Source organism: Micromonospora sp. NPDC048842 (assembly GCF_040649935.1).
Classification (GTDB): domain Bacteria; phylum Actinomycetota; class Actinomycetes; order Mycobacteriales; family Micromonosporaceae; genus Micromonospora; species Micromonospora hortensis.
Genome location: NZ_JBEZGK010000004.1, coordinates 1 through 56,137, shown reverse-complemented (window position 1 = coordinate 56,137; position 56,137 = coordinate 1). Strand labels below are relative to the sequence as shown.

The 56,137-nt window shown below is 72.3% G+C and carries 49 protein-coding genes and 1 pseudogene; 29 read left to right on the top strand and 21 right to left on the bottom strand.

From position 1 onward, the window contains the following. The first annotated feature begins 45 nt into the window (after positions 1–45). Entirely contained in the window at positions 46–840 is a 795-nt protein-coding gene (locus AB0C19_RS07350) for an alpha/beta fold hydrolase (RefSeq protein WP_357181600.1), read from the top strand. Between the two features lie 19 nt (positions 841–859). Here AB0C19_RS07350 and AB0C19_RS07345 read toward each other — a convergent pair whose 3' ends face one another. The 3 genes from AB0C19_RS07345 to AB0C19_RS07335 all read right to left on the bottom strand — a co-directional run bounded on the left by AB0C19_RS07345 (position 860) and on the right by AB0C19_RS07335 (position 3,741). After that, positions 860–2,356, bottom strand: a complete 1,497-nt coding sequence (locus tag AB0C19_RS07345) for a trehalose-6-phosphate synthase (protein WP_357180859.1) — start codon at positions 2,354–2,356, stop codon at positions 860–862. A 159-nt stretch (positions 2,357–2,515) separates the two neighbouring features. After that, entirely contained in the window at positions 2,516–3,367 is an 852-nt protein-coding gene (locus AB0C19_RS07340; protein WP_091407568.1) for a hypothetical protein, read from the bottom strand. Positions 3,368–3,498: 131 nt separating this feature from the next. Continuing rightward, a complete protein-coding gene (locus AB0C19_RS07335) occupies positions 3,499–3,741 on the bottom strand; it encodes a hypothetical protein (protein ID WP_357180854.1) in 243 nt (80 codons plus the stop codon). 296 nt (positions 3,742–4,037) lie between these two features. Between AB0C19_RS07335 and AB0C19_RS07330 the strand changes: the two genes are divergently transcribed. The 3 genes from AB0C19_RS07330 to AB0C19_RS07320 all read left to right on the top strand — a co-directional run bounded on the left by AB0C19_RS07330 (position 4,038) and on the right by AB0C19_RS07320 (position 12,956). Further along, complete coding sequence (locus tag AB0C19_RS07330; RefSeq protein WP_357180851.1) at positions 4,038–11,564, top strand: LamG-like jellyroll fold domain-containing protein; 7,527 nt, start codon at positions 4,038–4,040, stop codon at positions 11,562–11,564. After that, a complete protein-coding gene (locus AB0C19_RS07325; RefSeq protein ID WP_357180848.1) occupies positions 11,554–11,877 on the top strand; it encodes a hypothetical protein in 324 nt (107 codons plus the stop codon). The genes AB0C19_RS07330 and AB0C19_RS07325 overlap by 11 nt, the downstream gene beginning before the upstream one ends. A 386-nt stretch (positions 11,878–12,263) precedes the next feature. Continuing rightward, positions 12,264–12,956 carry a lysophospholipid acyltransferase family protein gene (locus AB0C19_RS07320; protein ID WP_357180845.1) on the top strand — a complete coding sequence of 231 codons (693 nt, stop codon included), beginning with the start codon at positions 12,264–12,266 and terminating at the stop codon, positions 12,954–12,956. A gap of 28 nt (positions 12,957–12,984) precedes the next feature. On the opposite strand, the gene AB0C19_RS07315 is transcribed toward AB0C19_RS07320, so the two are convergent. Further along, positions 12,985–16,476: an adenylate/guanylate cyclase domain-containing protein gene (locus AB0C19_RS07315; RefSeq protein WP_357181597.1), complete on the bottom strand. Its 3,492-nt coding sequence runs from the start codon at positions 16,474–16,476 to the stop codon at positions 12,985–12,987. A gap of 137 nt (positions 16,477–16,613) precedes the next feature. Between AB0C19_RS07315 and AB0C19_RS07310 the strand changes: the two genes are divergently transcribed. After that, on the top strand, positions 16,614–16,871 hold the full coding sequence (locus AB0C19_RS07310; protein ID WP_196918950.1) for a hypothetical protein: 258 nt from the start codon (positions 16,614–16,616) through the stop codon (positions 16,869–16,871). A 57-nt stretch (positions 16,872–16,928) separates the two neighbouring features. Here AB0C19_RS07310 and AB0C19_RS07305 read toward each other — a convergent pair whose 3' ends face one another. Then, the gene (locus AB0C19_RS07305) at positions 16,929–18,149 is read right to left on the bottom strand and encodes an MFS transporter (protein ID WP_357180840.1); all 1,221 of its coding nucleotides are present in this window, start codon (positions 18,147–18,149) and stop codon (positions 16,929–16,931) included. Between the two features lie 210 nt (positions 18,150–18,359). Here AB0C19_RS07305 and AB0C19_RS07300 point away from each other — a divergent pair, with 210 nt between their 5' ends. Next, positions 18,360–18,527 carry a hypothetical protein gene (locus tag AB0C19_RS07300; RefSeq protein ID WP_357180837.1) on the top strand — a complete coding sequence of 56 codons (168 nt, stop codon included), beginning with the start codon at positions 18,360–18,362 and terminating at the stop codon, positions 18,525–18,527. 139 nt (positions 18,528–18,666) lie between these two features. Here the strand turns inward: AB0C19_RS07300 and AB0C19_RS07295 are convergent, their stop codons facing one another. Continuing rightward, a complete protein-coding gene (locus tag AB0C19_RS07295) occupies positions 18,667–19,359 on the bottom strand; it encodes a Crp/Fnr family transcriptional regulator (RefSeq protein ID WP_091407574.1) in 693 nt (230 codons plus the stop codon). Between the two features lie 269 nt (positions 19,360–19,628). Here AB0C19_RS07295 and AB0C19_RS07290 point away from each other — a divergent pair, with 269 nt between their 5' ends. The 5 genes from AB0C19_RS07290 to AB0C19_RS07270 all read left to right on the top strand — a co-directional run bounded on the left by AB0C19_RS07290 (position 19,629) and on the right by AB0C19_RS07270 (position 23,187). After that, positions 19,629–20,126, top strand: coding sequence for a polyadenylate-specific 3'-exoribonuclease AS (locus AB0C19_RS07290; protein WP_091407578.1), 498 nt, complete (start codon positions 19,629–19,631; stop codon positions 20,124–20,126). 78 nt (positions 20,127–20,204) lie between these two features. Further along, on the top strand, positions 20,205–20,708 hold the full coding sequence (locus AB0C19_RS07285) for a pyridoxamine 5'-phosphate oxidase family protein (RefSeq protein ID WP_357180833.1): 504 nt from the start codon (positions 20,205–20,207) through the stop codon (positions 20,706–20,708). A gap of 162 nt (positions 20,709–20,870) precedes the next feature. Continuing rightward, positions 20,871–21,899 (top strand): 6-phosphofructokinase, encoded by a 1,029-nt coding sequence (locus AB0C19_RS07280; RefSeq protein ID WP_091408060.1) that lies wholly within the window; start codon positions 20,871–20,873, stop codon positions 21,897–21,899. 72 nt (positions 21,900–21,971) lie between these two features. Beyond that, complete coding sequence (gene proC, locus AB0C19_RS07275; protein ID WP_091407583.1) at positions 21,972–22,790, top strand: pyrroline-5-carboxylate reductase; 819 nt, start codon at positions 21,972–21,974, stop codon at positions 22,788–22,790. A gap of 46 nt (positions 22,791–22,836) precedes the next feature. Next, positions 22,837–23,187, top strand: coding sequence for a DUF2203 domain-containing protein (locus tag AB0C19_RS07270; protein ID WP_357180829.1), 351 nt, complete (start codon positions 22,837–22,839; stop codon positions 23,185–23,187). A 1-nt stretch (position 23,188) separates the two neighbouring features. Here the strand turns inward: AB0C19_RS07270 and AB0C19_RS07265 are convergent, their stop codons facing one another. Next, positions 23,189–23,866: a class F sortase gene (locus AB0C19_RS07265; RefSeq protein WP_357180826.1), complete on the bottom strand. Its 678-nt coding sequence runs from the start codon at positions 23,864–23,866 to the stop codon at positions 23,189–23,191. Continuing rightward, on the bottom strand, positions 23,863–24,732 hold the full coding sequence (locus tag AB0C19_RS07260; RefSeq protein WP_357180824.1) for a DUF4397 domain-containing protein: 870 nt from the start codon (positions 24,730–24,732) through the stop codon (positions 23,863–23,865). The genes AB0C19_RS07265 and AB0C19_RS07260 overlap by 4 nt, the downstream gene beginning before the upstream one ends. Positions 24,733–24,906: 174 nt before the next feature. Between AB0C19_RS07260 and AB0C19_RS07255 the strand changes: the two genes are divergently transcribed. Then, positions 24,907–25,515, top strand: a complete 609-nt coding sequence (locus tag AB0C19_RS07255; protein WP_357180821.1) for a hypothetical protein — start codon at positions 24,907–24,909, stop codon at positions 25,513–25,515. On the opposite strand, the gene AB0C19_RS07250 is transcribed toward AB0C19_RS07255, so the two are convergent. Continuing rightward, positions 25,495–26,169: an NADPH-dependent F420 reductase gene (locus AB0C19_RS07250; RefSeq protein ID WP_357180818.1), complete on the bottom strand. Its 675-nt coding sequence runs from the start codon at positions 26,167–26,169 to the stop codon at positions 25,495–25,497. The genes AB0C19_RS07255 and AB0C19_RS07250 overlap by 21 nt on opposite strands. 47 nt (positions 26,170–26,216) lie before the next feature. On the opposite strand from AB0C19_RS07250, the gene AB0C19_RS07245 reads away from it, so the two are divergent. After that, positions 26,217–26,405, top strand: a complete 189-nt coding sequence (locus AB0C19_RS07245; RefSeq protein ID WP_357180815.1) for a hypothetical protein — start codon at positions 26,217–26,219, stop codon at positions 26,403–26,405. 227 nt (positions 26,406–26,632) lie between these two features. Here the strand turns inward: AB0C19_RS07245 and AB0C19_RS07240 are convergent, their stop codons facing one another. Further along, the gene (locus tag AB0C19_RS07240; protein ID WP_357180812.1) at positions 26,633–27,124 is read right to left on the bottom strand and encodes a glutathione peroxidase; all 492 of its coding nucleotides are present in this window, start codon (positions 27,122–27,124) and stop codon (positions 26,633–26,635) included. A 167-nt stretch (positions 27,125–27,291) separates the two neighbouring features. Between AB0C19_RS07240 and AB0C19_RS07235 the strand changes: the two genes are divergently transcribed. From AB0C19_RS07235 to AB0C19_RS07220, 4 genes are all read left to right on the top strand, one after another. Further along, positions 27,292–28,917 (top strand): glycosyl hydrolase family 18 protein, encoded by a 1,626-nt coding sequence (locus AB0C19_RS07235; RefSeq protein ID WP_357180808.1) that lies wholly within the window; start codon positions 27,292–27,294, stop codon positions 28,915–28,917. 181 nt (positions 28,918–29,098) lie between these two features. Beyond that, positions 29,099–29,605: a nuclear transport factor 2 family protein gene (locus tag AB0C19_RS07230; RefSeq protein WP_357180804.1), complete on the top strand. Its 507-nt coding sequence runs from the start codon at positions 29,099–29,101 to the stop codon at positions 29,603–29,605. An 87-nt stretch (positions 29,606–29,692) separates the two neighbouring features. Further along, positions 29,693–31,099: a class II 3-deoxy-7-phosphoheptulonate synthase gene (locus tag AB0C19_RS07225; RefSeq protein ID WP_357180801.1), complete on the top strand. Its 1,407-nt coding sequence runs from the start codon at positions 29,693–29,695 to the stop codon at positions 31,097–31,099. A 94-nt stretch (positions 31,100–31,193) separates the two neighbouring features. Further along, complete coding sequence (locus AB0C19_RS07220; RefSeq protein WP_357180798.1) at positions 31,194–32,228, top strand: GntG family PLP-dependent aldolase; 1,035 nt, start codon at positions 31,194–31,196, stop codon at positions 32,226–32,228. Positions 32,229–32,355: 127 nt separating this feature from the next. Here AB0C19_RS07220 and AB0C19_RS07215 read toward each other — a convergent pair whose 3' ends face one another. Then, positions 32,356–33,225, bottom strand: a complete 870-nt coding sequence (locus AB0C19_RS07215; RefSeq protein ID WP_357180796.1) for a deoxyribonuclease IV — start codon at positions 33,223–33,225, stop codon at positions 32,356–32,358. Continuing rightward, positions 33,225–35,213 carry a Stk1 family PASTA domain-containing Ser/Thr kinase gene (pknB, locus tag AB0C19_RS07210; protein WP_357180793.1) on the bottom strand — a complete coding sequence of 663 codons (1,989 nt, stop codon included), beginning with the start codon at positions 35,211–35,213 and terminating at the stop codon, positions 33,225–33,227. Before pknB ends, AB0C19_RS07215 begins: the two co-directional genes overlap by 1 nt. Positions 35,214–35,401: 188 nt before the next feature. Between pknB and AB0C19_RS07205 the strand changes: the two genes are divergently transcribed. Continuing rightward, positions 35,402–35,791 carry an Rv2175c family DNA-binding protein gene (locus AB0C19_RS07205; protein ID WP_357180790.1) on the top strand — a complete coding sequence of 130 codons (390 nt, stop codon included), beginning with the start codon at positions 35,402–35,404 and terminating at the stop codon, positions 35,789–35,791. A gap of 139 nt (positions 35,792–35,930) precedes the next feature. On the opposite strand, the gene AB0C19_RS07200 is transcribed toward AB0C19_RS07205, so the two are convergent. Together AB0C19_RS07200 and AB0C19_RS07195 are read right to left on the bottom strand one after the other, a co-directional pair. Beyond that, positions 35,931–37,013 (bottom strand): polyprenyl synthetase family protein, encoded by a 1,083-nt coding sequence (locus AB0C19_RS07200; protein WP_357180787.1) that lies wholly within the window; start codon positions 37,011–37,013, stop codon positions 35,931–35,933. 9 nt (positions 37,014–37,022) lie between these two features. Further along, positions 37,023–37,412: a helix-turn-helix domain-containing protein gene (locus AB0C19_RS07195; RefSeq protein WP_238682849.1), complete on the bottom strand. Its 390-nt coding sequence runs from the start codon at positions 37,410–37,412 to the stop codon at positions 37,023–37,025. Between the two features lie 438 nt (positions 37,413–37,850). Between AB0C19_RS07195 and metF the strand changes: the two genes are divergently transcribed. Both metF and AB0C19_RS07185 read left to right on the top strand, forming a co-directional pair. Next, entirely contained in the window at positions 37,851–38,768 is a 918-nt protein-coding gene (gene metF, locus AB0C19_RS07190) for a methylenetetrahydrofolate reductase [NAD(P)H] (RefSeq protein ID WP_112623915.1), read from the top strand. A 44-nt stretch (positions 38,769–38,812) separates the two neighbouring features. Beyond that, a complete protein-coding gene (locus tag AB0C19_RS07185; protein ID WP_112582773.1) occupies positions 38,813–39,502 on the top strand; it encodes a CDP-alcohol phosphatidyltransferase family protein in 690 nt (229 codons plus the stop codon). Between the two features lie 84 nt (positions 39,503–39,586). Here the strand turns inward: AB0C19_RS07185 and crtI are convergent, their stop codons facing one another. The 6 genes from crtI to AB0C19_RS07155 all read right to left on the bottom strand — a co-directional run bounded on the left by crtI (position 39,587) and on the right by AB0C19_RS07155 (position 44,916). Continuing rightward, the gene (gene crtI, locus AB0C19_RS07180) at positions 39,587–41,074 is read right to left on the bottom strand and encodes a phytoene desaturase family protein (protein ID WP_357180781.1); all 1,488 of its coding nucleotides are present in this window, start codon (positions 41,072–41,074) and stop codon (positions 39,587–39,589) included. Positions 41,075–41,086: 12 nt separating this feature from the next. Next, complete coding sequence (locus AB0C19_RS07175) at positions 41,087–42,214, bottom strand: glycosyltransferase (RefSeq protein ID WP_357180778.1); 1,128 nt, start codon at positions 42,212–42,214, stop codon at positions 41,087–41,089. Beyond that, entirely contained in the window at positions 42,211–43,065 is an 855-nt protein-coding gene (locus AB0C19_RS07170) for a carotenoid biosynthesis protein (protein WP_357180774.1), read from the bottom strand. The genes AB0C19_RS07175 and AB0C19_RS07170 overlap by 4 nt, the downstream gene beginning before the upstream one ends. Continuing rightward, positions 43,062–43,613 carry a GNAT family N-acetyltransferase gene (locus AB0C19_RS07165; protein WP_124817698.1) on the bottom strand — a complete coding sequence of 184 codons (552 nt, stop codon included), beginning with the start codon at positions 43,611–43,613 and terminating at the stop codon, positions 43,062–43,064. The genes AB0C19_RS07170 and AB0C19_RS07165 overlap by 4 nt, the downstream gene beginning before the upstream one ends. After that, positions 43,610–44,329, bottom strand: coding sequence for a monooxygenase (locus tag AB0C19_RS07160; protein ID WP_357181593.1), 720 nt, complete (start codon positions 44,327–44,329; stop codon positions 43,610–43,612). The genes AB0C19_RS07165 and AB0C19_RS07160 overlap by 4 nt, the downstream gene beginning before the upstream one ends. A 98-nt stretch (positions 44,330–44,427) precedes the next feature. Beyond that, positions 44,428–44,916: a YbaK/EbsC family protein gene (locus AB0C19_RS07155; RefSeq protein WP_357180770.1), complete on the bottom strand. Its 489-nt coding sequence runs from the start codon at positions 44,914–44,916 to the stop codon at positions 44,428–44,430. Between the two features lie 445 nt (positions 44,917–45,361). Between AB0C19_RS07155 and AB0C19_RS07150 the strand changes: the two genes are divergently transcribed. The 9 genes from AB0C19_RS07150 to AB0C19_RS07110 all read left to right on the top strand — a co-directional run bounded on the left by AB0C19_RS07150 (position 45,362) and on the right by AB0C19_RS07110 (position 55,785). Further along, positions 45,362–45,811, top strand: a complete 450-nt coding sequence (locus AB0C19_RS07150; protein ID WP_124817692.1) for an SAV_6107 family HEPN domain-containing protein — start codon at positions 45,362–45,364, stop codon at positions 45,809–45,811. 102 nt (positions 45,812–45,913) lie between these two features. Next, positions 45,914–46,639: a hypothetical protein gene (locus AB0C19_RS07145; protein WP_357180767.1), complete on the top strand. Its 726-nt coding sequence runs from the start codon at positions 45,914–45,916 to the stop codon at positions 46,637–46,639. Continuing rightward, the gene (locus AB0C19_RS07140) at positions 46,636–48,249 is read left to right on the top strand and encodes a DNA polymerase Y family protein (RefSeq protein ID WP_357180764.1); all 1,614 of its coding nucleotides are present in this window, start codon (positions 46,636–46,638) and stop codon (positions 48,247–48,249) included. Before AB0C19_RS07145 ends, AB0C19_RS07140 begins: the two co-directional genes overlap by 4 nt. 33 nt (positions 48,250–48,282) lie before the next feature. After that, positions 48,283–51,666, top strand: a complete 3,384-nt coding sequence (locus tag AB0C19_RS07135) for an error-prone DNA polymerase (RefSeq protein ID WP_357180761.1) — start codon at positions 48,283–48,285, stop codon at positions 51,664–51,666. Between the two features lie 93 nt (positions 51,667–51,759). Then, positions 51,760–51,936, top strand: a complete 177-nt coding sequence (locus AB0C19_RS07130; protein WP_167492956.1) for a hypothetical protein — start codon at positions 51,760–51,762, stop codon at positions 51,934–51,936. A 75-nt stretch (positions 51,937–52,011) separates the two neighbouring features. Continuing rightward, on the top strand, positions 52,012–52,779 hold the full coding sequence (locus AB0C19_RS07125) for a methyltransferase domain-containing protein (RefSeq protein WP_124853937.1): 768 nt from the start codon (positions 52,012–52,014) through the stop codon (positions 52,777–52,779). Next, on the top strand, positions 52,776–53,948 hold the full coding sequence (locus tag AB0C19_RS07120) for a nucleotide pyrophosphatase/phosphodiesterase family protein (protein WP_357180756.1): 1,173 nt from the start codon (positions 52,776–52,778) through the stop codon (positions 53,946–53,948). Before AB0C19_RS07125 ends, AB0C19_RS07120 begins: the two co-directional genes overlap by 4 nt. Positions 53,949–54,010: 62 nt before the next feature. Next, positions 54,011–55,270 (top strand): DNA polymerase IV, encoded by a 1,260-nt coding sequence (locus AB0C19_RS07115; RefSeq protein WP_357180752.1) that lies wholly within the window; start codon positions 54,011–54,013, stop codon positions 55,268–55,270. 116 nt (positions 55,271–55,386) lie between these two features. Next, a complete protein-coding gene (locus tag AB0C19_RS07110; protein WP_030334542.1) occupies positions 55,387–55,785 on the top strand; it encodes a DUF3040 domain-containing protein in 399 nt (132 codons plus the stop codon). Positions 55,786–56,023: 238 nt separating this feature from the next. Here the strand turns inward: AB0C19_RS07110 and AB0C19_RS07105 are convergent. Further along, a pseudogene (locus AB0C19_RS07105) lies at positions 56,024–56,137 on the bottom strand (IS30 family transposase); the annotation flags it as partial.

Genomic DNA, 56,137 nt, shown 5'->3' with positions numbered 1-56,137 from the left:
GAACGAAAGGCTGGCACGGTGAGCGCGAGGAGTGAGCTGCGGATCATGCGGGGCCGGGAGTGGTCCCGGCCGGTGCGGCCGGCCCGGCGGGAGGTGCTCAGCGCCGTCCCCGAGCTGGAGCAGGGGCGTCCGCCGCTGCTGTTCGTACCCGGGTTCGGGCACGGCGCGTGGGCGTTCGCCGAGCACTGGTTGGGTCACGTGGCGTCGCGCGGGTTCCCGGCGTACGCGGTGAGCCTGCGGGGGCACGGTGGCAGCGAGCCGGCGCCGGAGGCGACGCTGCGGGCGTACGCCCACGACGTGGTCCAGGTGGCCGCGAGTCTGCCGCGGCAGGCGGTGCTGGTGGGGCACGGAGCCGGGGCCCTGGTGGTGGCACACGCGCTGGCCCGCTACCCGGCGCGGGGCGCGGTGCTGGTGGCGCCGGTCTTCGGCGGCTGGGGCGTGCTGGGCGCGGCGTTGCGCCGCAACCCGGCGGGCACGTTGCCGGCGGTGTTCGGCGGGCCGTTGCGGCTCAACCGGGGGCAGCTGTTCAGCCGCGAGTTGCCCGACGAGGAGGCCCGGCGGTATGTCGGACGCCTCGGTCGGGCGGGTCGGCGGGCGCAGTGGGCGCTGCTGGGTGAGCCGGAGGCCGAGCCGGCCGTTGGCGCGCCCCCGGTGTTGGTGCTGGGCAGCCCGGACGACCGGGTGGTGCCGGCGTCTACGTTGACCCGGGTGGCCCGCCGGTACGGGTCGGCCCCGCTGCTCTTTCCCGGCATGGGCCACGACCTGATGCTGGACGCGCGGTGGGTGGAGCCGATCGACGCGATCCTGGACTGGCTGGAGAAGGAGCCGGTGGCGCACTGAGCAGCCGGGCCACCGACGGTCAGCCGCCGGCCTGGTGGACGGCCGGGCTGCCGGCCGGGGTGGCCGGTTGGGGCACCCGAGCGGCGCCGTCGGAGCCGGTGTCGGTGCTGGTCAGGCGACTGATCAGGCCGCCGCCCTCGTCCAGGGCGCGAAGGTAGGAGCGGGCCCAGGCCCGGATGTCGTGTTTGTGCAGGTGGGCGCGCATGGCTTGCATCCGCTGGGTGGTGTCGGCCGGGTCGGCCCGCAGCGCAGCGCGCAGGCCCTGCTTGAGCCCTTCCAGGTCGTGCGGGTTGACCAGGTACGCCTGGGACAGCTCGGCGGCGGTGCCGGCGAACTCGCTGAGCAGCAGTGCGCCGGTGTCGTCGACCCGCGCGGCCACGTACTCCTTGGCGACCAGGTTCATTCCGTCGCGCAACGGGGTCACCGCCATCACGTCGGCGACCCGGTAGAGCGCGGCCAGCTCGGCCCGGTCGAATGGCTGGGTGAGGTAGTGGATCGCCGGCTCACCGACCCGGCCGAACTCGCCGTTGATCCGGCCGACTTCGCGTTCGATGCGTTCGCGCAGGATCTGGTACTGGCCGACGCGTTCCCGGCTCGGCATGGCGACCTGCACCAGCACCGTGTCGCGGACCTTGACGTCGCCGCTGGCGAGCAACTCGCTGTACGCCTTGAGGCGTTGCTCGATGCCCTTCGTGTAGTCCATCCGGTCCACGCTGAGGACGACCTGCCGGGGATCGCCGAGGTCCTGACGGAGCCGGTGGGCCCGGGCGGCCACGTCCGGACGGTCGGCGAGCGCTGCCATCTCGGCGGTGTCGATGGAGACCGGGAACGCGCCGATGCGGACGACCCGGTCGTCGACGCCGATCCGCCGGTCGGTGGCCGGCAGGTCCAGCACCCGGGTCACCAACTGGGCGAAGTTGTGCGCCGCCTGCACCCGCTGGAAGCCGACCAGGTCGGCGCCGAGCATGCCGCGCAGCAGTTCGGCCCGGCGGGGCAGTTGCATGAACAACTCCGGCGGCGGGAACGGCACGTGCAGGAAGAAGCCGATGCGCAGGTCCGGGCGGAGCGCGCGCAGCAGACCGGGGACCAGTTGCAGGTGGTAGTCCTGCACCCAGACCACCCCGCCCTGCTCGGCCACCTCCGCTGTCGCCTCGGCGAAGCGCTGGTTGACCCGCTGGTACGCCTCCCACCACCGGCGGTGGTGCTGGGGCTGCTCCACGGAGTCGTGGTAGAGCGGCCAGAGGGTGGCGTTGGCGAACCCCTCGTAGTGGTCGCGCAGGTCTTCCGAGCTGAGCGCGACGGTGTGCATCCGCACGCCGTCCACGTCCGGCAGGGCGGGGGCCGGCCCGGTGCCACCGGCCCAGCCGACCCAGGTAGCTGGTGTGTGCCGCAGGAGCGGGTGCAGTGCGCTGACCAGCCCGCCCGGGCTGCGCCGCCACTCGCAGGCTCCGTCGGGGGCCTGATTGTCGTCGATGGGGAGGCGGTTGGCCACCACCACGAGAGAACTCTGTCGCATCTCGGGCATTCCGATCAGCAGAGGACTGACCGCCGCGAGCAAGGAAAAACCGGTCAGTCAGCGGGGGAAGTGACGTTCAGCGGTATTCCTACTGACAGTAAGTTACACCACTGTTACGCCCCCGGCGGGGCGCTGCTGTCCCGGGATGCGGGCCGACCGTCAGACGACGGCGCCGTTGTCCGGGTCGTCCTCGTCCTCGTCGCCGGGACGCAGCCGCCAGATCAGCGTGACGAAGCCGGCCAGGATGCCGGTGAACCCGAACAGCGTGACTGCGGAGCGGTCGATCGGGAGCAGCCACGGGAAGAGGAACAGCACGAACCCGACGACCACCCCGAGCACGCCGATCACCGCGTACTTGCTGACCCGCGGCAGCGGCGGCGGTGGCGGCGGGTGGTAACCCTCGTCGTCCTCGTCGTCGGGCAGGTCGGCGCCGAAGGTGTCCAACCCGTCCAGCAGCGACGGCTCGTCCGGTCGGGTGCCGCGCCCCACGGAAATCCCGGAGATGTCCGTCGCGGACGGCAGCCGCCGAACGTCGGTGGCGGTCGGACCTGGTTCGTCGGTGCCGGAGCGGGTCAGCGGCCCGGAGGTCGACTCGTCCCGGTTGTCCCGCTCGTCCACGTCCTCCGAGGCCGGCCACGGGCGGTCACCGGGCGTAGAGGTGGTGTGGAAGCCCGCCACGATCCGCGCCCACTCGGCGTCGATGTCCGGTTCGTCGCGAGCCGGTGGCTGCTCCGGAGCGGTCTCGTCGGCGAGCTGGGTCAGGTAGTCCCGGGCGGTGGTCAGGTGCGAGCGGTCGACGTAGAGCCGGTCGACCGGGCGGGCCGGCACGGTGGTGGTGCGGGTGACCGGGTTGAGGTCGGCGGAGGGCTGGAGGTAGGCGGCGATCCCGCCGGCGGCCAGCACGTCGAGCAGGTGCTCACCGACGCGCGGATCGACGTCGCCGACGACGGCGTACTCGTTCGCGTCGAGCCCGTTGTCCCGCCGTCCCCGGCGGGCCCCACCCGCTGACACCCGGACATCCCCCTTAACGCGCCTTTCGGCGCGGCCACCGCTGCCCTTCGGCGCCAGTCCGCACGCCGTGCTCTGAATCGTGACACGTCAGGGCATGGTTCCGGGAGTGCGTTGTGTCGCGTCTTCCAAAGTCACGGCTGCTCCCGCAGGTCGCGGCGCGGCTCCTTTGTCCGTTCTTGCGCGACAAGTGCGATCTCGGTGATCGTTGGCAGAGGCGCGCCGCGATCCGCCGCGCGCTGGCTGGTCCCGTCGCCCGATTCCTCGACGCCGACGGCGAGACGCCCGAGGAGCGCCGCGGCGATGATGTGACCTGCGCCACAGTCTGAATTCGGTGTCCGCCGAGGCGGGCGGGCCTCGATCCCATCCTCGATCACCCAACGTGATGAAGTCGATCCACCTGAGTCCCGTCAGTCTGGTTGGGGCGGCAGGCGGGAGCCGCTTCACCGCCTCGATCGTCCGTCCGCCTGTCGATCGCACCGCACCGTGAGTGACGAGGGCCTATCCGATGAATCCGATCGATCCGATCCGACGCATCGGCGTCCTTCGCGGATGTGTGTCCCTAAACGATCACCGTTTCTAGGCTCTCCACATCGCCTTGTCAATGCATTGATCAACGCTTACGGCTGTCCCTATGCTGCGCCGGAAATTCGGACTCGACACGGGGGCTGCCATGAATGAGCAGTTGGGTACCGGCATGTTCGTCGCGCTGGCGGGCGGAGCCTTCGCCCGCTGGGCGCGATGGGTCGCGGTGCTGATGGCAGTCGTCCTCGTTGCGACCCTGACGGACGTGCCGGCCCGGGCCGAGCGACCCGCCGTCGCGGCACCAAAGCCGGTAGCCCAGCCGAAGCCGGCCTGTCCGGACGACCGCCCGGACGAGGTGTCCGCAGCGGTCACGGCCCGGCTGTGTGGCGGGCGGGTGGAGGTGGCGAACCGGCGCTCGGAGACGACTCAGGTGTTCGCCAACCCGGACGGCACGCTCACCGCCGAGCAGGCGTTGGCCCCGGTGCGGGTACGTCAGGGTGACAACACCTGGGTGCCGGTCGACCTCACCCTGCAGCGTCGGGCCGACGGCATGGTCGTGCCGAAGGCGCACCCGCGTGACCTCACCTTCGCCGGGGCCGCCACAGGCGCTGAAGAGCACGAGGTCGCCTCGCTCGGCACCGGCGCCGAGCGCGCCACGCTCGCCTGGAAGGGCCCGCTGCCCGAACCGGTGCTGAACGCACGCACGGTCACCTATCCGGACGTGCGGCCGGGCGTCGACCTGGTCTTCCACGCACACGCGACCGGGTACGAGCAGCACGTCGTGGTCAAGGACCGTGCCGGCCTGGCACACGTGCGCACCCTGAAGCTGCCGCTGAACACGGGGAAGCTCACCGCGGCTCAGGACGGCATGGGTGGCCTCGTCTTCAAGAACTCCCGTGGCAGCCAGGTCGGGCGGGCGCAGACGCCGCTGATGTGGGACGCGAAGGTTTCCCCGCTCTCCGGCGAGCGCGTCAACCACGCTCCGGTCGCCCTGCGTACGACGTCCTCCGGTGGCCGTACCGTGATGGAGTTGACCCCGGACAAGGACTTCCTCGCCCGGCCCGACCTGACCTTCCCGGTGACCATCGACCCGCCTACGTCGCTGTCGCCGTCGTTCGACGCGTTCGTGCAGAACAGCTACTCCAGCGACCAGTCCGGCTCCAGCGACCTCAAGCTGGGTTACTCCAACGAGGGCGGCACCTTCTACGCCCGGTCTTACCTGCGTTTCAACACCAGCGGCTTCGGCGGTAGCCGGATCATCACCGCGAAGTTGCGGCTGTGGAACTACCACTCGTGGTCGTGCACGGCCGCCTCCTGGGAGGCCTGGCGCACGGACGCGGTCGACTCGTCGGTGCGCTGGACCAATCAACCCACCGCCCGGGCGAAGGTCGGTACCTCGACCGAGACCCGCGGTTACAACTCGTCCTGCGGCGACGGCTACGTCTACGTCGAGGTGGGCGGCGCGTTGCAGCACAGCGCGGACAACAACCTGAGCAGCGCCAGTGTGATGCTGCGGGCCACCTCGGAGAGTTCCACGGCGGGCTGGAAGCGGTTCGATTCGGCCGAGGGTGGCCGTCCGCCGCTGGTGACCATCACCTACAACAGCGCCCCGTCCGCGCCGTCCGCCCTCGCGGTCGCCCCCTGCTACACCGCGTGCGGCTCCGGCGCGCGGACCTCGTCGCTGCGTCCGACGCTGTCGGCGAAGCTCGCCGACGCGAACGCCGGTCAGACTCTGCAGGCCGAGTTCGTCGTGCGCAACAAGGCCACGCAGGCGGTGGTCAGCTCGTCCGGTCTGCGCTCTGGCAGCCCGGCCTGGACGAACGGCTCGACCGCCTCCTGGCAGGTGCCGGTCGACCTGATCAACGGCACCCAGTACGAGTGGCAGGTCCGCGCGAAGGATCCGTGGAACTACGGCGGGTGGACGGCGTGGACGCCGTTGACGGTCGACACCGAGAAGCCGGGCGTGCCGTTCGTGTCGGCGACGATCTACCTCAACGACGGGCAGCCGCACGGTGGCGCCGCCCAGTCCGACACGTTCACCTTCACCCCGGCCAGCGGCAGCGCCGACCTCGCCGCGTTCGTCTACAAGCTCGACTACGACAGCGCGGCGACCACCGTCGCCGCGACCGGCGTGAAGTCGGTGACCCTCGCCCCCCGTGATGGGCACCGCACGCTGACCGTCCAGGCGAAGGACTCCGCGGGCAACCTGTCCAGCCCCAACCTGTACGTCTTCGACGCCGGCAACGCCGCACTCGCCGAACCGCTGCCCGGCGCGACCATCGTCAAGCGCACCAAGCTGCGGATCACCACCCCGGTTACCGGCTACACCCGCACGTACTTCGAGTACCGGCGCGGACCCGGTGGGGCCACCCTGCCGGTGCCGTCGGCGAACCTCACCTCGGCCACCGGCGCGCCGATCACCGCAACCGCCGCCAGCCCGGTCGCCCTGTCGACGCTCGGCGGGTACGCGATCTGGAACGCCACCGACACCCTCGGCCTGATCGGCGGCGTCGTCGAGGTCCGGGCGCACCTCTACACGGCCAGCGGCACCACGCCCACGTACACCATCCCGTGGGTGCGGGTGAGCGTCGACTCCAGCGGTGACGGTGCGGCCGGCGATGAGGCTGGCCCAGGCTCGGTCAACCTGCTCACCGGTGACTACGCGCTCTCCGCCACCGACGCCGACGAGTTGGGCCTCTCGGTCACCCGCTCGGCCTCGTCCCGCAACCCGGCCGACGGATACCAGCCGATGGCGCAGCGGCTCACCGCCAACCAGCAGCAGGTCTCCACCGACCTGACGGGCTTCACCGTGCCGGTCACCTCGTCCGCGGTGCGCTCCACCGTCAGGGGACAGGGCGAGACGACCCCGGCGGACTCACTGGAGATCACGCCGGTCACCACGACCAGCAACGACACCTACGTCGCCGTCGGCGGCGACAACGGCGGGCTGCGGCTGAGCATGAGCCCCGGCAAGACGTACCGGATGACCGGGTGGATCTACGTGCCCGCCGCCACCGGCCTGGTGCCCGCGCACAACAGCCGCGGCTTGCGCATCGTCGGCCTCCACCGGGTGGGCACCACGTACGCCGAGGTCGCCTCCCAGATGGCCGGCTACTCCGACGGCTGGCAGGAACTCTCGGTCGACATGACCGTGCCGACCGGCGCGACCGAGGCGTTCTTCCGGCTCTACAACGGCATGCAGGGCGGCTCCGGTCGCAAGGTGTACTGGGACAACCTCTCGGTCACCGAAGTCGTCGCCCCGTTCGGCCCGTCCTGGACCGGCGGCGCCACCGGTGGCGCCGCCGAGGTGGACTACACCACACTCATCCTGCCCGAACCATCACTGGCCCAGGTCAACACCATCGGCGGCGGCTGGATCACCTTCGCCAAGAACTCCGATGGCGCCACCTTCACCCCGGAGCCCGGCTCGGAGGGCATGGTGCTGAGCAAGGTAGGCGGTACCGCCTACCGGCTGACTGAGTTGGACGGCACCATCACCGAGTTCACCCAGCAGGGCACCGTGTGGGCGGCCACCTCGTCCTGGACGGCCGACTCGAGCAGCACGTCCCGCTACGTCTACGACACCGCCGGCGGCCGTCTGCTGCTCAAGAGGGTCATCAACCCGGCTGAGCCGGGTGTCGGTGACTGCGCCGCCGCCACTCCGGAGCGTGGCTGTGAAGTGCTCGAGTACGAGTACGCGACGTCAACCACCTCCGGGCTGAGCCAGACCGTCTTCGGCGACTACACCGACCGCGTCTCCGGCGTGAAGCTGTGGACCTGGGATCCGGACACCTCGGCGGTGACCGCCACCCAGGTCAGCCGGTACGCATACGACGACCTGGGCCAGCTCCGCGAGGTGTGGGACCCTCGGGTCAGCCCGGTGTTGAAGACCGCTTACGAGTACGCGGGCGGCCGGGTCGCCAAGGTCACCCCGGCCGGGGAACTGCCGTGGAACTTCGACTACGGCAACCCCGACGTCGACTCCGCCGCGCTGCGGTGGGATCTCGACGCGGGCTCCGGCACCAGCGTCGCCGACTCCTCCGGTGGTGGCCGCACCGGTACCATCGCCTCCGGGGTGTCCTGGGCGCAGGGCAACGACCCGGACAACCCGGGCGACCGGGCGGCCGCGCTGACCGGGGCCACCGGCCAGCAGATCAGCGTCGCCGGTACCGCCCTGTCCAACACCGCCTCCTACACCGTCTCCGCCTGGGTGCGGCTGACCGACAAGTCCGTCAACCGCACCGTCGTGTCCAAGGACGGGTCGCGGACCAGCGGCTTCTTCCTCAACTACGTCGCCGCCGACGACCGGTGGGCGTTCTCCCGGGTCAGCGCCGACAGTGACAGCGCCACCCCGATCCGGGCCACCTCCAACACCACCCCGGTGCTCGGCAAGTGGACCCACCTCACCGGCGTCTACGACACGGCCAGCGGCCAGATGAAGCTCTACATCGACGGCGTGCGGCAGACCACCACTGCCGCGGTCGGCGGCTGGAACGCCACCGGCGGCTACGTCGTCGGCCGGGCCAAGTGGGCCGGCGCCGCCTCGAACATCTGGCACGGCGGCATCGACGACGTCCGCGTATACGGCAAGGCCCTCACCGACGCCCAGGTGGCCGACCTGGCTGGTGACGAGAACACCGGCAAGCTGCTCAAGGTACGCCGCGCCGCCCTCCAACAGGGCTCGAAGACGGCCACCGACGGTGACACCGCCACCACTGTCGTCTACAACGTCCCACTCACCCAGGGCGCCGGCGGCCCGTACAACCTGGACTCCGCCGCCATCTCCACCTGGGGCCAGGTCGACCTGCCCACCGACGCGACGGCCATCTTCGGTCCCGAGGACAACCCCGGCCGCAGCAGCGCCACCCCGGCCGCGCCCGGCACGAACGGCTACCGGTACGCCACCGTCCACTATCTCTCTGCCGGAGGTAAAGAGGTCAACACCGCCACCCCGGGTGGCTACATCGATACGAAGGAATACGACCGGTTCGGTAACGTGATCCGGCAGTTGGAGGCGACCGATAGGGCGTTGGCTCTGGGTACCCTGCCCAACGCCGCCAGCGACCTGGCCGAGTTGGGTCTGGCCGGCTCGGACACGGCGGCCCGCGCGCTCGCGTTGTCCACCATCAGCACGTACAGCTCCGACGGAGTCGATCTCGTCGACGTGGTCGGGCCCACATCGACGCTGGTGCTGGAGAACTCGCTGGCCGATCCGGACGGAAGCCAACCACTTCCCGCTCTCGCCGCAGGCGCGACGGTCATCGGACGGCGTCACGTGGTGAACGTCTACGACGAGGGGAAGCCGGACGGCGCGAGGTACCACCTGCTGACGACGAAGCGCCAGGGCGCGCAGATCGTCGGCTACCCCGACGGGGACGTCCGGGTGACCAGTCACGGGTACGACCCGGAGCATGGCGGAGTCTCCGGTTGGACGCTGAAGACGCCGACGAAGATGGTGACCGACGCCGGCCCCGGCGGCGCGCAGATGACCGGCTACGTGGTCCACAACTCGGCCGGCCGGGTGTTGAAGTCCTGGGGTATCGGCTCGAATGGCGCCGATGCGCGCACCCGCCGCACCATCTACTACACGGCGGGCGCGAACGCTGAGGACGCGGCATGCGGCAACCGCCCTGAATGGGCCGGCAAGGCATGCGTCACTGGCCCGCTCGGCCCGGTCACCGGCCACGATCCCGCGAGGATGTCCACGGACCTTCCGGTCCGGCGGGTGCTCTCCTACACGCGCTACGGCGACGAGGCCGTCGTCAGCGAGACCGCGGCGGGGAAGGCCCGGACCACCACGACGACGTACGACTCAGCCACCCGGGTGGCGAGTACGACGATCACCGCCGACGAGGGCGCCCCCGTCGGGTCCGTGGTGAACACCTACAGCCCCGCGAGTGGCGTGCTCACCGAGTCCACCATGGGCGGCGCGAAGATCACCAAGGACTACGACCTGCTCGGCCGGCTGGTGTCCTACACCGATGCCGACGGCGCGACGACGAGTACCGAGTACGACAGGTTCGGCAAGTCCGTGAAGGTCAGCGATCCGACCGGTAACTCGACCTACGGTTACGACCGCGACGTGGAACCGCGCGGGCTGGTGACCAGCTTCGTGGACAGCGTGGCGGGCGTGTTCACCGCCCGATACTCTCCGGACGGAGAACTGGTCCGGTTGACGTATCCCGGCGGGCTTACCCGCCAGGATCGGCTGGATGCCAACCACCAGCCCGTGGAACGCAGCTACATCCGGGACTCGGACAACGAGGTGGTCTACTCGGAGTCGATTGTCGAAAACGCCGCCGGCCAGTGGGTGGATCATTCCTACACGGGCGGAAGCAAGAAGTACCGGTACGACCGGACCGGGCGGCTGATCCGGACGCAGCATGACAGCGCCGTCACCGATGGGTGCGTCACGCGAACGTACGGCTATGACGACCGGACGAACCGCACGGGAAGCGCCCGCTTCGGTCCGGCCACCGACGGTGCCTGCGAAGAGGGCACCGCGACGTCCACCCAGTCGCACAGCTACGACACCGCCGACCGGCTGACCGATGACGGGTACGGCTATGACGCGTTCGGCCGCACGACGGCGATGCCAGGAGGTCTGCTCAACAGCTACTTCGTCAACGATCTGGTGCAGGGCCAACAGATGGCAGACGCACGGCGGACCTGGAGCCTGGATCCGGCGCACCGGTTCCGCGCGTTCACCACAGAGACGCTGGCCGACGGCAATTGGGTGACCACGGCCTCGAAGTTGAACCATTATGGCGATGACTCCGACGAGCCGCGCTGGATCACCGAGGACGTCGCCACTGGTGACGTCACGCGCAACGTGTCCGGGCCCGAGGGCGATCTCGTCGCCACCACGTCAGCCACCGGCGACGTCCGACTCCAGTTGGTCAACCTCCACGGCGATGTGGCGGCGACCATCGATACCGCCCTGGTCGAGCCGGAGTTCTTCGATTTCGACGAGTTCGGCGCGGCCTCGTCGGGGCAGGCTGACCAGCGGTACGGGTGGCTGGGCGGTAAGCAGCGATCGAGCGATGCGTTGGGAGCCGTCATCCTGATGGGAGTCCGGCTGTACAGCCCCGGCCTTGGCCGGTTCCTCCAGGTCGACCCCGTTGCCGGCGGCAACGCCAACGACTACGACTACTGCTCCGGTGATCCGATCAACTGCTTCGACCTCGACGGCCGGTGGGGTTGGAAGCGGAGTTGGAAGCGGGTGGGGAACTGGTGGAACAAGCACGGCGGTAAGGTTTCGGCGGGACTGGCGATCGCCGGGTTCGCGGCGTGTGCGGTGGCCACCGCCGGTGCCTGCGTCGCGGTCGGCGCGGTGGCTGCGGGTATCTCGGTTGCCGGACGGTACGGCATGTACCAGGCCGGACGCTCGACCAGGAGGCAGGCGATCGTCGGGTCTGCGCTGGACATCGGCCAGGCGCTCCTGCCGGGTGCCCGCCTCACCCGCAGGGTGAAGATTCCGAAGACCTTCCGCAAGACGCGGTATGTCCGGAGTTGGGGCGTCACCCGTATCAAGTGGCGGGGAAGCAAGATCAAGAATCGGAGTTACTCCTGGCGGGAGTCGTATTACCGCAACCCGCGCCGTACCATCCGTAACACGTGGATCCAGTTTGGTAGCGCTCAGTTCAGCAACTGGAGAGGCACCCGTGGCTACTGAGTACGAGGAGCTGAACATTCCGCCGGAGTTCCAGACCTATGCGGACCGCCATCACTTGGAGTATCGGCAGACACCGCCCGGAATCGCGCTCTACCTCGGCGTGGGAGCACTGTTTCTGGGGCTGCTGTTCAGCACCGCGCCCATGGTCTCCTCCGACCGGACCATCGGTTACGGGATGCTCGGGCTCGGCGTCGTACTCCTCATCGCCTCTCGCGTGCTGCATGTCCGCAAACGGCGGCACGAGGAGGAGTTGTACGACCGGTACTTACGGTGGAAGGCGCAGCAGAGCGAGCATCTGGACGCGCAGGAGTAGCTGACTCTGGCTTGGGCAGGTGGTTGACGACCTCGAGCCGGGAGCGCACCGATTGGCGCCACCGACGTGAATGTGGCGATGGGGCTTACGAAGGCTGGCGAGCCCCATCGCCAGGTTCCTCGTCATCACCACCACGACCGGCGGTTCAGGTCCTCCGATGGCTCTGTTGGCCGTCATCCTGGGATCCACTGTTCGCGGCGGTTCTCGCCACACCCTTCGGTCTGGCCGGCGCTGCCATGTGGATCGGCAGCACCAGTGTCACCGGTGGTGTGCGGGACGACTGTCGTTCGTCCGTTGTGGTGGGAGCGCTCGCTTCGTAGGCTCGTCGCGACGGCGGCGCTCCCGGGCATGGTGCTGTCGCGGGCACACCACGGGAAAGGACGCCGGTGCTCTACTGGCTGCTGAAGTACGTCATCCTCGGTCCGCTGCTCAAGCTGATCTTCCGCCCGCAGGTGGAGGGCCTGCGCAACCTGCCGGCGACCGGTCCGGTGATCCTCGCGAGCAACCACCTCTCCTTCTCCGACTCGATCTTCACACCGTTGATCACCGCCCGGAAGGTCACCTTCGTCGCCAAGGCCGAGTACTTCACCGGCAAGGGGGTCAAGGGCTGGTTGACCAAGATGTTCTTCGTCGGCACCGGCACGATTCCGGTGGACCGCTCCGGTGGCCGGGCCGCGCGCGCCGCCCTGGACACCCAGTTGCAGGTGCTGCGGGCCGGGGGAGTCGCCGGCATCTACCCCGAGGGCACCCGCTCGCCGGACGGGCGGCTCTACCGGGGCAAGACCGGAGTGGCCCGGCTCGCCCTGGAGAGCGGCGCGGTGGTGGTGCCGGTGGCGATGCTCAACGCCGACGAGATCCAGCCGCCGGGCAAGCTCATTCCCAAGATCGACCGGGTGAGGATCCGGTTCGGGGCGCCGCTGGACTTCTCCCGCTACGCCGGACTGGCCGGCGACCGGTTCGTCGAGCGCGCGGTCACCGACGAGATCATGTACGAGTTGATGGAGCTTTCCGGTCGGGAGTACGTGGACGTCTACGCCCAGAAGCTCAAGCAGCCCGTCCCGACGCCGCTGGCCGCCTGAGCACCCCCCGGCCAGGCCCGGACGGCGATCAGGGCAGGTGGAGCAGGGCGGGGGTGTGGTGGCGGGTGGCGAAGTCGTGCAGGCGGGCGCGGGTCGCCGCGGCGGCGGGTGGGTCGGTCTCGGCCAGCGGGCCGATGGCCAGCGCCAGCGTGATGATCTCGTCGGTCACGTCGGCCATCCGGGCGTAGCTCGCCGCCGCCGAGCGCAGCAGGTGCGCCGCGGTCGAGGCGTCCCCGACGTGCCGGGCCAACGTGGCGTCGGCGACCTGACCGGCCGCGTGAGCCCACGGGGTCGTCCGGGGCGCCCGGTCGAGCATTTGCCGGACCAGCCGGGCCGCGTCCGTGCCGAGCACCCCGGCGACGTGCCCGACGGCCGGCACCCACTCCGCGAATGGAATCATCCGGGTGCGTTGCCAGTCCTCGTCCAGCTCGGTGAGCAGCGCCATCGCCTCGTCACGGCGGCCCTGCACCGCCCTGCAGAGGGCGGCGTGCGCCAGGGTGGAGCGCAGCACCCGGTGGAATCCGCTGCGCCGTGCCGCGAGTAGTGCCTGCTCGATCAGGTCCCCGCTCGCTCGGTCCGGCCCCGCAGTCTCGTCGGCCCCCACGGGCGGGACCAACTCGGCTCCGGCCAGCCCGCGCATCCAACCCGAGACCGCCACGATGTGCAGGTCCCACTCGGCGGTCGGCCGTCGGGTCGACTCCGCCGCCATCGCCAGCGCCGCCGTCCAGTCACCCGCGTAGTACGACCGCGCCCACTGGTCGGCGAAGCTGGTGGCCAGGCTGTGCTCGCCGCCCAGGTCGAGGGTGAGCTGCTCGTCGACCAACCGGGCCGAGCCGGCCAGGTCGCCCTCCTCCTGCAACGCCCAGGCCAGGTTCTGCACCGCTCGGCGCCGACTGGTGAGTCGTTCCACCCGGCAGTGCTCGGTCACCTCCGCCAGCTCCGGGAACGCCTCGGCGGAGCCGGCCAGGTAGCGCGCCACGGCCAGGGTGATCCGCGCGTTGGCCTGGACCTCGCGCAGCTGGAGCCGCTCGGCGAGGGACTCCGCCGCCCGCGCCGCGGTGCATGCCGGCTCGGTCTCCGCGTTGAGCATGTGCACCCGGGCCAGCTCCAGCAGGGCGCTCGCCTTCTCCTGACTGTCCGGTAGGTCGCTGTAGATGCCGATCGCCTGGTCCAGGAAGTGCAGGGTCGTTGAGCGGTCGGCCCGACTCCACGCGGCGGTGGCGAGCAGCGTCCAGGCGCGGGCCGCCCCCGTCCGGTCGCCGCTGGTGGTGAGCCGCTCGGCCAGCCGGGTCAGGGTGTCCGTGCCCCCCGCCACCAGGAAGGCGTCCCCGTCCCGATAGAACGCCAGCTCGGCCTCGAAGAGCTCCAGCGCCGGGTCCGGCCCGACGTACAGGGCCAGCGCCCGGCCGACCAGCGCGGCGGCGGTGTCCAGCGCGTGCAGCTCGTACGCCCGGCGGGCCGCCCGGTGCAGCGCGGCCCGCGCCGGCGGGGCGTAGGGGGCGGTGTCCAACCCGACGGTCCGGGCGATCTCGTGTGCCGCCCAACGATGGTTGGCCAGCACCTCGGCCAGGTCGTACTGCCGGCCGTCGGTGAGCTGTGCCATCCAGTCGGCGGTGCGTTGGTGGCGCAGCACCCGCTCGGCCCTGGGCAGCCGCTGGTAGCAGACGTCGCGCACCAGGATGTGCCGGAACCGGTACTCGGGCTGGCCGGGCATCGTCGACGTGCTCTGCTCGTACACCAGGTCGCGACGTTGCAGGCGGTCCAGCGCGCGCTCCACCCACTCCACCGGCCGCCCCAGCGCCATCGCCACCGGCGCGGCCCAGAACACCACGCCGACCACGGCGGCGGCCTGGAGCACCGCCCGGTCGGCCGGGTCCAGCAGGTCGAGCCGGTTGGCGATGACCGCCTGCACGGTGCGGGGCATCTCCGCGCCGCCGTCGAGGTCGAGGCGGGGCGTCGGACCGACCGCGTCGAGCAGGCCGCCGTCCAGCAGCATCCGGGCGTATTCCTGGGCGTAGAGCGGGTTGCCGTCGGCGAACTCGATGAGCGGCGTACGCGAGCTGGAGGGCAGCGTCGCCTGCCCGAGGAGCAGCGAGTAGAGCGTGTCGATGTCGGTGTCGTGCATCGGCGGCACCGAGATGGACATCGCGCCACTGATCGTGCCGGTCCAGGCGGGATTCCGTTCCCGCAGCTCCGGCCGGGCGGTCGCGACGACCAGCAGCGGTACGCCGCGCGCTGAAGCGCCCAACTGCTCGACGAAGGCGAGCATCGCCTGGTCCGCCCAGTGCATGTCCTCGAAGACCAGCACTGTCGGGCCGGTGGTCGCCAGGGTGATCAGGAACCGCCGCCAGGCGGCCTCGGTCTCACCGGGGGTGAGCCGTTCACCGGGCACGCCGATCAGCGGCCCGAGCGCCTCGGCCAGCCGGGTCGCGTGCGGGTCGGCGAGCTGCCCCAGCCGGGACCGCAGCCGCTCACGCAGCGCGGCCGGGTCGTCGACCTCCGGCACGCCCACCCAGGTCTTCACGATGTCCGACAGGGCGGCCCAGGTGACGTTCTCGCCGAACGGCGGGCACTGCCCGACGAGCCAGGTGATCGGCGGGCCGGGCATGCTGCCGGCGTGCCGGGCCAGTTCGCGCAGCAGTCGGCTCTTGCCCACACCGGCCGGGCCGAACACCGTCACCAACTGGGAGGTCCGCTCGGTCACCATCCGGTGCAGTGCGTTGACCAGCAGGCCGCGCTCGTGCTCCCGGTCCACCATCGGGGTCAGCTCGGCGCCGCGCGGGTCCCGGTGTGGTCGCACCTGGACGGCCAGCCAGATCCGGCTCACAGCGGACCTGCCGCGCAGGGTGACGGGTGGTTGGTCGGCGTACTCCATCTCGTGTCGGGTGGCCGACCAGGTGCTCTCGTCGACGACGACACCGCCCGGTGGGGCGAACCCCTGCAGCCGGGAGGCCGTGTTGACGACGTCTCCGGTCACGAAGGCCTGCCCACCGTCGCGGGTGGCGGAGAGGTCGACCAGGGCCTCGCCGGTCGCGATGCCGACCCGGAAACCGAGCGGCGGCTGCGGACCGGCGGGCTGGCGGGCCAGGTTCCGTTGCAGCTCCAGGCCGGCGCGGACACACCGCAACGCGTCGTTGTCGGTGGCCACCGGCGCGCCGAACAGGGCCATCGCCGCATCGCCGATGTACTTCTCGACCACCCCGCCGTACTGGTGCACGATCCGGCGCACCGTGGCGAAGTAGGTCTGCTGCAGGCTGCGGGCCTGCTCCGGGTCGGCCCGCTCCGCGTAGCTGGTGAAGTCCACGATGTCGACGAAGAGCACGCTTACCTGACGCCTGTCCTCCTGCACCGCGACGACGTGGTCCCGCAGCGGCTGACCACAGCTGGTGCAGAAGTTGACCTCGGTGCTGTTGGCGTGCCCGCAGTGCGCGCAGTTGACCCCGAGCGGCTGGCCGCACCCGCCGCAGAAGCGGTCGTCCGGCCCGGCCGCGCGGGCGCAGTGTCCACACTTGAGGTCGATGGTCAGCTCCGTGGGCGAAAGAGGTCAGTATCGCGGCCGGTCGGCCCAGTCGGGTACCCGACGTGCGGACGGGCAACGGCATCGATCGGTCGGGGTTAGTGTTCCGTACCAGGAAGTTTCATGTCAGGGAGAGTGCCGTGCAGGTACGACTGTCCGCCTCGTGGACCGATCCGGGTGGCACGCAGTGGGCGCCGGGGGACACGATCGACGTCGATGCGGTCACTCTCGCCGAACTGGAGGAGCAGGGCATGGTGGAAGAGCCTGAGGGTCAGTCGGGCGGGTCGGGGGAGACCACGACCACCTCGTCGAGCACGTCCACGGCTGGTAAGCCGACCGATCCGAAGAAGATCGGTCCGGGGCCGGGCGCGCCGCCGGCCGACGGCAAGGAGAACTGATCGTCCGGGTGCGGTCGGCGGGCCAACGGTCCGCCGGCCGCACTCGTCTGTCCGGTCTCACCCGTTGGCCGCCGCGAACCTGCCCGGTGCCGGCAGCCGTAGCCCCAGGGCCCGGGTGAGCAGGGGCGCGATCAGCCCCAGGGTGGCCAGCACACCCAACCCCGAGATGACCAGCAGCCATCGTGGCCCGACCACCGCCAGCAGCGGCGCGCCGACGGCGTAGGCCAGTGCCTCCGCCGCGTACGGGAACATGTAGACGGTGCCGAACACCACGCCGAGCCGTTCGGCCGGCACGTTCTGCTGGATGAGGGTGTCGGCGGCGGCGTTGTGCCAGCCCGCGCCGACACCGGCCACCGCCTGACCGGCTATGGCGAGCGCGATCACCGGACTGAGGCCGGTGACAAGCGTTCCGGCGCCGAGTGCGAGCAACGCGCCGTAGAGGACCAGGTCCATTCGGATGCGTACGCCGGTTCTCGCCAGGCACATCGGACCGAGCACCATGCCGACGCCGTAGGCGGTGCCCAGCAGACCGATAGTGACCTCGGTGGCGCCCAGCTCGGCGCGTCCGAGGGGGACGATGGCGAGGTTGTCCAGCGCGGCGAACATCACCATCACCAGGAACCCGACCGAGACCGCACGGACGACGCTGTGCCCTCGGACCACACGCAGCCCTTCGCGCAGCACCGTGTGCAGGGGCTCGGACCGGCGGGTCGCGCCGGTCGTCGATAGCGTCCGGACTCGGCCGATCAGCAACGCGGAGAGAACGAAGGTCGCCGCGTCCACGAGCAGCGTGGCGGTCAGCCCGAGGGTCGCCAGCAGGAGGCCGCCGACGGCTGGCCCGGCAGCGAGCCCGATGTTCATGCCCGTCGCGAGTTGCGCGTTCGCCGCCGGCAGTTGCTCGCGTTCGACCAGGCGGGGGAGCAGGCTGCGTCCGGCGGGAGTGAACGCGGTGGCGGCAGTGGTCGCCGCGGTGATCAGCGCCAACAGGACGGGCAGGGGCGGCGCGAGCAGGGCGACGGCGAGGTACGTCAACGCCTGGGCGGTGTCGCAACCGATCATCAGCCGGCGCTGGTCGAACCGGTCGGCCAGGGCACCGAGCAACGGCCCGAGCAGCCGGGGCACCGTCGACGCCAGCAGCAGCAGGGCCACCGCGCCGCCGCCGTGCCGGTCGTAGACGGCGATCAGCAGCGCCGTCCGGGCCAGCTGGTCACCGGTGTACGACACCAGGCGCGCCGACCAGTACCGACGAAATGCGACATTGCCGCGGAGTAATGACATGACCGTTGGCTCCTCACTGCTGCGGGTATGTCGGCGCGGGCCCTGGAACAGGGGCGGGCGCGGCAACCTTGTCAGCGTGGTGTGGGAGCCAACAACCGCTCTTCAGCCAGTGATTCATGTCGATTTGTCCTATTTTGTCCCACCGCTCTACGCCGTAGCGTCCTCGGCAAGACAGGCACGACAGGCGCCAACATTGACCAGGGGGACGAGATGGCGACCACGACGACGACCACCACCACCGCGAGCGGCTGGGCCGGACCGGGCATCTGGGCCGGGCCGGGGTTCTGGGCCGGGCCGGGGATCTGGGCGGGCCCCGGCTACCAGTCGACAGCGGCCCGTTGGCCGGGCGCGACCCGCTGGCTCGGCCCGACCCGCTGAGCCCCACGCGCTGAACCGCGAGCACGGTGACGCCGGCTGCCACTGGCAGCCGGCGCAGCCGTGCGTACGGGTAGGAGAGCGGGCGGCGACGGGTGGCGGTTGTCCAGATCGGACGTCCGACCGGCGACGGGCCGGTCGGTCAGCGGTCGGCCATGCCGGCGCGGCGGCGCAGCGCGGCCACGTCGGTCACCACGATCCGGCGGCCCTCGGTGCGCAGCCAGCCACGGCTGGCGAACGAGCCGATCGCCTGGTTGACGCTCTGCCGGGAACCACCGGCCATCTCGGCCAGCTGGCTCTGGTTGAGCTCGATCGTGATCATCGGTGCCTGGCTCTCGCCGGCCAACCGCACCAGCGTCTTCGCCACCCGACCGGGCAGGTCGAGGAAGACGTGGTCGGCGTTCTGCTCGGTGAGCCGGCGGATCAGCCCGCCCAGTGAGCGCATCACCGCGTCCAGGATGCGGGGGTTGGAGTGCACCAACTCCATGAACGCGCCCCGCGAGAGCGCGAGCGCCGCGCAGTCCTCGATGGCCTCCGCCGAGGCGGAGCGGGTGGACGCGTCGAGCAGGGAGACCTCACCGAGCACGTCCGGTGGACGGATAACCGACAGCACGGCCCGCTCGCCGGTGGGTGCGGTGCGAAAGACCGCCACCGCGCCGCGGCGCAGCACGATCAGGGACTCACCGGGGTCGTTCTCCACGAAGAGCAGTTGGCCCTTGCGGTAGGTGCGCGGAACGGCGGCAGCGATGACACGCTGCCGCACCTCGGGCTCCAGCCCGGCGAACATCTCGACACCCGTGAGCGCGTCACCCGGCTCCGGCAGGCGAACCTCCACGGCCCAACCCCTCCCCCGGTCATGGACCACAACTCGCTCACCGGGCGAACCTGATGGGCCCCGACAAGGTGAACTGACACCGATTCGGCGTCCGGTAGCGGTACACATCAGATCATGACGGTCCGGTCGCTTGCTGTACACCCCTCGAAGCACTTCCGTGACCGTCACGAGCTGCGACGTGCCGATCACGAGGTGTCGCCGGAGCTCGGTCGACCTCCGGACGGGCCCCGCCGGACGCGGCCGTGCGGCGGTGGGCGAGGATGCCCGGAATGGTCTACCGCTACTTCTACGACTGCGAGTTCATCGAGGACGGCACCACAGTCGACCTCGTCTCGATCGGTGTCGTCGACGAGTACGGCCGCGAGTTCTACGCGGTCTCCACCGAGTTCGACGACTCCCGCGCCGTGCCCTGGGTTCGACGCAACGTGCTGGACAAGCTCCCCTCCCCGGCGGACCGGGCCTGGCGCTCGCGTGAGCGCATCCGCGACGACCTGTACGACTTCCTGATGGAGCCGATCCGGGACCGGCCGGGCGAGCAGTTGGAGTTGTGGGCCTGGTTCGCCGCGTACGACCACGTGGTGCTCGCCCAGCTCTGGGGCGCGATGCCGGCGCTGCCCCGGGAGATTCCCCGCTACACCAAGGAGCTGCGGCAGCTCTGGGACGACCGGGGCCGGCCGCCCCTGCCGGACGCGGACGCGGCCCGGCACGACGCTCTGGTCGACGCCCGGCACAATCTGGCCCGCTGGCGGGCGATGACCGCCCGTTGAGTGGTGGCCGCGCCGCCGTAGGTTTGACCGGTTCTGTCCCGGGCAACGGTTCGACCAGCCGAGCCGAGGGAGATTGCCATGAGCGACCAGCCGAGCAGCGCCGCGGAGGCACGCGCCCGGGTCACCGGCCTGGCCCGGGCCGCGCGGATCTGCATGCTCACCACCACCGCTCTGGACGGGCGGCAGGTGAGTCGACCGATGGGGCTCCAGGAGGCCGAGTTCGACGGCGAGCTGTGGTTCTTCGCCTACGCCGACTCGGCCAAGGTCCGCCAGATCCGGGTGAACCCGGAGGTCAACGTCGCCTTCTCCGATCAGAAGCACAACGCGTGGGTGTCGATCTCCGGCACCGCCACCGAGGGGTTCGACCGGGCCCGGGCCGAGCGGCTGTGGAACCCGTTGCTCAAGGCGTGGTTCCCCGACGGGCTGGACACCTCCGGCCTCACGCTGATCAAGGTGCACGCCAGCTCCGCCGAGTACTGGGACTCCCCGAACAGCACCGTGGTGAACCTGCTCGACTACGCGAGGGCCGCGGTCACCGGCCGGCCGCCGAAGGGCGGCGAGAACCACGAGGTGACCTACTGACCGGGGGCGGGTGCCCGGGGCGCGCTGTCGTCGTACTGGCGGGCCGACTACAGTTCGCAGTGACGGCCCGCCCCGGGCCGGCAACGGCGCCGATGGTCTGACCTGACACATACCCTGGGGCATATCGGGCTTTACCTGATGCTCCAGGAGGATGAGCGGATCATGCGTATCGGCGTGCTCACCGGCGGCGGCGACTGCCCCGGTCTCAACGCGGTCATCCGGGCGGTGGTCCGCAAGGGCGTCGCCACTTACGGTCACGAGTTCGTGGGCTTCCGGGACGGCTGGAAGGGCCCGCTCGAGGGTCTGTCCCGCCCGCTGGACATCGCCGACGTTCGCGGCATCCTGCCCCGCGGCGGCACCATCCTCGGCTCGTCCCGGACCAACCCGTTCAAGATCGAGAACGGCGTCGAGCGGATCAAGGACAACCTCGCCGCCCAGGGCGTGGACGCGCTGATCGCGATCGGCGGCGAGGACACCCTCGGCGTTGCCACCAAGCTCTACGAGCTGGGCGTGCACGTCGTCGGCGTGCCGAAGACGATCGACAACGACCTTGGCGCCACCGACTACACCTTCGGCTTCGACACCGCTGTCAACATCGCGATGGAGGCCATCGACCGGCTGCACACCACAGCGGAGAGCCACCACCGCACCCTGGTCGTCGAGGTGATGGGCCGGCACGCCGGCTGGATCGCCCTGCACGCCGGCCTGGCCGGCGGCGCCAACGTGATCCTGCTGCCCGAGCGTCAGTTCGACGTCGACCAGGTGGCCGGCTACGTCGAGAAGCGCTTCCAGCACCAGTACGCCCCGATCGTCGTGGTCGCCGAGGGCGCCCAGCCGCTCGACGGCCAGATGGTCCTCGCCAACCAGGAGCTCGACTCGTTCGGCCACGTCCGCCTCGGCGGCATCGGCCAGTGGCTCGCCGAGCAGCTGGAGGCCAAGACCGGCAAGGAGGCCCGCACCGTGGTGCTGGGCCACATCCAGCGCGGTGGCACCCCGACCGCCTTCGACCGGGTGCTCGCCACCCGCCTGGGCCTGCAGGCCATCGACGCCGTCAACGACGGCGACTGGGGCAAGATGGTCGCGATGCAGAGCACCGACATCGTCCGGGTGCCCCTCGCCGAGGCCACCCGCGAGCTGAAGACCGTGCCGCTGGAGCGGTACGCCGAGGCCGAGGTCTTCTTCGGTAGCTGATCGATCGTCGGCGGCGCGGCGGGCCTCCAGGTCCGCCGCGCCGCGACCCAATGCGAGGGGGTACGGGCCGACATGTCAGCCGGAGTGCACACGGTCGCGGTGATCGGCGCGGGCAAGATCGGTGAGTTGATGCTCTCCGGGCTGCTGCGCTCGGGATGGCCGGTGGACCGGCTGCTGGCCACCGCCCGCCGACCCGCTCGCGCGGAGGAGTTGACCGCCCGGTACGGCGTACGGGTGGTCGACAACCTGACCGCGGTCGACGAGGCCGCTGTGCTCGCGGTCTCGGTCAAGCCGCAGGACGCCGCAGCGCTCCTCGACGAGATCGGCCCCAAGGTGCCGGCAGACAAGCTCGTCATCTCGCTCTGTGCCGGTCTGCCCACCAGCTTCTTCAGCCGCCGGTTGCCCGAGGGCACCCCTGTGGTGCGGGTGATGACCAACACCCCGGCGCTGGTCGACGAGGCGATGACCGCGATCTCCGCCGGCGCGCACGCCACCGGGGCGCACCTCACGCTTGCCGAGGAGATGTTCAAGCCGCTCGGCCAGACGATCCGGGTGCCCGAGTCGCAGCAGGACGCTGTCACCGCGCTCTCCGGCTCCGGCCCGGCCTACTTCTACCTGCTGGTCGAAGCCATGATCGACGCCGGGATCCTGCTCGGGCTGCCCCGTCAGGTGGCGCACGAGTTGATCGTGCAGACCGCGATCGGGTCGGCGGTGATGCTGCGCGACTCCGGCGAGCACCCGGTCAAGCTGCGCGAGGCGGTCACCTCGCCGGCCGGCACCACCATCTCCGCGATTCGTGAGCTGGAGAAGCACGGCGTACGCGCGGCGCTGCTCGCCGCGCTGGAGGCCGCCCGGGATCGCGCCCGCGAGCTGGCGGCACAGGCCGACTGAGCGGTCGGGGCGCGTCGCGGGGCCGTGCGTGCCGCATACTGGCCCGGTGTTCACACTTGCCCAGGCCCGGCACCTGGTGGCCACCCTGCAACCGCGCATCGACGAGTTGATCCGCGTCCGGGCAGACCTGGCCGAGTTGCGCGCCGACCTGGCCGACCACGGCGTGAGCGCGCTCGGTGGGCTGGCCGAGGTCAAGGCGCTGGAAGCTCGGCTGCACGCCGTCGTCGACGAGCTGCACCAGCACGACATCCAGGTCAAGGGCATCGCCCCGGTGCTGCTCGACTTCCCCGGCGAACGGGCCGGCCGCGCCGTGCTCTGGTGCTGGCTGGAGGGCGACTCCGACGTGCGCTGGTACCACCGGGCAGAGTGCGGCTTCGCCGGCCGCCGCCCCCTCTGACTCAGCCCGCCGCGGACGTCGGCAGGACCGGGTCGGGGGCCTCGGTCACAGCGAACACCACCACGTTGTCGACGTAGTGGCCGCGCCGCCGGTCGAAGTCGCCCCCGCAGGTGACCAGGCGCAGCTCCGCCCCGGGCGTCGGGCCGTAGACCACGGCAGTCGGAAACTGGTCCTTGCGGGTACGCAGCGACCCGGTCACCCGGAACGGCAACCGCTGCCCGCCGCGCCACACCTCCACCAGGTCGCCGGGCCGTAGCTCGCCGAGCCGGGCGAAGACCGCCGGGCCGCGTCGTGAGTCCAGGTGCCCGGCGAGTACGGCCGGACCGGTGTCGCCCGGGGCGGGGCCGCCGCCGTACCAGCCGGCGGTGTGGAAGTCGGTCGGCGGAATCAGCACGCCGGCGCGGTCCAGAACCAGCACCGTGAGCGGTGAGTCGACGTCGATGCGCGGTACGCGTACCCGCGTGGGTGGACCGTGTGGCGTGGGCGCGGCGGCCACCGACGGGCAGTCGTCACCGCAGCCGGGGTGCCAGCTCGCCACCGGTGGCGGCGGGCCGGTGGTGGCCAGCCCGACCCCGGTGCCGGCGGCCAGGCAGAGCGCCGCGCCGGCCGCGACCAGCGCGGCCAGCGGAATCCGGCGCTCTCGGTGCCGCCGGATCGACGGGTCCGGCCCGGCGCTCACCAGGTGGTGCGCCGCCGCCGGCGCCAGAGCAGCACTACCACCGCGCCGGCCGCCGCGGCCAGACCGCCGGCCACCAGTGGGTACGCGTCGAGCCCGGCCCCGGCGGTGCCACCGGCACCGGTGTCCACCCCGCCGGCCGGGACGACAGTGCCGCCCTCGGCGTCGCGGCGCAGCTCGGCGGTGAGCCCGCCCTGTTTCGCGTCGAGCACCAGCAGCGAGTAGACGGCGCCGCCGGTGAGGCGCACCTCGGCGTCGGTGCTCGGCCCGCCGGCCCCCGTCAGCTTCAGCCGCCAACTGCCCGGCTCGACCTGCTGGTAGTCGGTGGTGGTGGCGAACTGCACCCCGTCGGCGATCATCGGGCCGTCGGCGGCGGCCACGTCGAGCACCGGGGTCCGCACCGACGCCTGTACGACCCGCACCTTGGCGCGGCCGTCGGTGGGGGCGCTGAGATCGTCGTTGAGCACCCGCAGGCCGAGGTCGGCGTGCCGGCCGACACCGGCCACAGTGAAGGCGTCCCCGCTGGTAACCGCGACCTCGGTGGTGAGCACCGGGGGGTCGCTGGCGGGGGCGCCCGCCTCGCGCATGGCCACCGCGTACCGGCCCGGCGCGAGTTCGAGGTAGTCGGAGACCACGCCGTAACCGACCCCGGGGAAGACCTGCGGCTTCGCCGCGCCCGGCGCGGCCAGGTAGACGTCCACCGCCGGGGTGTCCGGGGAGAGGTGCGCGAGCCGGACGTATCCGACGGTGTCCGCGCCGGTCGCGGCGTTCGCCGGGATCGGAATGGCGGCGGTGGCGAGGGCGGTGCCGAGCAGGAGCGCGCCGGAGCCGGCCAGCAGCCGGCGGGGCACGGTACGGAGCGTGTGCATGTCGCCTCCGGGGGCACGTTCGGTGAGCGGGCGGCAACCCAGAGAACAGGGTCCCGTGAACAGGACTGCGGCGCAAGTTGCCACAGCGATGTTTTTTGTCGGCTGTCGCTACCGATCCGAGGCATGGGGGCGAGCTGTTTGGGTTCGCTCACGAGTGGCTACTGGACAGCAATGGTGACGGAGGTCGATGCAGGGGAGATTCGGTTCCGGCGGTCCCGCAGGCGGGTGCTGGGCCGGGTGACCTGCGCGGCGCTGGTGGTCCTGCCGGCCTTCGCGCTGCTCGGCATCGCGTTCGGCAATGCCTGGTACAACCCGCTTCCGCACGGGCCGATACTTCTGCTGGCGGCGATCCGCTTCCCAATACACCTACGGCGTCAGGGCGGGCTGCCCCTCCGGCTGACCCGCGACTTCCTCGAACTGACAGTGCCCGGCGCTGGGACGGTACAGGTCGACTGGCCCGACCTGACCCGAACCGAGGTGCGGGGCGGGGTCAGCCCGACCCTGGTCGTCGACATCGCCGATCGGGACCGGACCCGGCCGGTACTGGACCGCTGGGAATGGGGCCGGGTGGGCCTGTGGAGCAGGGCCCGCGGGCGGAGCCCGCAGGAGATCCACGTGTCGCTGGTCGCCACCACGCCGAACGTCCACCGACTGCGCGCCGAACTGGCGCACCGGATGGCCCGCGTCGCCGACGACCCGTCGCCCCGCCACCCTCCGCCCGACCACCCGGTAGGCGATCGTGGGGAGGGTGGCGGGCCCAGCTCAGCGGGTGGCGGCGGCTAGGGCGGCGCGCAGCTTCGCGGCGTCGCCCGGAGCCGGGTGCTCCCAGTCGGTCGGGCTGGCGGAGTAGAGCGTGCCGTACGCCGGCGTGTCCGGCTGGTAGCGCCACCCCTCGGCCAGCTGGCCGGCGTCCACCGCGTCGTAGCCGATCCGGTCCAGGAAAGCTGTCACCTCGGCCTTCGCGGCGGCGTCGTCGCCGGCGATCGCGAGGGCGCTGCGGTCGGCCGCGCCGGACGGCCGGGGGAGCGCGGCGAGGCCCTTGAAGTAGATGTTGTTGAAAACCTTGACCACCCGCGAGTCCGGCAGGTGCCGCTGGAGCAGCTCACTGCTGGTGGTCTCGCCGGAGTCCAGCTCCGGGAAGGTGCCGTCGCGCTGCGGGTAGTAGTTGTTGGTGTCGATGACGACCTTGCCGGCCAGCGGTTCCACGGGCACCGCGCGGTACGCCTTCAGCGGCACAGTGACCACCACCAGGTCGCCGACCTGCGCCGCGTCCTGCGTGGTGCCGGCGCTGGCGCGCGTGCCCAGGGTCCCGACCAGGTCGGTGAGGGTCTCCGGGCCCCGCGAGTTGCTCAGCACCACGTCGTAGCCGGCGTCGACCGCCAGTCGGGCCAGGGTGCCGCCGATGTTGCCACTGCCGATCAGTCCCACAGTTGTCATGCTCGTTCCCAACTCCGTCCACCCACGACGCATTCCCGACCAGACTGATGGGTTATTCCGGCTGCCTGCTGCCGGGCGGCTGCGGGGACCGTCAAGCCCGCGCTGTCCTCGTCGCGGACCTCGCGACCTTCGCTGTCCCGCCGGGTGCCTGGTCGCGGCGCGAGCCCGTTCTGCACAACGTACTGCTCACGCTTGTCGCCGACCGGCTCTCCGGCAACGTGCCACTCTCCGGGTGACGAGCAGTCCGGTGGCGGCCAGAGGTCGGGAGGCCCGGCGAGGCCGTCGATCATGGAGTTGTGGTGGGGGGCGTTTCGGGCCCATGGCGGTAATCCGGGCACCACGACTCCATGATCGACCGAGTCCAGCCCGGCCTGGCCGAGTCCAGCCCGGCCTGGCCGAGTCCAGCCCGGCCTGGCCGAGTCCAGCCCGGCCTGGTTCAGCCCAGTCGCGCCGCCCCGGGCCCTCAGGAGGTGGGGAGGGTCTTCTCGATGGCCGCGCGCAGGTCGTCGGAGTCGGGCGCGACAGTGGGGGCGAAGCGGGCGGCGACCGAGCCGTCCGGGGCCACCAGGAACTTCTCGAAGTTCCAGCGCACGTCACCGGTGTGCCCGTCGGGGTCCGGGGTGTCCACGAGCGCGGCGTAGAGCGGGTGCCGGTCGGGGCCGTTGACGTCGACCTTCTCGGTCAACGGGAAGGTGACCCCGTAGTTGACCTGGCAGAAGTCGCTGATCTCGGCGGCGCTGTCCGGCTCCTGCCCGGCGAACTGGTTGCACGGCACGCCGAGCACCACGAGGCCCCGGTCGGCGTAGGAGTCGGCGAGCGTCTGGAGGCCGGCGTACTGCGGGGTGAGGCCGCAGCGGGAGGCCACGTTGACGACCAGCAACGCCTTGCCGCGGTGGCGGGCCAGGTCGGCGGGGCCGCCGTTGAGGGCGTCGATCGGGATGTCGAAGACGGTCATGGGCCGAGGCTACGCGCCGGCCGGGTGTCGACCCGGGGTGGGCGCAGCGTACGCACTCCGTGCACCAGGAGAAATCGAAACATGCGCATCTTGACGAACTGATGACGGCGTGAGTACCGTCTCACCATCTCTTTTGGAAAGTTTCCTAACAGTTCGGGAGACGCCTCATGAAAAGATCGCTCCGCCGAGCCCTCTGGGCCGGTGCCGTGGTCGCCGTGACCGTCGCAGCGGTGCCGGTGACCACCGCGTTCGGCGCCGGCACTGTCACCACCACCTTCACCAAGGCGCAGGACTGGGGGACCGGTCACGAGACGAGGGTGACCGTCACCAACGGCTCCAGCGCCACCGTCACCACCTGGCGCATCGAGTTCGACCTGCCGTCGGGCACCACCATCAGCAGCGCGTGGGACGCCGACGTCACCAGCAGCGGCAACCACTACGTCGCGGTCAAGAAGAGCTGGGCCGGCGGCATCGCCCCCGGCGCCTCGTTCAGCTGGGGCTACAACGGCAGCGGCGCCTACAAGGCACCGCTGAACTGCACCATCAACGGTGCCGCGTGCGGCGGCGGGACGACCCCGCCGACCACCACTCCGCCGACCACCACCCCACCGACGACGACGCCGCCCACCACCCCTCCGCCCACCACGCCACCGCCGACCACCAACCCGCCGAACCCGGGCGGCAAGAAGATCGTCGGTTACTTCGCCGAGTGGGGCGTCTACGGGCGCAACTACCACGTCAAGAACATCCAGACCAGCGGCTCGGCCGCCAAGCTGACCCACATCCTGTACGCCTTCGGCAACACCACCGGTGGCCGTTGCGCCATCGGTGACAGCTACGCCGACTACGAGAAGGCGTACACGGCCGCGGAGAGCGTGGACGGCGTCGCCGACACGTGGGACCAGCCGCTGCGCGGCAGCTTCAACCAACTGCGCAAGCTCAAGCAGCTGAACCCGCACCTCAAGGTGATCTGGTCGTTCGGTGGCTGGACCTGGTCCGGCGGCTTCACCCAGGCCGCGCAGAACCCGGCCGCGTTCGCCGAGAGCTGCTACAACCTGGTCGAGGACCCGCGCTGGGCGGACGTCTTCGACGGCATCGACGTCGACTGGGAGTACCCGAACGCCTGCGGCCTGACCTGTGACACCAGCGGCCCGAACGCGTTCAAGAACGTGATCGGCGCGCTGCGGTCGAAGTTCGGGTCCAGCGCCCTGGTCACCGCCGCCATCACCGCGGACGGCAGCAACGGCGGCAAGATCGACGCCACCGACTACGCCGGCGCCATCGGCAACCTCAACTGGCTGATGCCGATGACCTACGACTACTTCGGCGCCTTCGCCGCCCAGGGTCCGACGGCACCGCACTCACCGCTCACCTCGTACACCGGCATCCCGCAGCAGGGCTTCAACTCCGACGCGGCGATCCAGAAGCTCAAGAGCAAGGGCGTCCCGGCCAACAAGCTGCTGCTCGGCATCGGCTTCTACGGTCGGGGCTGGACCGGTGTCACCCAGGCCGCTCCGGGTGGCAGCGCCACCGGCGCGGCGCCGGGCACCTACGAGGCCGGCATCGAGGACTACAAGGTCCTCAAGAACACCTGCCCGGCCACCGGCACGATCGCCGGCACCGCGTACGCCAAGTGCGGCAGCAACTGGTGGAGCTACGACACCCCGTCGACCATCAACGGCAAGATGACGTACGCGAACAACCAGGGCCTCGGTGGCGCGTTCTTCTGGGAGCTCTCCGGTGACACGAGCAACGGCGAGCTCATCGGCGCCATCAAGGGCGGTCTCGGCTGAGCCGAGGGCCGACGCACCACCCACACGGCGGGAAGGGGCCCGCACCGTCCCTTCCCGCCCGTGACACAGCGGCCCGGCCGACGCCCAGCGTCGACCGGGCCGCCGCCATTGGGCTCGGTCAGCCGGATGTGGCAGACTCGCGGCTCGGCACGTCTCGATCTCACCGCCGACGGAGGTGATCATGCGCCCGACGCACCGCAGGCTGGCGGCGACCGCCGCCGGGCTGATGCTGCTGCCAGTTGCCCTGGTCGGCTGCGGGATCGGCGACAAGGACGAGGAGAAGTCCGCCGCCAAGCCGGCCCGAGCCCCCGCCGAGGAGGCCGCCACCCGCTCCCGTGAGCGCGTGCAGGCGTACCTCGACGCGATGGCGGCCAAGGACGTCGCCGCCGGCCGCAGCCAGCTCTGCGCTCTGCTGCACGACGGCTTCGACCTGGGCGCCACCGGCCCCAACGGCGACTTCGCCGACCACTTCCAGGTGCCGGAGGCGGCCATCACGGACATCCGGTCCGGTCCGCTCGGGCAGGAGGTCCGCGTCTCGGTCTCGGTCGCGGTCGGCAAGCGCACCGTCGTCCGGCCACTGGTCTTCACCGTCACCCGGGACGGAAGCGACTGGTGCATCGCCGCCGAAGCGCCGGGTGGACCGGCCGCCCCGACGCCGAGCGGCGTCGCCCCTACCCCCGCGTCCTGACCAGCGCCCGGCGGATTGATCTCCCATCTGCCGGAACCGTCCCCCTCGCCGCCCGGCCACCCCGACCGTCGCCGTACGCTTTCTGTCATGCGCCATGAGTGGCATCAGCTGAGCCATCCCGCGGTGGGCAGCCCGGGCCTGCAGACCAGCCGACCGACCATCGACTCCGCCGAGGACGCCGCGCTCGGTCTGGACCGATGGCGGGAGCTGCCCCGCGAGCAGATCCCGCCGTGGTCCGACCCGGCTGCCGTGGCCGCGGTCTGCAAGGTCCTCGACACAGTGCCGTCGGTCGTCGCGCCCTACGAGGTGGACCAGCTCCGGCAGAAGCTCGCCCTGGTCTGCGAGGGCAAGGCGTTCCTGCTGCAGGGTGGTGACTGCGCCGAGACGTTCGTGGACAACACCGAGAGCCACCTGTTGGCCAACGCCCGCACCCTGCTCCAGATGGCGATCGTGCTCACCTACGGCGCGTCGCTGCCGGTGGTCAAGGTCGCCCGGGTCGCCGGGCAGTACACGAAGCCCCGCTCGCTGCCGACCGACGCCCGCGGCCTGCCCGCGTACCGCGGCGACATGATCAACTCACTGGAGGCCGACCCGGCCGCCCGGGTCGCCGACCCGCAGCGCATGATCCGCGCGTACGCGAACTCGGCGGCGGCGATGAACATGCTCCGGGCGTACCTCGCCGGCGGGCTCGCCGACCTGCACGCCGTGCACGACTGGAACAAGGGCTTCGTGAAGAACTCCCCGGCGGGGGAGCGTTACGAGGCGATCGCCCGGGAGATCGACCGGGCGCTGGCCTTCATCCGGGCCTGCGGCATGACCGACGACGAGGCGCTGCGCACCGTCACGCTCTACTGCTCCCACGAGGCCCTGGCCCTGGAGTACGACCGGGCGCTCACACGGGTCTCCGACCGTCGGGCGTACGGGCTCTCCGGGCACTTCCTGTGGATCGGCGAGCGCACCCGGCAGATCAGCGGGGCGCACATCGACTTCATCTCCCGAATCGCCAACCCGATCGGGGTCAAGCTCGGCCCGACGACCTCCCCGGACGAGGCGATCGAGTTGTGCGAGAAGCTCAACCCGGACAACATCCCCGGCCGGCTCACCCTGATCAGCCGAATGGGCAACCACCGGGTACGCGACGCGCTGCCGCCGATCGTCGCCAAGGTCACCGCCGCCGGGGCCAAGGTGGTCTGGCAGTGCGACCCGATGCACGGCAACACGCACGAGTCGTCAAACGGCTACAAGACCCGGCACTTCGACCGCATCGTCGACGAGGTGCTCGGCTACTTCGAGGTGCACCGGGGGCTGGACACCCACCCCGGCGGGCTGCACGTCGAGTTGACCGGCGAGGACGTCACCGAGTGCCTCGGCGGCGCCCAGGGGATCGAGGATCTCGACCTGCCCGACCGGTACGAGACCGCCTGCGACCCGCGTCTGAACACCCAGCAGTCGTTGGAGTTGGCCTTCCTCGTAGCGGAGATGCTGCGGGGCTGAGCTTGCCAGCCCGCAGCCGGCAAGTCAGAGGATGACCATGGCTGACGCGGGGAGTGAGCTTGCGAGCCCGCAGTCGGCAGTTGAAAGGATGACAGTGCCTGATCTGTTCGTGGACCTGCGGTCCGACACGGTGACCCGACCCACCGCCGGGATGCGGGAGGCGATTGCCACCGCCGAGGTCGGTGACGACGTCTACGGCGAGGACCCGAGCGTCAACGCGCTGGAGGCCGAGGTCGCCGCGTTGTTCGGGCACGAGGCGGCGCTGTTCGCCCCGAGTGGGTCGATGGCGAACCAGATCGCCCTGCAACTGCTGGTGTCGCCCGGCGACGAGTTGCTCTGCGACGCCGACGCGCACGTGGTCACGTACGAGATCGGCGCCGCGGCCGCGTACGGCGGGATCTCCTCGCGGACCTGGCCCGCCGTGGGCGCGGACATCGACCCGGAGATGGTGGCCGGGATGATCCGGCCGGACGGTTACTTCGCCGTCCCCACCCGCGCGGTCGCCGTCGAGCAGACCCACAATCGCGGCGGCGGCGGGGTGATTCCGCTGGCGACCCTGCGGGATCTGCGCGGGGTCGCTGACGAGGCGGGGGTCGCACTGCACTGTGACGGCGCCCGGATCTGGCACGCGCACGTCGCCGACCAGGTGCCGCTGATCGAGTACGGCCGGCTCTTCGACACGCTGTCGGTATGCCTCTCCAAGGGCCTCGGCGCGCCGGTCGGTTCGCTGGTGATCGGCAGCGCGGAGAAGATCGAACGTGCCCGGCTGATCCGCAAGCGGATGGGCGGGGGCATGCGCCAGGCCGGCATTCTCGCCGCCGCCGGCCGGTACGCGCTCGCGCACCACATCGACAGGTTGGCCGACGACCACGCGAAGGCGGCCCGGCTCGCCGAGGCGGTCGCGCCGTTCGGTGTGTTGGCCACCACGGTCCGCACCAACCTTGTCGCGCTGGACCTCACCAAGCACACACTGGACGCGCGGGCGCTGGCCGCCGCGGCGCGGGCCGAGGGCGTACTGATCTCGGTGCTCGGCCCCCGTACCGCCCGCCTGGTCACCCACCTGGGCCTCAGCGACGCGGACATCGACCGCGCGGTGGCAGCCCTACCCCGCATCCTCGCCGCAGCCTAAAACCCCACCCACCCCCACCCCACCCACTCCCACCCACCCCCACCCACCGTTCACCTCGGTGATCAAGAGGTTCGCGTCAGATTCCGGTCGCCGGGTGACGCAAACCTCTTGATCAACAAGGTTGGGGTCAGGGGTGGGACAGGCGGGTGAGGGTGGCGATGTCGGCGGCGTGGCCCACGTGCTTCTCGCTGGGGGTCTCCACGACGATCGGGACGCCAGCGGTCGCCGGGTGCGCCATCAGCTCGGCGAAGGCGGGCTCGCCGATGCTGCCCTTGCCGATGTTCTCGTGCCGATCCCGGGTGGAGCCGCACAGATCCTTCGAGTCGTTGGCATGGACCAGCCGCAGCCGGTCCGCGCCGACAGTGGCGACCAGGGTGTCCAGGGTCGCCGTCATGCCGCCCTCGGCAGCCAGGTCGTGGCCGGCCGCCCAGGCGTGGCAGGTGTCGAAGCAGACCCCGAGCATGGGGTGTCCGTCCACCGCGTCCAGGTAGGGCCCGAGCTGCTCCACCCGGGAGGCCAGTGACCGGCCACCGCCGGCGCTCGGCTCGACCAGCAACATCGGCCCGCCAGCGTCGGCAGCCCAGTCGAGCAGCGGCAGCAACACCTCGCGGACCTGTCCCATCGCGGCCTCGGCGTGCCCCTCGTCCACCGAACTGCCCGCATGGAACACCACCCCGCGCGCGCCGATCGCCACGCCCCGACGCAGCGCGTGCGCCAGCGTCTGCCCCGACTTCTCGACAGTGGCCGGGGTGGGCGAGCCGAGGTTGACCAGCAGCGCGGCGTGGATGAACGCGGGAATGCCCCGCTCGGCGCAACCGTCGCGAAACAGCGCGTCCTGCGCCGGGTCGCCGTCGGGCAGTGCCCAGCCTCGCGAGTTGGAGACGTAGACCTGCACCACCTGCGCGCCGGTCGCGTCGGCGTACGGCAGGGCGGCCTTCGCCAGCCCACCCGAGGTCGGAGTGTGCGTGCCCACCGGCCGCGCGCAGATCGTCGGCATCAGAAGCACGTCAGTGTGACCGGGGTGCCGGGCGCCACCTGCGAATTTTCGCCCGGGAGCTGGATCCGGACCACGGCGTTCGGGTTGATCGCCATCGTCACCGGGAAGCCCTGACCCTCCAACGCCTGCTTGGCCTGCTGGCACGGCAGGTCGATCACCCGCGGCATGGCGACCAGCGGTGGCCCCTTGCTGACGTCCAGCTTGACCTCGGTGCCCTTCTCCACGCCGGCGCCATCGGCCGGGCTCTGGCCGAGGATCTCGTCCCTAGGCTTGTCGGAGTCCTTGTAGGTCTCCTTCAGCACCAGGTTGAGCTGGGCCAGGGCCGTCCGGGCGTCGGTCAGGCTCTTGCCGACCAGGTTCGGCACCGTCACCGGCGCCCTGCCCCGGCTCAGGATGAGGGTGATCTTCGCACCGGGTTTGACCTCGGTGCCCACCTTGGGGGAGCTGTCTACCACGACCCCGGCCGGCAGGCTGTCGTCGTAGCGGGCGGTGCCCCTGGCGACCACCAGCTTCACGTTGACAAGGTCCGCCTCGGCGAGCTCGAACTCCTTGCCGATCACGTCCGGTACAGGGAAACGCTCCGGACCGAGGGAGAGGGTCAGGGTGATCGTGCCACCCTTGACGATCTTGGCAGCGGACGCTGGGCTCTGCTCCAGCACAGTGTCCTTCGGGGCCTTCTCGTCGAAGCGCGGCTCAGCGTACTCGATGAGAAGCCCGGTGCGGTCGGCCCGCGCCTGCGCCTCGGCCTTGCTCAGGCTCATCAGCTGCGGAGCGTCCGTGTAGCGGCCGACGCCGAACCACCAACCCCCGAGCGCGGCCACCAGGCCCAGCGTCACGACCACTGCCGCGACGGCCAGCCGGCCACGGGGGTTGCTCAGCACAGTGCTGCGCAGCGCGGCGAGCCGGGCGCCCAGGCCCTCCGCCGGCTCCGGGGCGGCCCGACGCCGCCCCGGCCCCTGGCTGCTGGCGCCCTCGGGCAGACGTGCCCACGACGGGCGGTTGGGCGGCTGGACCGTCGCGACCATCATGGTCGGCTGGGAGAGCGACGGTGCGTCACTGATCGGGCGGAGTACGGCGGTGTGGCTGTTGGCGTCGCCCAGACGATCCCGGGCCACCTGCACCTCGGCCAACAACGCGCCGGCGTCCGCGGGCCGCGCTCCCGGATCGCGGCGGGTGGCCCGCTGCACCAAATCGTCGAGGACCGACGGGAGGCCCGGCACCAGCGTCGAGGGCGTCGGCACGTCCCGGTCGACGTGCTGCCAGGCGACGTCCACCGGGCGGTCTCCGTCATACGGCACCCGACCGGTGAGCATCTCGAACAGCACGATGCCGGCCGAGTAGACGTCGGTGCGCGGATCGGCGCGGCCCTCGGTGACCAGCTCCGGGGCGACGTACGCCACGGTGGCCATCAGCTGGTTGCCCTGCTCCTCGTCGGCGCTCGCCTCGACCGCCCGGGCCAGCCCGAAGTCGGCCACCTTCACGACGCTGTCGACCAGGTTGGCGACGCCACCGGTAGGCGCCTCCGCGACCAGCACGTTCTCCGGTTTGACGTCGCGGTGCACGAGACCGGCCCGGTGCGCGGCGGCGATCGCGGCGAGCATCTGCTCGGCGATGGCCAGTGCCTCGTCCGGGTTGAGCCGGCGTCGCTCGGCCAGCACGTCACGCAGCGTGCGGCCACGGACGTACTCCATCACCAGGTACGGCAGGCCGGCGTGCGTGCCCTGGTCGTAGACCGCCACCACGTTCGGGTGGGTCAGCCGGGCGATGGTCTTCGCCTCGTCGGTGAACCGGGCCACGAAGTTGGCGATCCGGGCCCGTGCCTCGCTGGCCTGGGTCGGGTGAATGATCTTGACGGCGACGGTGCGCTCAAGGCGTTCGTCGGTGGCGGTGTACACGGTCGCCATGCCACCACGGGCCACGCGACCGCGAATGCGGTAGCGCCCGTCGATCAGCGAGCCCAGCAACGTGTCGGCGACCTGAGTGTCCATCGGCAGGCAGTCTATGTGTCCAGAGGGTGAGGGATGAACAGGATGCTACAGCCGTATGCCGAACCGGTCCGTCCCGCCGCGTTCCCCGCCCCGTGTTCGCAGGTCAGCGGCGATCAGGGGAGAGGGCGCAGATGGGCGGCCCGGGGTGCCGGTGGCTCGTCGCGGCGGCGGCGTGGCAGGGTGGTCGGGTGACCGAACCCGTACCCGACCAGGCCGCGCCCGGCCTGGAGCTCGCCGGCCCCACCGACCTGGCCGACTGGTTGACCCTGCCCGACGTCGCCGAACGCCTCGACGTGTCGATCAGCAAGGTGCACCAGATGATCCGTGACCGGGAGTTGTTGGCGGTCCGCCGCGACGGCGTCCGCCGGATCCCGGCGGACCTGGTGGCCAACCAGACCGTGCTCAAGCACCTGCCCGGCGTGCTCAATCTGCTCGCCGACAACGGCTACGACGACGAGGCCGTCCTGCGCTGGCTCTACGAGCCGGACGACACCCTCCCCGGCGCCACCCCCGCCGCCGCCCTCTCCGGCGACCAGGCCCGCGAGGTGAAACGCCGAGCCCAAGCCCAAGGCTTCTAACCCCGTCCCCGGCCCCCCCGGCCCCCGCCCCGGTTGATCATGAAGTTGTTGCCAGCCCGCTCGGCGTGTCGTGGCAATAACTTCATGATCAACGCGGGAGCGGGCAACGCGGGCGCGGGCGGGGTGGGGCAGGGTGGGGTTAGTCGGATCGGCGGGTTGCGGCTATGGCCAGGTCTACCAGGGCTTGGCGGGCCTCGGTGTCGAGGTCGACGGCGGCCAGGGCGGCCAGGGCGGCGTCGGTGAGTGTGACGATCCGCTGTTCGGTACGGGCCAGCGCCCCGCTCCCCGAGATCACCTCGCGGAGCCGGGCCACCCCGTGCTCGTCCAGTTCCGGGTCGCCGAGCCGGCCGAGCAGCAGCTCACGGCCCGCGTCGTCGGTGGCCTCCACTGTCGCCGCCACCAGGTAGGTGCGCTTGCCCTCGCGTAGATCGTCCCCGGCCGGTTTGCCGGTCAGTGCCGGGTCGCCGAAGACCCCCAGCACGTCGTCGCGGAGCTGGAACGCCTCGCCCAGCGGCAGCCCGTACGCCGAGTAGGCCGTCCGCACGTCCTCCGGCGCGTCGGCCAGCGCGGCGCCGAGCAACATCGGACGCTCGACGGTGTATTTCGCGGACTTGTACCGGGCGACCTTGCTGGCCCGCTCCACCGAGGTGTCCCCGGTGACCTGTGTGAGCACGTCGAGGTACTGCCCGACGGTGACCTCGGTGCGCATCTCGTCGAAGACCGGCCGGGCCCGGGCCAACGACCACAGGTCCAGGCCGGCGGAGTGCAGCAGCTCGTCCGACCAGACCAGGCACAGGTCACCGAGCAGGATGGCCGCGGCGTCGCCGAAACCGTCCGCGTCGCCACCCCAGCCGGCCTCCCGATGCCGGGTGGCGAACCGTCGGTGTACCGCGGGCTCGCCGCGACGGGTGTCGGAACGGTCCATCAGGTCGTCGTGGATCAGGGCGCTGGCCTGGACGAATTCCAGTGCGGCCAGGGCGGTCAGCACCTGGTCGCCGTCCAGCCCGCCGGCTCCCCGGAACCCCCAGTACGCGAATGCGGGACGCAGCCGCTTGCCGCCGCCGAGCACGAACGCCTCGATCGCCTCGGCCACCGGACCCAGCGCGTCGTCCACGGCGGCGAGCCGGACCCGTTGGCCGGCCAGGAACTCGGTGAGAGCCTTGTCGACCCGCTGCCGCAGGCCGGCGCGGTCGACGGGGGACACGGGAGCAGCGTGGGTCACGCCCCGACGCTAGCCGGTCGCCCGTGCTCGTGCTCCACCGCCACGCGTAGTCCCGCCGGTGCGGCCGGGCCCCGTCCGCCTGGCCGGTCGCGCGCCGGCCGCCGTGGCGCGGCCCGGCCCGGTGGCCCGCGTCGAGCCGGCCCGACGGGTGGCCGCGGCAGCCTCGGCGAGCACCACCAGCGGCACGTCCAGGACGACGGCGAGCCAGCCGAGCCAGAACCCGCCCGGCACGCGACGCTGTCGTTCCCACCGGGAAATCTCGTGCCGACTGAGCGTCGGCACCCCGGCGGCGGCACACAACTCGGCGGCGGCTCGCTGTTGGCTCAAGCCCCGCTCCAGTCGGCACCGAGCCAGCAGCGGCCCGAGCTGCGCGGGGCGCGGCGATGCGAGCGGGATCATCTGTCCTCCTGGCGGGCGTCGGTGCGGTGACGACCCACCCGCCCGAGCGGGCGGGACCGGCGCCACCGCTCGGTTGCTGACCCCCGCGCGAGACCCGGGCCACCCCCGCCGCCCCTCCCGCACCGTCCCTTCCTACCTCGGAGGTATGACGCCTTTCCGCAGTCGAGTCGGGGCGCGCGGTGCGACACCGCCCGGCTCACGGCAGACCGGGCGACGCCGCCCACGGGCTCACCGCAGACCCGAGCGAGGCCGCCCACCAGACCGAGCGAGGCCGCCCACCAGACCGGGCGAGGCCGCCCACCAGACCGGGCGAGGCCGCCCACCAGACCGGGCGACGCCGCCCACGGGCTCACCGCAGACCCGAGCGACGCCGCCCACCAGACGCCGCTGGGTGGGAAGGGCCTGGGTCCTGGTGCCATCGACCGCTAGAGTCGGGTCGTGGCGCTCGGTCTTCCCTCGACACTCCCCAATCCGCAGCCAGCGATCGGGGAGCTCATTCGTGAGCACCAGCCGACCTTCTCGTTCGAGTTCTTCCCGCCCAAGACCGAGGCGGGGGAGCAGCTGCTCTGGCAGGCCATCCGCGAGTTGGAGTCCCTGCGCCCGTCGTTCGTGTCGATCACGTACGGCGCCGGCGGCTCGACCCGGGACACCACAGTGGCGGTGACCGAGCGGATCGCCACCGAGACCACCCTGCTGCCGATGGCGCACCTCACCGCGGTCAACCACTCCGTCGCCGAGCTGCGGCACGTGGTCGGCCGGCTCGCCGGGGTGGGGGTGCGCAACGTGCTTGCCGTTCGTGGTGACCCTCCGGGCAACCCGGGCGGTGAGTGGATTCGTCACCCCGAGGGCGTGGACTACGCCGAGGACCTGGTCCGGCTGGTGCGCGACGCCGGCGACTTCAGCGTCGGCGTGGCCGCCTTCCCGTACAAGCACCCCCGCTCGCCCGACGTGGCCAGCGACACCGCCCAGTTCGTCCGCAAGTGTCGGGCCGGCGCGGAGTTCGCGGTCACCCAGATGTTCTTCGACGCCGACGACTACCTGCGGCTACGTGACCGGGTGGCCGCCGCTGGCTGTGACACCCCAATCCTGGCCGGCGTGATGCCGGTGACCCAGTTCAGCACCATCGAGCGGTCCGTGCAGCTGTCCGGTGCGCCGTTCCCACCGGCGTTGGCGGCCCGCTTCGAACGCGTCGCCGACGACCCGGACGCCGTCCGCCGGCTCGGCATCGAACAGGCCAGCGAGATGTGCCGCCGGCTGCTGGACGAGGGAGTGCCGGGAATTCACTTCATCACCCTCAACCGGTCCACCGCGACCCGCGAGGTCTGGCAGAACCTGAAGGCCGGCGCTCGCGTGTGAACGCTGCGCCTGCGACACCTGTTGCCCGGCACGACGGTTGATCCGTGGTGGGCACACAGCTGAACTGGGATCAGTACGCCACGGCGTGGGCGCGGTTGCACGGCGGGTTCGACCCTCGGGTCGCGGCGCCGGTGGTGCGTGCCTGGCTGCGATTCGCGTACCACGTCGGATATGTGCTGGGCCGGCTACGGGTCAGCCCCACCGCTGTCACCGTGGCCGGGGTGCTGCTCTGCTTCTGCGTACCGTTGCTGGTAGGCCGGCCGGGGGACGGGCCGTTCCTCGGCGCGCTGTTCGTGCTGCTCGCCGCCGTGGCGGACAGCGTGGACGGTGCGGTGGCGGTCGCCACCGGCCGCACCACCCGGCTCGGCTACGTCTACGACTCGGTCGCCGACCGGCTCGGTGAGGTGGCGTGGCTGCTGGCGTTCTGGCTGGTGGGCGCGCCGGGTGGGCTGGTCGTCGCGGGCGGCGCGCTGTCCTGGTTGCACGAGTACGTTCGGGCGCGGGCGGTCGCCGCCGGCATGCGGGAGATCGGCGCGGTGACAGTGGGCGAACGCCCCACCCGGGTCTCGGTGGCGCTGGCCGGCCTGCTGGTCGCCGGGCTGGCCGGGCTGATCGAGCCGGACCTGGCCGCTGGCACCATCACCATGGCGACAGCGGTCTGGGTGCTGTTGGCCGGTTTCGGCCTGGGGCAACTGCTCTCCAGCATCCGCCGCGCACTGCTCGACGCCGACTAGAGCGGGCCAGCCCGACGCCGACCGAAATCAGGCGCCGGCTGGAAGGCGCCGACCGGGACCGGCGCCGGCTGGAGCAGGCCGGCTCTACCAGGCGGGGCCGATCTCGTCGGCGACGATCTGCGCGGAGAGGGTCACCATCGGCAACCCGCCGCCCGGGTGGGTGGAGCCACCCACCAGCCACAGCCCGTGCGCCGGGCCCCGGTTCGCCGGGCGGAGCAGCCCACCGGCGGTGCCGTAGATCGAGCCACCTGGCGCGCCGGTCGCCACGTCCAGGTCGGCCGGGGTGCGGATCTCGCGGAACAACAGCCGGTCGCGCACGTCCACGCCGCGCCGCGCCAGCACGTCCAGGATCCGGTCGGCGTACGCGTCGGCCAGCCCCGGGCGTCGCCAGTCGACAGCGCCCGCAGCGGTGCCCTGCCGGGCGGCGTTGACCAGCACGAACCACGCCTCGTGTCCGGCTGGGCGGACCATCGGGTCGTCGGCCACTGTCACGAACACCGCCGGGTCGGCCGCCGGCCGGGCCCGGACACCGCGCCCGGGGTCACCGAATACCGCGTCGAACTCGGCGTCGTAGTCGTCCGGGAAGAAGACGTTGTGGTGGGCCAGCCCGGTGCTGCCGGAGACGCCGAGCAGCAGCACGAAGCCGGCGAGGCTGCGGTCGGTCAGCCCGGCCAGCCGACGCGGGTGCGGCAGCAGGTCACGGTAGACGGTGAGCGCGTCCACGTTGGCCACCACCACGTCGGCGGGGACCGGGGCGGTGACGCCGGCGAGGCGTACCCCGTGCACTCGGCCGCCGGTGGCGTCGATCCGTGTGACAGTGGCGTCGGTCTGCACCACCACGCCGAGGTCCAGGCAGCGGGTCAGCAGCGCGTCGGCGAGCGTGCCCAGCCCACCGCGCAGGTACCAGCCGCCGAAGGCCAGCTCGGCGTACGGGACCGCGACCAGCGCCGCCGGTGCCCGACGTGGGTCGGCGCCGGTGTAGGTGGCGTACCGGTCCAGCATCATCCGCAGCCGCGGGTCGGACAGGTGCCGGCGGCCCAGGCCGCGCAGACTGCGGCCCGGGGCGATGGCGGCCAGGTCGCCGACGCGCCAGGCCAGCGACGCGAGGTCGCGGGGAGAGTCGACGGTACGACGCAGGATGTCCCGTGAGGAGGCCTGCCACACCCGCGCCGCCCGCCGCCACAGCCGCTGCCAGTCGGCTGCCGCCCGGTCACCGAGGACGGCCCCGATCCGGGCGGTGAACTCCGCCGGGTCGGCGCACGAGTCCAGGGTCGGGCCGCCGTCGGGAAAGACGTGTCGGACGATCGGGTTCAGCGGGACCAGGTCCAGGTATTCGTCGAGCTTCGCCCCGGTCGCCTCGAACAGGTCGTGGAAAACCTCGGGCAGGGTGAGCAGGCTCGGCCCGGTGTCGAAGTGGAACGACCCGGCCGGGGTGTCGTGCGCGTACCGGCCGAGCTTGCCGCCGACCGTGTCGGCGGCCTCGAAGACGGTCACCTGGTGCCCGGTGGCGGCCAGCCGGGCGGCGGTGGCGAGGCCACCCACCCCGGCGCCGACGACCACGATCCGCGCCATGCCGCGTCCTCCCTAGCTGACCGGGCGGCCCCGCCAGGTCAGGCGGCGTCGCTTTCGCAGATGGTACGACCGCAGGGTCAACCAACCGAGGACCACGACCGACACGGGGTGTGCGAGCGCGTCGGGCCACCACCGGCCACCGGTCGCGCGGGCGGTGAGCACCCGCCCGGCCACCCCGAGCGCGTACGCGGCCAGGCCCACTGCGGCCACCCTCGGTGCGCCGGCCGCCGCACCCGTCAGCGCGATCAGCGGCGGTGCGGTGTAGAGCAGTAGCAGCGCCGCCACCACGGCTGCCGCCGCGCCCGGGTGCCCGAACGACGCCCAGAGCGACTTCGAGTACCCGTCGCGCAGTTGCGGCCAGTCGTCGTACATCAGGCAGGTAGCCAGCCGGGAGCCGTCGGCCAGGGCGATCCGCCCACCGGCCCGCTTGACCGCTCGGGCCAGCTCGACGTCCTCCAGGATCTTGTCGGCGACCGCGGCGTGCCCGCCGGCGGCGGTGTAGCCGGCCCGGTCCACCACCAGGAACTGCCCGCCCGCCGCGGCCAGCGACGGTCGCGACGAGCGCTCCATCGCACGCAGCGGCAGGAAGGTCAGCCAGAGCCACTGCAACAGCGGCTGCACCAACCGATCGCCTGCCGTCGCCGCCACGATCCGGGGGTACGGCGACAGCAGCGTCGCCCGGGCGGCGCGCAACTCGGTGACGGCAGCGGCCACGGCGTGCGGGGCGAGCACCACGTCGGCGTCGACGAAGACCAGCGCTGTGGCGTCCGGGTCGGCCCGGGTGGCCAGCTGCCAGCAGGCGTGCGGCTTGCCCAGCCAGCCCGGCGGTGGGGCGACCCCGGTGAGCAGCGTGACCCGGGGGTCGTCGCCGGCCACCGCGCGGACCACGTCGGCGGTGCCGTCGGTGGACCCGTCGTCGAGGACCACGACGCGCAGCCCGGGCACGCCGTGCTGGGCCAGCAGGGCGCGCAGGCAGGGTGTGACCCGGGTGGCCTCGTCGCGCAGCGGCAGCAGCACGGTGACCTGCTCGTCGACGTCGTCGGGCCGGTCGGTGGGTCGGCGCAGCCACCGGGTGGCGTTGAGCCAGGTGTGCCCGGTCAACGCGGCGACGGCGATGAGCAGGGCGAGCAGGACGGTCATCGGGTCGCGTCGACGCCGGGGCGGTGTGGCTGGGGGTCGGCCGGCCGGAGGTGACTGTCGCGCCGGGCGCGGAGCACTGTCACCGCCAGGGGTACGGCGGTCACCGACATCCCGGCGGCGCCCCAGAGCGCCGAGGCGGGCAGGTCGAGGAAGACGGCGTGGGCCAGGATGCTGGAGAAGTACGTCCACAGGTAGAGCGCGACCATCGGGTGGTCCCGCCGATCGGTGTGTTCGGCGGCCGGCCCGGCCAGCGGGCGCAGCGCGCTCATCATCAGCACCGCGAAGAGCAGCCAGCCCAGGTAGTTGCTGACCGGGATGCCGGCCAGGCCGGGCAGGGCCGGGGTGGCGTCGCGCCAGACCCAGTAGCCCTCGGCCACCATCTGCGGGTCGAGGAAGAGGTCCCAGGCGGCCAGCCCCACGGTGGCCAGCGCGATCCGTCCCACCCATCGCCCCACCGTCGACCCGCCGCCGGCCGTCGCGGCAGTGCCGCCGGTCAGTCGGACCGCTGCCAGCCAGGCCGGCCAGGCCATCCAGGTCCAGGCCAGCGGAATGATCAGCGGCACGCCGGCCAGTTTGGGGCCCAGCTCTCCGGAGTAGTCGTAGCTGCCGAACGGCACACCCGTGGCCACCCCGATCGCCTCGATCGCGAACCCGCCGCCGGTCGCCACCGCGACCAGCGCCGCCGCCACCCGTGGGCCCCGGCTGAGCAGCGCGTGGCCGACCGAGAGCAGCCAACCGAGGACGACGGTGGCCACTGTGAGCCCGGCCCGGGTGGCGCCGGTGGTGAGCGGGTAGCAGATCTGGGCGAGCACCAGGACGGCGAGCAGCGTCCAGGAGATCCGCCGGGTCATGACGCCGGTGGCTCGAGCGGCAGATCCCGACCGAGTACGCCGAACGGTCGCTCGTCGCCGGGGAAGTGGAAGTCGCGCAGCACGTCGACGAAGCCGAACCGTCGGTACAACCGCCACGCCCGCGAGGTCTGCTCGTCGGCCTCCGGGGTGGACAGCAGCACTGTGTCGCCCTCCGCCATGCCGAGCAGCGCGCGCAGCTGACCGGTGCCCAGGCCGTGCCCCTGCGCCGGTGGCCGGACGTGCAGCTCGACCACCTCGAAGCAGTGGGTGAGCCAGCGCGTGCGAGTCGGGGCGTCCAGCGCGCGGTGCACCTGGTCGTGCCACCACTGACCGGAGGCGCCCAGGTAGCCGTAGCCGAAGCCGGCGAGGTGCCCCTCGCTGGTCAGGCTGGCGACCGCCCGGAAACCCGGCCGACGGACGTGGGTGGCGATGTAACCGCGCCGGGCCTCCAGCAGGTCGGTGCGGTATCCCATCGCCTCGCCGTAGACGGCCACCACGTCGTCCAGCCGCCGGACGAGATCGTCCGGCGTCCAGCGCACCAACCTCATGCCCGTCCACCCTTCACCGTTTCCGGGCCGCCGTCGGCGACCCATCCGAGCACCGACCGGTCGCCGACCACGTCGCGCACCTCGAACCGGGCGAACAGCTCCTCGGCGTACCAGCCCGCGGTGGGGGTTCGCATGATCGCCGCCCGATGCTCCGGGTGACGGTACGCGAACGCCACCAGGTCCGTCGGGTCGCGCCACACGCTCACCGTGCCCTGCCAACCCAACGGGGCCTCTCCGACCCCGAACCGGGCCAGCAGCCCGGGCGCGTCGCGCAGGGCGGCGGCCACCGGCGGGATCGCCCGCCAGAAGGTGGCCGCCCGGCGGGCCCGCAGCCGGGCCCGGGTCAGTGCCAGCACCGGGCCGGTGACCCGGCCGCCCGACGGGTCGCCGAACGGCCGCTGGCCGGACCACTCGCCCCGGCTGGTCAACGGGCGTAGGTCGATGCGCGCCTGGGCGTGGGCGATGCGCGCCCAGGCCCGCCCGACCGGTGAGTCGTCGAAGCCGGCCGCCGCGGCGGGAGAGTCCCAGACGGTCAGCGCCGCCCACCGGGTCAGGTCGGCGTCCCGTGGCCCGAAGTCGGTGCCGGTCCCGGTGCCCAGCAGCTTGCCGAACCGAACGCCGGGGAGGGCCCGCAGCCGGCGGGGGTCCACCGCCATCCGGGTCAGCGCCCGGGGCAGCGCGCCGTGCGAGGTCCGCCACACGTGCAGCGTGACCAGCTCCGGAGCCGCGCTGACGTCGCCGCTGTGCCTGCTGGTCTGCTCGCTTCGCGCGAACGCGTCGCCGCTGGGCCCGCTGGTGCGCTCGCTTCGCTCGCTCACGCCACCTCGGCCGGGGTGCCGGCGGTGACCCGCAACAGCTCGGGGTAGGTGGTCGGGAAGACCGCCTGGGGTACGCCACCAGCGGCCCAGATCTCCGGGTACGCCGCCAGCGCCGTGTCCACCAGGGTGCGCAGCGGGTGCGGGTGCCCGAGTGGGGCGACCCCGCCGATCGGCTGCCCGGTGTGGGCCCTGACGAACTCCGGGGTGGCCCGGCGCAGTCGGGTGACGCCGATCGATGCCGCCAGGCCGGCGGTGTCGACCCGGTGTGCGCCGGAGGTGAGGACGAGCAGCGGCGCGTCGTCCGCGTCGAAGATCAGTGAGTTGGCGATCTGGCCGACCTCGACGTCGAGCGCCTCGGCGGCCGCCGAGGCGGTGTGCACCGCGTCGGGCAGCAGACGGACCATGCTGGGCTCACCGGCGCCGTCGAGGGTGCCGGCGGCGGTGAGCGCGTCCTGCACCGCCCGTACGTTCGGGTGTGGCTGCATCCCGCCATTCTTCCCGGTCCGTTGGTGGCCGGTTCAGTCGGCCGGCACGCTCGGCGCGTCACACGTTGCATTTTCGTCGGAGGGGAGGTGTACTGTCAGCAGCAGTTAGAACGAGTGTTCGATTGCCTCGAACGCCCGTTCCAACCAGCCGGAGCGCGGCGTTTCGCGGCGCCACCTCCGGGTTGTGCGGCTCCGCGGGCCGCACCTGGGTTTCCGGGCAGTCGCGAGCCTGGTCCCAACAGGCAGGAGCGTTGCCCGCCGCCCACGACCCCCGGGCGGCGGGCGACGCACCCGCCGGTCCGCCGGCCGGGTGTGGTGTGGGGAAGCATCCACACCCGGCCGGCCACACCCGGTGCGTCTTCCTCCGCACCACCCCGACCTCGACGTCTCGTCGGCAGCAGCAGCCGCCGCGGTGACGTCTCGGCCACGTGGAGGAGAGACATCCATGCCGACCAACCCGGCTCAGGCACCGACGGTGCCGGCGCACGTGCTGCCGCACCGCACCCCCGCCCAACTCCTCATGTTGGCCCGCCGTGGGCTGGTCGAGGCCGGCCAGACCCGACCTGACGGTCTGCGCTACGCGGCTGCCCACCTGGCCGCCCTGCGCGCGGCGGCGGCTCTGCTCGCCGCCCGGGCCCGACCCGCGCCGAGTCGACGCAACCGGATCACCAGCGTCTGGGTCCTCCTCTGCGCCGTCGCTCCGGAGCTCGACGAGTGGTCCCGGTTTTTCGCCGCGGGGGCCAGCAAGCGCGCCGCCGCCGAGGCCGGCATTCCCCGGGTGGTCAGCGCCCGGGAGGCCGACGACCTGCTTCGCGCCGCCGAACAGTTCGTCACTGTGGTGGAAACCGCGCTCGGCGTGGCCCACCAACCGGCCCTGGACGGCCTCGCCGCCTGATCCCGCCGTGCCACCGGCCGCCCCGTGGGGGGAGCCGGGCGGCCGGTGGCACGGCGTGCCGGTCCTGATCTGATCCACAGCAACGACGGGGGAGTTGGTCCAATGGCGGGCCGCATGGTGGTCGGTTCCGCCGCGCTGGCCGATCTGGTGCGCCCGGCGAGTGCACCCGACCCGGTCGGTGGCCACCGGGTGCTACCGGTGGTGCCCGAGCTGACCGGTCTGCTGCCCAACCGGGGCCTGCGCCGGGGCAGCACCATCGCTGTCGCCGCCGGTCAGCCCCGCCGCAGCGGTGGCACCTCGCTGATGCTGGCACTGCTTGCCGAGGCGTCCCGGGCCGGCTCGTGGTGCGCCGTGGTCGGGGTGCCGACGTTCGGCGCGGGCGCGGCGGCTGAGCTGGGCATCGCCCTGGACCGGCTGGCCCTGGTGCCGAACCCCGGCCCCGAGTGGGCCACAGTGGTCGCCGCGCTGATCGACGGGGTGGACGTCGTGGTCACCACCGTGCCGGCCTCGGTCTCCGCCTCGGTCGCCACCCGGTTGGCCGCCCGGGCCCGGCAGCGCGGCAGCGTGCTCGTCCCGTACGGCCGGTGGGACGGCGCGGACGTGACGCTGCAGGTGGTCAGGGGAGTCTGGGAGGGTCTCGGGCTGGGCCGGGGGCGGCTGCGCCGCCGGGAGATCACCGTCTCGGCGCGCGGGCGCGGGGCGGCCGCCCGGCCCAAGGAGATCAAGGTCTGGCTCCCGGGTGACGAGCTGACCCGGGTGATCCCTCGTACGCTGCCGTCGCCCGCGGGCCGATCGGCCGCGCCACTCGCGCTGGTCGGTCGGGGGTGACCGGCGCGCCGGCACGCACGCTGCTGCTGTGGTGCCCGGATTGGCCGGTGCTCGCCGCCGAGATCGTCGACGGGGTGCCGGCGACCGGCCCGGTCGCCGTGCTGCACGCCAATCGGGTGGTCGCCTGCTCCGAGCGGGCCCGCGCCGAGGGGGTGCGTCGAGGGCTGCGCAAGCGGGAGGCGCAGGGGCGCTGTCCGCAGCTCACAGTCGTGGAGTACGACCCCGGCCGGGACGCCCGGGCGTTCGAGCCGGTGGTCGCCGCGGTGGAGGAACTGGTCGCCGGCGTCGAGGTGGTCCGTCCGGGAGCCTGCGCGGTGGCCGCCCGGGGGCCGGGCCGTTACCTCGGCGGCGAGGAGGCGGCCGCTGAGCGGATCATCGAGCACGTGGCGCAGTCGTGCCTGGTGGAGAGCCAGGTCGGCATCGCCGACGGGGTGTTCGCGGCCGGGTTGGCCGCTCGCGCCGGCCGAGTGGTGGCACCGGGTGGGACACCGGAGTTCCTGGCCGGGTTGCCGGTCGAGGCGCTCGGCCGGTCGGCGCTGGCCGACCTGCTGCGCCGACTGGGGGTACGCACCCTCGGCGACTTCGCCGCACTGCCGGCCGGCGACGTGCTGGCCAGGTTCGGGTTCGACGGTGCGCTGGCCCACCGGCTGGCCGCTGGGCGGGACCACCGCCCACTCGCCGTCCGGCAGCCGCCGGCCGACCTGACGGTGACCGCGGAGCACGACGAGCCGATCGACCGGGTCGACGCGGCGGCGTTCGTGGCCCGGGCGCTGGCCGAGCGGCTGCACGAACGGCTGGCCGGGCACGGGCTGGCCTGCACCCGGCTCGGCATCGAGGCGGTCACCGAGCACGGGCAGGAGCTGCACCGGGTGTGGCGGCACGATGGCCTGCTCACCGCCGCGGCCATCGCCGACCGGGTGCGCTGGCAGCTCGACGGGTGGCTCTCCGGCAGCAACGGCCGCGCCGGTGCCCGGCCGGCCCGACCGACGGCCGGCATCATCCGGCTGCGACTGATCCCGGATGGGGTGATCGCCCAGGCCGGTCTGCAGGCCGGCCTCTGGGGGGAGACCGGCGAGGAGCGGGAACGCGCGCACCGGGCGTTGAGCCGGGTGCAGGGCATCCTCGGCCCGGAAGCGGTGGTCACCGCTGTGCTCGGTGGTGGGCGCTCCCCGGCCGACCAGGTGCGACTGGTGCCGTGGGGCGACGAACGCGTTCCCGCCCGCCCTGGCCCGCCGGCCGATGCCGGCGCCGCCCCGGCCACCGGCCGGGGTGGAGGCGGGGCTCCGCCGTGGCCGGGCCGGCTGCCGGCGCCCGCGCCGGCGGTGGTGCTGCCCAGTCCGCTCACGGCGACGGTGCACGACGCCGCCGGTGAGCCGGTGGTGATCAGCGCGCGGTTGGCGGTGAGCGCCCCACCGGCTCGGCTGGTGGTCGGCACCGGCCAGCCGGCGGAGATCGTGGGCTGGGCCGGCCCGTGGCCGGTGGACGAGCGGTGGTGGGCGCCGGTCGAGGCCCGCCGCCGGGCCCGGTTCCAGGTCAGCCTGGCCGACGGTGCCGCCCTGCTGCTGGCCGTCGAGGCCGGGCAGTGGTTGGTGGAGGCGATCTATGACTGAGCTGGTGTTCTCCAGGTCGCAGGTGGATGCTCGATGAGCTTCCACAACCCGAAGATGCCCTGGTCGGAGCTGGAGCGGGTGCTCTCCGGGCGGGCCAGCGGCTCCGGCCGTCCGGGCGGCGGTCGGTCGCGCGAGGAGCGGCACCTGCACGTGGTGGACCCGCTCGCCGTGGACGCCGATGGCGGCGACTCTCCGGCCTGGAGCCGCCGCCGCGAGCAGTACCAGCCACCGGAGCTGACCCGCCCCGACGGCGTGGTGCCCTACGCGGAGCTGCACGCGCACACCAACTTCAGCTTCCTCGACGGCGCCAGCCACCCGGAGGAGCTGGCCGAGGAGGCGGCCCGGCTGGGGCTCACCGCGCTCGCCGTCACCGACCACGACGGCTTCTACGGGGTGGTCCGCTTCGCCGAGGCGGCTCGTACGCTGGGCCTGCCGACCATCTTCGGCGCGGAGCTGTCCCTCGGCCTGCCCGGCCCGCAGAACGGCGAGCCCGACCCGCACGGCGCGCACCTGCTGGTGCTCGCGCACGGCCACGAGGGGTACGCCCGGCTGGCCACCACCATCGCCCGCGCCCAGCTGCGTGGCGGGGAGAAGGGTCGCCCGGATTACGGGGACCTGGAGGAGGTCGCCGCCGAGCTGCGTGACCATGTGCTGGTGCTGACCGGCTGCCGCAAGGGGCACGTGCCGGGGGCGCTGCTCACCGAGGGGGTGGACGCGGCGGCCCGCGAGTTGGACCGGCTGACAGCGCTCTTCGGCGCGGAGACGGTGGCCGTGGAGCTGACCGACCACGGCCATCCCATCGACGCCGACCGTAACGACGCGCTCGCCGAGTTGGCCGCCGCGGCCGGGTTGCCGACGGTGGCCAGCAACAACGTGCACTACGCCAGCCCTGGCCGGCGTCGGTTGGCCACCACCGTCGCCGCGGTCCGGGCCCGACGCAGCCTGGACGAGATCGACGGCTGGTTGCCCGCGGCGGCCACCGCCCACCTGCGCAGCGGCGCGGAGATGGCGGCCCGGTTCGCCGCGTACCCGGGTGCTGTGGCACGGGCCGCCGAGTTCGGCGCCGAGTTGGCCTTCGACCTCCAGCTCGTCGCGCCGCAGCTACCGGCGTACCCGGTGCCGCCGGGGCACACCGAGATGAGCTGGCTGCGGAAGCTGACAGCCGACGGGGCGCACGAGCGCTACGGGCCGCCGCAGGCGCACCCGACGGCGTACGCGCAACTCGACCACGAACTGAACATGATCGAGGAGCTGGGTTTCCCCGGCTACTTCCTGGTGGTCTACGACATCGTCACGTTCTGCCGTGACCAGGACATCTACTGCCAGGGTCGGGGTTCGGCGGCCAACTCGGCGGTCTGCTACGCGTTGCGGATCACCAATGTGGACGCGGTCCGGCACCAACTGCTCTTCGAGCGGTTCCTCGCCCCGGAACGGGACGGCCCACCCGACATCGACGTGGACATCGAGTCCGACCGGCGGGAGGAGGTGATCCAGCACGTCTACACCCGTTACGGCCGGGAGCACGCCGCCCAGGTCGCCAACGTCATCTCCTACCGGCCCCGGTCGGCAGTGCGGGACGTGGCCAAGGCGTTCGGCTACTCCCCGGGGCAGCAGGACGCCTGGAGCAAGCAGATCGACAGGTGGGGCTCGGTCGCCACTGTCGATGTCGAGAACATCCCCGAGCAGGTGGTGGAGTACGCCAACGAGTTGCAGACGTTCCCGCGGCATCTGGGCATCCACTCCGGCGGCATGGTGATCTGCGACCGGCCGGTGATCGAGGTCTGCCCGGTGGAGTGGGGGCGGATGCCCGGGCGCAGCGTCCTGCAATGGGACAAGGACGACTGCGCCGCGGTGGGCCTGGTCAAGTTCGACCTGCTCGGCCTGGGCATGCTCTCCGCCCTGCACTACGGCTACGACATGATCGGGTCCCGGCTCGACCTGGGCGACATGACCCTGGACGACCCGGAGGTCTACGACATGCTCTGCCGGGCCGACTCGGTCGGGGTGTTCCAGGTGGAGAGCCGGGCCCAGATGGCCACCCTGCCCCGACTCAAGCCCCGCGAGTTCTACGACCTGGTGGTCGAGGTGGCGCTGATCCGCCCCGGCCCGATCCAGGGCGGTTCGGTGCACCCGTTCATCCGCCGCAAGAACGGCCAGGAGCCGGTGACCTTCGCGCACCCGCTGATGCGCAACGCCCTGGAGAAGACCCTGGGTGTGCCGTTGTTCCAGGAGCAGCTGATGCAGCTCGCCATCGACCTGGCCGGCTTCGACGCGGCCGAGGCCGACCAGTTGCGCCGGGCGATGGGCGCCAAACGGTCGGTCGAGCGGATGACCCGGATCGCCGACCGGCTCTACGCCGGCATGGCCGAGCGGGGCATCACCGGTGAGCTGGCCGACGACGTCTACCGCAAACTCACCGCGTTCGCCAGCTACGGCTTCCCGGAGAGCCACGCGATGAGCTTCGCCTACCTGGTCTACGCCAGCTCCTGGCTCAAGCGTTACCACCCCGCGCCGTTCCTGGCCGCGCTGCTCAACGCCCAGCCGATGGGTTTCTACTCGCCGCAGACCCTTGTCGACGACGCCCGCCGGCACGGGGTGGAGGTCCGTCGTCCGGACATCAACGCCAGCGGGGCACTGGCGGTGCTGGAGTCCACCCCGGAGACCCGGTGGGGCAGCGGGCCGGGGGAGCCGCCGCACGCCTGGGGGCTGGACGGCCCCGCCGTCCGGCTCGGCCTGTCCGGTGTGCGGACCCTCGGTGCCGACGTGGCCGAACGGATCGAGGCCGAACGGGTCGCCGACGGGCCGTACCGGGACATGCCGGATGTGGCCCGGCGGCTCGGTCTCACCGCCGCGCAGTTGGAGGCGTTGGCCACCGCGGACGCCTTCGCCTGTTTCGGGCTGACCCGGCGGCAGGCGCTGTGGGCCGCCGGTGCGGCCGCCCAGGACCGGCCGGGCCGGCTGCCCGGCACCGTGACTGGCGCGGCGGCGCCCACGCTGCCCGGGATGGAGGCGGTGGACCGGCTGGTCGCCGACGTGTGGGCCACCGGGTTGTCGCCGGAGAGCCACCCCGCCCGCTTCATCCGGGGTCAGCTCGACGTGCTCGGCGCGGTGCCGATCGCCCGGCTCGGCCGGGTGGAGCCGGGGCAGCGGATCCGGGTGGGTGGCATCGTCACCCACCGGCAACGTCCGGCGACCGCGGGCGGGGTCACCTTCCTCAACCTGGAGGACGAGACGGGAATGCTCAACGTCACCTGTTCGCCGGGGCTGTGGCAGCGCTACCGGAGGGTGGCGCGGACCAGCGCCGCGCTGGTGGTCCGGGGGCTGTTGCAGCGGCACGAGGGGGTGACCAACATGGTCGCCGACCGGCTGGACGCCATCGAGCCACCGGTGAGCCCCGCATCCCGCGACTTCCGCTGATTCAGTGATCCACATTACGGTTTCCCGAGCCGTCGAGCGGGAGACTCGTCCCGAGCGGGCAGAGCGGCCCGTGATTCGTGAGGGGGAACGACAGTGACGGGAAATCACGCGTACACCGGTGGAATCGCCAACGCCCGGCGGACCCGACTGGGCACCGGCTGGGTGCCGTCGCACCTCGCCGACCCCCGCGAGTACGAGGTGACGAACGGTCCGGTGGCCAACGAGCGCCGGTCCCGGGCGGAGGACGAGGCCGAGGGCACCGAGGCCTGACCGACCGCCGACCACGCACCGATCGGGCGTGTGGTGGGCGCCCCCCGCCACACGCCCGCACCACCACCGGGCCGGGTGACTAGGCTCGGCCGGGTGGAGCAGACCCGAGGCCGGTTCGCCGAGCCGCCGCTGACACCCCGCACCGCCGTGATCTGGTCGGTGCTTCGCGCCGAGCTGGACCGGCGCGGCGACGCCGAGCTCACAGTGCTGGACGTGGGCGGCGGCACCGGCGGTTTCGCCGTTCCGCTGGCCCGCGCCGGGCACCGGGTCACAGTCGTCGACGCCAGTCCCGACGCGCTCGCCGCGCTCACCCGCCGCGCCGCGGAGGCCGGGGTGGCCGACCGGATCGCCGCTGTGCAGGGCGACGGTGACGCCCTCGCCGGGCTGGTCGAGCCGGCCGGCGTCGACCTGGTGCTCTGCCACGCCGTCCTGGAGGTGGTCGACGACCCGACGCCGGTGGTGACCGCGCTGGCCACCGCGCTGCGCCCGGGTGGCGCGGCCAGTGTGCTGGTGGCCGGCCGGGCCGCCGCCGTGCTGGGGCGCGCGATGAACGGGCACCTCGACGTCGCCACCACCCTGGCCGCCGATCCGGCCGGCACCGCGGGCCCGCGCGACACGCTGCGCCGACGCTACGACGCCCCCGGCGCCGCCGCGCTGCTCGGCGCCGCCGGGCTGGTGGTCGAGGAGATCCACGGGGTACGCGTGCTGGCCGACCTGCTGCCGGCCGCAGTCGCCGACGGGCAGTCCGCCGCCGTGGTCGAGTTGGAACGTGCGCTGGCCGCCCAACCGCCATACCGGGACCTGGCCGCCCAACTGCACCTGTTCGCCCGCCGGCCGGCATGATCGCCGAGGCCGGTGGCTGGCCGGCGCCGCTGGAGATCCTCGGGCCGGGCCACGGCGGCGGCCGTCTCGCCGACGTGCTGCCCAGCGCGCTGGCCGTGCTCGGGGTGCCCGGCTCGGCCGACCCGCTCGGGCTCCGGCCCGCGCTGGCCGGGGTACGCCGGATCGCCGTGCTGCTCGTCGACGGGCTCGGCTGGTACCAGCTGCCGACCGCGGCGCCGTACGCGCCGACCATCGCCGGGCTCGCCGCGACGGTGGCCCGGCCGCTCATCGCCGGTTTCCCGTCCACCACCCCGACCAGCCTGGTGTCGCTGGGCACCGGTGTCGCGCCGGGCGCGCACGGGGTGCTCGGCTTCACAGTGCGGGTTCCCGGCACCGATCGGGTGCTCACCCACACCGACTGGGCCGCCGATCCGTCGCCGCTGCGCTGGCAGCCGGTGCCCACCCAGTTGGAACGGGCCCGCGCGGCCGGGGTGACGACGAGCGTGGTGAGTCGGCCGGAGTTCGGCGGCAGCGGGTTGACAGTGGCCGCCAACCGGGGTGGCGACTTCCGGGGCGCCGCCGGCGGGGACGCGGTGGCCACGGCCATGCTGGCCGCGCTGTCCGCCGGGGCCGGGCCCACACTGGTCTCCGGCTACCACGCCGACCTGGACCGGCACGGCCACGTCAGCGGTGTCGACTCGGCACCCTGGCGGGTCGCCGCCACCGAGGTGGACGCCCTGGTCGCCCGACTGGTCGACGGGCTGCCGCCGGACGCGGCGCTGCTGGTGACCGCCGACCACGGGCAGCTCGACATCCCTGCCGCGCACCGCTTCGACCTGGACACCGATCCGCGACTGCGCGCCGGGGTGCGGCTGGTGGCCGGCGAGGCCCGGGTGCGTTACCTGCACGTCGAGCCGGGCGCCGTCAACGACGTGCGGGCCGCCTGGTCGGAGGTGCTGGGCGCCACGGCCCGGGTACGCACCCGCGACGAGGTGGTGGCCACCGGCTGGTTCGGGCCGGTGCCCGAGGAGCACCTGGGCCGGATCGGCGACGTGGTGGCGATCTGCAACGACACGTACGCGGTCATGGCCAGTCGCACCGAGCGGCCGATGGCGTCGAAGTTGGTGGCCTACCACGGGTCGGACACCGCCATGGAGCTGACAGTGCCGCTGCTGGTCGTGCGGGGCTGACCCGGGGACGGTTCGGCCCGCTGGCCGATGGTGGTGTCGTACCCCCGGGTTAACCTGCCGGGATGGGCCGCAGCCAGTCGTTGCCCCGGGGCGACGATCCGCGCTTCGGGCCGGACGCCGACGACTCCGCCAGCCCGATCCTGCACGTCGACATGGACGCCTTCTTCGCCGCCGTCGAGGTGCGCCGCCGCCCAGAGCTGCGCGGCCGGCCGGTGGTCGTCGGCGGTGTCGGCCCGCGCGGGGTGGTCAGCTCGGCCAGCTACGAGGCCCGCCGGTACGGCGTCCGCAGCGCGATGCCGACCAGTCAGGCACGGGCCCGCTGTCCCCATGCGGTCTACCTGCCACCGGACTTCTCCGCCTACACTGCCGCCTCCCGGGCCGTCATGCAGATCTTCCGGGACGTCACGCCGCTGGTCGAGCCGCTCTCCCTCGACGAGGCGTTCCTCGACGTGACCGGCGCCCGTCGGCTCTTCGGCTCACCGGCCACCATCGCCCGACTGATCCGTCGCCGGGTCACCGACGAGCAGGCGCTGACCTGCTCGGTCGGGGTGGCGCCGACCAAGTTCGTGGCCAAGCTGGGCTCCACCCGGGCCAAGCCGGACGGCCTGCTGGTGGTGCCCCCGGGGCAGGTGCTCGATTTCCTGCACCCGCTGCCGGTGGACGCCCTGTGGGGGGTGGGGGAGCGCGCTGCCGAGGCGCTACGCCGGCTCGGCCTGACCACCGTCGGCGACCTCGCCGAGGCGCCGGTGGGCATGCTCCGCCGAGCCGTCGGTGCCGCCTCGGCATCCCACCTGCACGAGTTGGCCTGGGGTCGCGACCCGCGCGGGGTCAGCCCCGAACACGTCGACAAGTCGATAGGCGCCGAGGTGACCTTCGACGTCGACGTGGCCGACCCGTTGGAGATCCGCCGTGCGTTGCTCGCGCTCAGCGCGAAGGTCGGTGTCCGGTTGCGCGGCTCCGGGCAGGTCGGGCGCACCGTCTCACTCAAGGTCCGGCTGGCCGACTTCCGCACCGTCAGCCGATCTCGCACCCTCGACGTTCCCACCGACACCGCCCGCGAGATGTTCGACACGGTCTGGGCGCTCTACACCGCGTTGGACCCGGGCGAGCGGATCCGACTCGTCGGTGTCCGGGTGGAAGGGCTCGCTCCGGCGCAGGGCGCTCCGCGGCAACTCACCCTCGGCGCGCCCGAGCGTGGCTGGCGCGAAGCGGAAGCTGCCGCGGACGCCGCCGCTGCCCGTTTCGGGCGGTCCGTCATAGGTCCGGCCAGTCTGATGGGCGACCGTGATCCCCGTCGAAACGAAAATCCACCCCGCCCATAGGTCGTCCCGCTTTCCGACGCGCGACCCCCCTCGTAGACTTGCGGGTAAGCAGCCGGTTGGCTGCCACGGTCTGTCGGCCCGAGTGGGCCCGACCAACGTGACCGGGGAGGAGTGCCGTGCCGCTCTCGGAGCACGAGCAGCGGCTGTTCGAGCAGATCGAGCGGTCGCTTGCCGAGGACCCCAAATTCGCCTCGGCCGTGCGCGCCAGCGATCCGCGCTTCCATGCGCGGCGTCGCCTGCTCGTCGCCGCCGGCGTCATCATCGCTGGCTTGGCTCTACTGGTCTATGGCGCGGTGATCAAGACTCCACCACTGGCGGTGGCGGGCTTCGTCGTCATGCTGGCGTCGGCCGCGTTCGCGGTGCAGTCGCACCGGCGGGCTCAGTCACCCGACCTGCACGTGGTGGGCGGCACGACGAGTCGTCGTCGTCCCCGCGGTGGCCGATCCGGTCGCCGGTCGTCAATCCTGGACCGCATGGAGGACAGGTGGCGGCAGCGCCCGGAGGGGCACCGCTGAGCCGGTCCCGCCGCTGAGGCGGGCCGTACGCCGCGACGAGCGGTCGCCGGGCACAGCACCCGGCGACCTCCGTCGTATCCGCGCGCCCTCTACCGCTGCCCGCCCTCCGCAGGGTGCCCGGACCGCTGCCCGCCCTCCGCAGGGTGCCTCGACCCGCAGAAGCATCCCACCGAGGAGCGCGCACTCCCCGCATGATCGTGCTCGGTCCTGGATGTAGTGGCATCGTGCACCGGCGGTTTCAAGCGGCTGTTGCGACCAGGTGTTTGTGGAGTACCTCGGCTGGATTCTGCCAGTCGAGGGTTTGGCGTGGTCGTCCGTTGAGTTCGCGGGCGACGGCGTCGAGGTCGTCCTG

Excerpts from the sequence above, each read along its gene's own strand:
- AB0C19_RS07350 (WP_357181600.1), top strand. The coding sequence starts at position 46 with ATGCGGGGCCGGGAGTGGTCCCGGCCGGTGCGGCCGGCCCGGCGGGAG.
- AB0C19_RS07345 (WP_357180859.1), bottom strand. The coding sequence starts at position 2,356 with ATGCGACAGAGTTCTCTCGTGGTGGTGGCCAACCGCCTCCCCATCGAC.
- AB0C19_RS07330 (WP_357180851.1), top strand. The coding sequence starts at position 4,038 with ATGAATGAGCAGTTGGGTACCGGCATGTTCGTCGCGCTGGCGGGCGGA.
- AB0C19_RS07305 (WP_357180840.1), bottom strand. The coding sequence starts at position 18,149 with ATGTCATTACTCCGCGGCAATGTCGCATTTCGTCGGTACTGGTCGGCG.
- AB0C19_RS07300 (WP_357180837.1), top strand. The coding sequence starts at position 18,360 with ATGGCGACCACGACGACGACCACCACCACCGCGAGCGGCTGGGCCGGA.
- AB0C19_RS07290 (WP_091407578.1), top strand. The coding sequence starts at position 19,629 with ATGGTCTACCGCTACTTCTACGACTGCGAGTTCATCGAGGACGGCACC.
- AB0C19_RS07285 (WP_357180833.1), top strand. The coding sequence starts at position 20,205 with ATGAGCGACCAGCCGAGCAGCGCCGCGGAGGCACGCGCCCGGGTCACC.
- AB0C19_RS07280 (WP_091408060.1), top strand. The coding sequence starts at position 20,871 with ATGCGTATCGGCGTGCTCACCGGCGGCGGCGACTGCCCCGGTCTCAAC.
- proC (WP_091407583.1), top strand. The coding sequence starts at position 21,972 with ATGTCAGCCGGAGTGCACACGGTCGCGGTGATCGGCGCGGGCAAGATC.
- AB0C19_RS07260 (WP_357180824.1), bottom strand. The coding sequence starts at position 24,732 with ATGCACACGCTCCGTACCGTGCCCCGCCGGCTGCTGGCCGGCTCCGGC.
- AB0C19_RS07250 (WP_357180818.1), bottom strand. The coding sequence starts at position 26,169 with ATGACAACTGTGGGACTGATCGGCAGTGGCAACATCGGCGGCACCCTG.
- AB0C19_RS07245 (WP_357180815.1), top strand. The coding sequence starts at position 26,217 with ATGGGTTATTCCGGCTGCCTGCTGCCGGGCGGCTGCGGGGACCGTCAA.
- AB0C19_RS07240 (WP_357180812.1), bottom strand. The coding sequence starts at position 27,124 with ATGACCGTCTTCGACATCCCGATCGACGCCCTCAACGGCGGCCCCGCC.
- AB0C19_RS07235 (WP_357180808.1), top strand. The coding sequence starts at position 27,292 with ATGAAAAGATCGCTCCGCCGAGCCCTCTGGGCCGGTGCCGTGGTCGCC.
- AB0C19_RS07230 (WP_357180804.1), top strand. The coding sequence starts at position 29,099 with ATGCGCCCGACGCACCGCAGGCTGGCGGCGACCGCCGCCGGGCTGATG.
- AB0C19_RS07225 (WP_357180801.1), top strand. The coding sequence starts at position 29,693 with ATGCGCCATGAGTGGCATCAGCTGAGCCATCCCGCGGTGGGCAGCCCG.
- AB0C19_RS07215 (WP_357180796.1), bottom strand. The coding sequence starts at position 33,225 with ATGCCGACGATCTGCGCGCGGCCGGTGGGCACGCACACTCCGACCTCG.
- pknB (WP_357180793.1), bottom strand. The coding sequence starts at position 35,213 with ATGGACACTCAGGTCGCCGACACGTTGCTGGGCTCGCTGATCGACGGG.
- AB0C19_RS07195 (WP_238682849.1), bottom strand. The coding sequence starts at position 37,412 with ATGATCCCGCTCGCATCGCCGCGCCCCGCGCAGCTCGGGCCGCTGCTG.
- crtI (WP_357180781.1), bottom strand. The coding sequence starts at position 41,074 with ATGGCGCGGATCGTGGTCGTCGGCGCCGGGGTGGGTGGCCTCGCCACC.
- AB0C19_RS07175 (WP_357180778.1), bottom strand. The coding sequence starts at position 42,214 with ATGACCGTCCTGCTCGCCCTGCTCATCGCCGTCGCCGCGTTGACCGGG.
- AB0C19_RS07170 (WP_357180774.1), bottom strand. The coding sequence starts at position 43,065 with ATGACCCGGCGGATCTCCTGGACGCTGCTCGCCGTCCTGGTGCTCGCC.
- AB0C19_RS07165 (WP_124817698.1), bottom strand. The coding sequence starts at position 43,613 with ATGAGGTTGGTGCGCTGGACGCCGGACGATCTCGTCCGGCGGCTGGAC.
- AB0C19_RS07155 (WP_357180770.1), bottom strand. The coding sequence starts at position 44,916 with ATGCAGCCACACCCGAACGTACGGGCGGTGCAGGACGCGCTCACCGCC.
- AB0C19_RS07150 (WP_124817692.1), top strand. The coding sequence starts at position 45,362 with ATGCCGACCAACCCGGCTCAGGCACCGACGGTGCCGGCGCACGTGCTG.
- AB0C19_RS07145 (WP_357180767.1), top strand. The coding sequence starts at position 45,914 with ATGGCGGGCCGCATGGTGGTCGGTTCCGCCGCGCTGGCCGATCTGGTG.
- AB0C19_RS07135 (WP_357180761.1), top strand. The coding sequence starts at position 48,283 with ATGAGCTTCCACAACCCGAAGATGCCCTGGTCGGAGCTGGAGCGGGTG.
- AB0C19_RS07120 (WP_357180756.1), top strand. The coding sequence starts at position 52,776 with ATGATCGCCGAGGCCGGTGGCTGGCCGGCGCCGCTGGAGATCCTCGGG.
- AB0C19_RS07115 (WP_357180752.1), top strand. The coding sequence starts at position 54,011 with ATGGGCCGCAGCCAGTCGTTGCCCCGGGGCGACGATCCGCGCTTCGGG.